We start from the raw sequence: 55293 nt of genomic DNA, 5'->3' as shown, positions 1-55293 counted from the left end.
GGCGGGCGTCGCGGCAGGGCCGGACGTGCCGCGGAGTCCTTGGCCCGCGATGAGGCAGGCCGCGGCGAGGGCCAGCAGCGCCACGGTGACGGCTGCCCGGGGGCGCCGACGGGTGGCGGCCCGGTGGGTGCGTCCCGCATGCGAGCGGCCGGTCACTTCGCGGCCCCCTCGCGCGGCAGCCACCAACGGGTGGACGCGAGGGCGGCCAGGGCGGCGCCGGTCGCGTTGACCAGGACGTCGTCCACCGAGGAGACCCTGTCGAGCCGGAGCACATACTGAAGGGTTTCCAGCAGGACCGACAGGCCCGCCCCGAGCGCCAGCACACGCGGCAGCGACGCCAGCGCGGCGTACCGCATCGGGGCGAAGAAGCCGAGTGCGGCGAACACCAGCAGATTGCCGATCAGCCCGAGCGTTCCCATCGTGACCAGGTCCACCAGCGGGACCAGACTGACGCGGCCGGGGACCTCACCGGCGTTCGCACCCGGCATCAGGATGAGCCACACCCACGGCACCGTTCCGTGCACCATGCCGACCTCGGCCAGCGAGGTGCGCCGCGCCCGGGCCGGATCGACGCCCGCCGCCGTGCGCCTGCGCGTCAGGAACCACACGATCAGCGCGGACAGCGGCAGCGCGGCCACCATGTCCAGCATCACTCCGTTGAACGTCCGGAACCAGGCGTACCAGCCACCGTTCACGACCATGGGCACGGACACCACGAACATGCGCAGCACGAACGGGGCGAAGGCCGCCGCGACGACGCCGAGGGCGGTGAGCACGACCAGGCGGACGGCTCTTCGGACGCGGCGGGGCGAGGCGGGCAGTGCGGAGTTCTGATCCATGCCCTCCACTCCACACGCGGGGCGGTTGCGAGGGCGTATGCGCATTTCGATACGCGGGCGATATGTGCGGCCGAGGTGCGGTCAGGGTCGCGGTGTGGCGGCGGCTGGTAGCTCGACCGTGACGCGGAGTCCGCCGCCGGGGCGCGCGGTGAGGGTGAGCGTGCCGTGGTGGGCGTGGGTGATGGACCGGACGATGGCCAGTCCGAGCCCTGCCCCGGGGTGGTCGGTGTGCACGCGTTCGGTGCCGCGCTGGAACGGTTCGGTGAGGCGGGGGACGAGGTCCGGGGGCACGGGTTCGCCGGTGTTCTCGACGGTGAGCACCACGGTGTCCGGGCGGACCTCGGTGGTGACCCGTACGCTGCCGCCCTCGGGCCGGTTGTGGACGATCCCGTTGTGCACGAGGTTGCTGGTCAGCTGGAGCAGGAGGGCGGGCGAGCCGGTCGTGGGGGCGATGTCGCCGTCGGTTTCCAGGGTGACCCCGTGTTTCTCGGCGAGAGGCAGCAGCGTTTCGGTCGCCTCCTCCGCTACGAGGGAGAGGTCGACGTCCTCGCGCGTGAAGGTCTGCCGGTCCGCCCGGCTGAGCAGGAGCAGCGCCTCGGTGAGGTCGATGGCCCGGGTGTTGACGGTGTGGAGGCGGTCGATGAGCGGGTCGGTGGCGCGGTCCGGGTCGGCGCGGGCCACGTCGAGCAGTGCTTTCGTCACGGCGAGCGGGGTGCGCAGTTCGTGCGAGGCGTTGGCGGCGAATCGCTGTTGTTCGCCCACGTGGGCTTCGAGTTGGGCGAGCATCGTGTCGAAGGCGTCGGCGAGTTCGCGGAACTCGTCCTGGCGTCCGGGCAGTTGGATGCGGTGGGACAACGACCCGGTGGCGGCGGTGCGGGTGGCCTGCGTGATGCTGTTGAGCGGGGCGAGCATGCGGCCGGAGAGGAACCATCCTCCGGCGAGGCCGAACACCAGCAGGAACGACAGTGTTACGGCGGCCAGTGGGGCGAAGTCGCGTGCGACGGCGAGTTGGTAGTCGGGCACGAAGACCAGCCCGATGTGCGGTACGCGCGTCAGGAACAGCCATCCGGTGACGAGCATCAGGATGCCCGCCAGCAGGACGAACCCGGTGTAGCTGAGGGTGAGCTTGAGGCGGATGCTCATGCCGGGCTGTCTAGCCACGGCCGGTCGCCTCGCCGCCCGGGCCCGGCGCGGTGTCGATGCGGTAGCCGACGCCCGGCACGGTGGCGATGATCCACGGCTCGCCGAGCCGCTTGCGCAGGGCGGAGACAGTGATGCGTACGGCGTTGGTGAACGGGTCCGCGTTCTCGTCCCAGGCCCGTTGCAGCAGTTCCTCGGCGCTGACGACACCGCCTTCGGCGGCGACGAGCACTTCGAGGACCGCGAACTGTTTACGGGTCAGCGCGACGTACCGGCCGTCGCGGTAGGTCTCGCGGCGGAAGGGGTCCAGGCGCAGGCCCGCCACCTCCTGCACGGGCGGCCGGCTGTGCGCGCGTCTGCGGTCGAGCGCACGGAGCCTGAGCACCAGCTCCCGCATGGCGAAGGGCTTGGTGAGGTAGTCGTCGGCGCCGAGCCCGAAGCCGGACGCCTTGTCGTCCAGACGGTCGGCGGCGGTGAGCATCAGGATCGGCATGCCGCTTCCGGAGGCGACGATCCGCTGGGCGATCTCGTCGCCGGAGGGCCCGGGGACGTCCCGGTCGAGGACCGCGATGTCGTAGCTGTTGATGCCCAGCAGTTCGAGCGCGGTGTCGCCGTCGCCCGCGAGGTCGGCCGCGATGGCCTCCAGGCGCAGACCATCGCGGATGGCTTCCGCCATATACGGTTCGTCCTCGACGATCAGCACGCGCATGCGGTCATGCTACGAGCCGCCGCATATCGTCGGCGTATCCGAAACGGGGGCGTCCGCCGGACGGGCGGGCCCTACACGGGGTTGGTGGCGAACAGGTCGAGATGTCCGCACTTGGGGCAGCGGAACGCCTCGATCTGGCGGCGCGGGCGGCCCATGCGCTTGGCGCCGCCGAAGACCCCGCGTTCCAGCGCGCCCTCGATCCAGCGGGCGTACCCGCGCGAGTGCTCGCCGGCGTCCTCGATGAAGCCGTCGTCCAGGCCGACGGTTCCGCAGTGGGTGCACGTGAGGTTGTTCATGCCGCGAGTCTAGGGACGCGCCCGGGCCGGAAGGCCGTGAGGCTTCGAACGGTTGCCCAACCGGTACGTACGCGTGGGGTGCCCGCCCTCCGGGGCAGACTGCGGGTGACCGTCGCCCTCGTGCACCACCCGGACCCCGGAGTCGCAGCATGCCCCGTACCGGCCGCCTGTCGGACGTTCTCGTCTTCACCCGCACCACGGCCTACCGCCATGACTCGATCCCCGCCGGGCGGGCGGCCCTGCTCGAGCTCGGCGAGGAGTACGGGTTCGGGGTGGAGTGCTCCGAGGACCCCTCGGTGTTCACCGACGCGTCCCTGGCGGGGCGCAGTGCGGTGGTCTTCCTGTCCACCAGCGGGGACGTGCTCACCCCGGACGGGCGGGACGCGCTCCGGCGCCGGCTCGCCGACAGCTGCGGTTTCGTGGGGGTCCACTCCGCCGCCTGCACCGAGTACGACTGGCCGTACTACGGGGAGCTGCTCGGTGCGCGCTTCGCCGGGCACCCCGCCTTCCAGCCCGGCACCGTGCTGATCGAGGACCCGGACCACCCGGCGACGCGCCATCTGCCGCCGCGCTGGAACCGGAGCGACGAGTGGTACGACTTCCGGAGCAACCCGCGCCACCTGCCCGGGGTGCGGGTCCTGGCGACGATCGCCGAGACCGGTTACGAGGGCGGGGGCATGGGGGCCGACCACCCCTTGGTCTGGTGCCGGGAGTCCGGGGCGGGCCGCTCGTTCTACACGGCCCTCGGACACGCGGAGGCCGCCTACACGGACCCGGCGTTCCGCGCCCACCTGCTGGGCGGGCTGCGCTGGGCGGCGGGTGAGCGGTCCTAGAAGCCGGGTCGTGGAAAAGGAGGAGACGGGGACGGGCCGCGTTGGCAGGATGTCCGGGTTCGGCTCCCTACGCGATTGGACCCCGCACCATGCCCCGCGCCGTCACCCTGATCCGCTCGGCCGCCCTCTCCGACGTCGCCGAGTACGCGTACGCGGCCACGGCGCCCGCCGAGTCCCGGCTGATCTTCCTCGCCGGGGCGTGCCCGCTGAACGACGACGGTTCGACGGCGGCGGTCGGGGACTACGCGGGCCAAGCGCTCAAGGCCGTCGAGAACATGGAGGTCGCCCTCCGCGCCGCCGGCGCGTCGCTCCAGGACGTCATCAGCACCCGGGTGCTCGTGGCGTCGAGCCGCCAGGAGGACCTGGTGGCGGCCTGGCAGGTGGTCCGGGACACCTTCGGTGACCACGACGTGCCCAGCACGCTGATGGGCGTCACCGTGCTCGGTTACGCGGATCAGCTGGTCGAGATCGAGGCGGTCGCCGCCGTGCTCGACGCCTGACAGCGGTGGTGCGACCGGATTACGCGGCCGGGTGCCGTACGCCCATCCACTGCTCGGCGTCCCACGCCTCGAAGCGGTGGATCCCGGTGAAGCCGAGCTTCTCGGCGAGACGCATGGAGGGGGCGTTGGCGGTCTGGGTGAAGAGCACCACGGGTTCGCCGGGGCACGCCTCGGCGAACCGGTCGAGGACCGCCGCGCACGCCTCGGCGGCGTACCCCTGGCCCCATGCCTCCGGCAGCAGCAGGTAGCCCAGTTCGGCCCGTCCGGCGTCCGGGCGGACCGCGCCCGGCTGTTCCAGATCGCGCCGTTTGATCTCGACGGTGCCGATCATCGCCCCGTCGAGCTCGATCACGAAGTGCCCGGGGCGCCTCCCCGGCGTCTCGGGCAGGGCGCGCTCGCACTCGTCGCGCGGGCGGGCGCCGCCGAGGTAGGTGTGCACCTCCGGTGAGGCGAACAGCTCCACGAAGGCCGGGCGGTCCCGGCTCTCGGACTCGCGCAGCACGAGCCGTGCGGTGTGTATCGGCGCGGGCGGCCAGGGCAGGAAGCTCGGTTCAACCATGGTCGGCACCGTACTCCAACGCTCGTCGGGAACCCCGCGGCGCTGCGACTCCCCTCGTGAACGATGCTGTTCCCCTTGCCTTCGCCCGACTGCCGCCAACTCCGGAGCCCCGCCGTGCTGTTCACCGTCACCCGTACCGAACTGGTCGCCCGCTTCGGCGAGGACCGGATCGCCACCCTGCCCGCCGCCGCGTTTCCGCCCGGAACCGCCCGCACCGAGGGCGCCCGCCTCCTGCACACCGTGGGCGCGCCCACCGGGACGCTCTCGCTGCGGGGCCCCGACCCGGAGTCGGGCCTCCTCCCCCGCCTACGGGAGGTGGCCGAGGCCGGCGAGGAGGCGGGCGAGTGGCCGGTGATCGGGTGGCTGCTCAACGCGCACCTCGCGCTCGATCCGGCCTCCGGGGTCGTGCACGCCTTCGACCCGGATGAGGGCACCGCCCAGCCGCTGCACTCGGATGTCTCCTCCCTCGTCCACGTGACCCTGCGCTTGCAGCGGCTGCTGGAGGAGTTCGCCTTCAGCGATGAAGACGCCGACGAGGAGGCCGGCTTCGAGCGGCTGGAGCGCGAGGTGGAGCACATCCGGCGGACGACGAGCGAGGTGGACCCGCTGCCCTTCGGGGACGAGGAGTCGGTGTGGTCGGTGGTGGCCGACGAGATCGCCGCGGGGCAGCGCTTCGTGGCCGGCAGCCCGGGAAACGCATCGCTCTACGGCTGAGGCGCGTCGTGGCGGGTCTGCGACGCGTCGTCAAGTCGCCATCTCGGGGCGGCCGTTGACCGGTGATGCACTGCCAGGATCAGGGCGTTCTCGCTTCTGTGATCCTTGGGGGTTCTCTCCGTGCAGGTCAGATGCATCGCGGCTGCCGCCGGTCTGGTGGCGGCGCTCATACCCGTCAGTGCCGCACACGCGGCGGGGCCGGACGCCCCGTCCACCGCCCCGCGTGCCGCCACCACCGTCACCACGTTCAGCGTGCCGTTGCCCACCGGCGACTCGGTGACCGTCGAGCGCGCCGGGGACGATCTCCGGTCGGCGACGGTCACGCCGGCCGCCGGACGCGAGGGGGTCTCCTTCACCACCGCTTCGGTGGGCGACGGCGACCTCAGCGTCGTACCGGAGGATGCCGAGCCGCTGCTCGCCGCCGGACGCCTCGACCCCCGGCTCTTCGACATCGGCGCCCTGCTGGACGCGGGGTACGGCGTCAAGGGAACCACCGCCCGGGGCGCGCTGGGTGTGATCGTCCAGCACGGCAGGGGCACGACCGCCGCGAGCCGGGCGCGGGACGCCGTCGGCGGTGCCGCGCGGCCCGGGCGGGCCATCGCCCGGCTCGGCCTGACCGCGCTCGGCCCGGACGACGGCGCGGACGCGGCCACCGCCTGGAAGCGCCCGACCAAGGGCGCCGAGCGCTCGCTGGCGGGCGGTGTGACCAAGCTCTGGCTCGACGGGCGGCTGCGCGTCGCGCTCGACAAGAGCGTGCCGCAGATCAACGCCCCGCAGGCCTGGGCCGACGGCTACACCGGCAAGGGCGTCACGGTCGCCGTCCTCGACAGCGGTTACGACTCCGACCATCCGGACCTGGCGGGCCGGGTCACCGTCTCGGCGAACTTCCTCGGCGGTGACAGCGCGGAGGACGACAACGGCCACGGCACGCACGTGGCCTCCACGATCGCCGGGATCGACGGCACGTACCGGGGTGTCGCCCCGGACGCCTCGCTCGCCGTGGGCAAGGTGTGCGACAGCACCGGGCTGTGCCCGACCTCCGCGCTGCTGGCCGGGATCGACTGGGCGGTGAACACCGTGCACGCCAAGGTGGTCAATCTCAGCCTGGGCGGGCCCGCCGACGAGACCGACCCGGCGATCGCGGTCATCAACGACCTGTCGGCGAGCACCGGCACGCTCTTCGTCGTCGCCGCGGGCAACGACGGCGAGTCCGGCACCGGCACCGTCGGCGCACCCGCCGTCGCGAATGCCGCGCTGGCCGTGGGCGCCGTCGACGCGGAGGACGAGCTCGCCCCGTTCTCCAGCCGGGGCCCGCGCCCGAGCGACAACGCGGTGAAGCCGGACCTCACCGCGCCCGGGGTCGCCATCGTGGCGGCGAAGATGGGCGGCGGCCACACCTCCAAGAGCGGCACGTCGATGGCGACCCCGCATGTGGCGGGCGCCGCCGCGCTGGTCGCCCAGGCGCACCCCGGCTGGAGCGGTGAGCAGATCAAGACCGCGCTCATGAACAGCGCGGTGCCGAACGCGAAGCGGTCCGCGTACCAGCAGGGCACCGGCCGGGTGGATGCGGCGCGCGCCGAGCGGCAGACGGTCCTCGCGTCACCGGCGAACCTGACGACCACCGCGGGCTGGGCGGACGGGGCGGGCAAGGACACCGAGCACACCGTCACCTTCACCAACTCCGGTGACAGCGCCACCACGCTCGACCTGGCCTTCGAGAAGCCGCTGTCGCCGACCGCCCAGCCGGGCAACGCGGAGCAGTTCTCGGTGGACCGCGACCAGGTCACCGTCCCGGCGCACGGCAGCGCCACGGCCACCGTCACCGCCCGTGCCGCTCTGCTCCCGCACGGCCCGTGGTCCGCGGTGCTCACCGCTTCGAAGGGCGGGCAGCCCGTCACCCGTACGGTCTCGCGGTCGACAGCGTCGTGCCCAGCCACCGGGTCACGCTCCGCGCTGAGCAGCGGGACGGTACTCCGGCGACCGGTTCGGCGCTGGTGGTCAACCGCTGGACCGGTGACCGCTACCCGGTCCGCATCACCTCCGGCACCGGTACGGTGACGGTGCCCGAGGCCCAGTACTGGGTCGGGATGAGGCGGCGCGGGCGACGGCCGTGCAGGCGGCGCCGGCCGTGCCCGCGGGCACCGGGTCGTACACCCTGAGCGTCGTCACCAACGGTGCGCGCTCGGGGCAGTCGCTGTACGCCACGCCGTTCGCGGACTAGGACGCCACGTACCGTACGTTCGCGGTGTTCGCGGCCGAGGGCGCGTCCTCTCAGGCGCCCAGTCCGTTCTTCTACCACGTGGCACGCACCTGGAACGACGGTGTACCGGCCAAGCCGTCGTTCTCGGTCGGGCGCGGTGACCTGACGGAGGTGCGCGAGCACTTCAACGCGCAGGGCACACCGGCGGCCGGCACCTCGGCGGCGACTCCGGACGACGAGGTGCTGCTGCCGCTGTTCATCGACCAGTCGGTGCGTTTCCCGTCCGTCGTGCGGGACTACCGGACGCCCGGGGAGTGGCTCGACCGGGCGTCGATCGCGGGTCGCCAGTCCATCACCACGTCGACGGAGAAGTTCGATGGGCGCGGCCCGCACCGGCTGGACTTCGCGGCCGCGGTCCTCGGCCCCGGACTTCCGGCGGCGCCCGCCTACCGGCTGAACAACTCCGTGGTCTGGGCCGGGACTCCGTGGTACGGCCGGTCAGGCACCATCTGGTGCTTGCCCAGGCCGCGTCCGAAGGTGTGGCGGAAGGAGCGGTCCGAGCAGGTGTCGGCGTCCGGCCGAAGCCACGGGGGAGACGTCCATGGCCAACACCGCCCGGGGCAGCGGCACGCCCAGGTCCATGAGGGTGCGGACCGGGCCGTCGGTGCACAGGAGCGCGTCACACAAATCGAACAAGGCATCCGCCCGCGACGTTAGGCACGCCTGCAGCTCAGTCCGGAACTCCGGCACCGTCGCGAGGAAACTCCGTACAAGTTCGAGCCCAGTGCGCGGACCACGCATAGCGGAGCGGTTGCTCCGTTCGGGGCGTGAGGGGGTCGTCACGGTGACGGGTGGTCAGCCCACCCTCGCCTTCACGGTGAGCACTGGCACGACGCAGTCAACTCGGCCTGGATGAACCAGCGTCCGGGCCTGAAGGGCTGAATCGTGCAGCACGTGCGTGCATCGGCGCTCTTGCCCGGGTTCACCCCGGCCCGTACCTTACTCTGAAGTAAGTTTACTTCAAAGTAAGGAGATTGAGTTGACCGCCTATCAGACCCTCCTGGTCGGCACGGACGGATCGGAATCGTCGTACGCGGCCGTCGAGGCCGCCGCACGCCTCGCCTCCGTGTGCGGTGCCGAGCTCGTCATCACCTGCGCGTACGCACCCATGCGCGGCCAGGAACTCGCCGCGGCACAGGACCAGTTGGGCGCCGAGGCGTACCAGGTGGTGGGCTCGGCGCCGGCCGAGGAGACCCTGAGAACCGCGAGAGACCGCGCGCGCCTCCAGGGCGCGTCGGAGGTGCGTACGGTCGCCGTGGAGGGTGAGCCGGTCCCCTCGCTCGTGCGGACCGCCCGGAAGTGCTCGGCCGACCTCCTGGTGGTCGGCAACCGGGGGCTGCGGTCGCTGGCGGGGCGGCTCCTCGGCTCCGTGCCGGCGGACGTCGCCAGGAAGGCCGGCCTCGACGTCCTGATCGTGCACACCACGTGAGCGGGGAACCGGCCGGCGCGGGGCCGGGGATCGTCGAGGAGGTGCTGCTCGGCGGGGGCCGGGTCTGGACGCGCCGGGACGTGGCCGCGCGCGCCGGGGTGGAGTTCGAGCGTGCCGTACGGGTGTGGCGCGCGCTCGGGTTCCCGGCGGTGGACGACGACGCCAGGGTGTTCACCGACGCCGACGTGGAGGCCCTGCGCGCGGGGGAACGCCTCATCACGGCCGGGCTGATCACGGAGCACAGCGAGGCGCTGATGGCCCGGGCCCTCGGCCACCACCTCTCCCGGCTCGCCGACTGGCAGGTGGACACCCTCCGGGACTGGATGGGGCAGGCCGGGGACACCGCGCCCGGCCGGGATGCCCTCCTGGCGCACATGGCGGCGCTGCTGCCGGAGATCGAGCGCCTTCAGCGGTACGTCTGGCGCCGCCATCTCGTCGCGCATGCCGGGCCATTGCTGACCGAGGAACGGGAGGACGGCTCCGTGGCCGGGGACGGCGCCCATGTCCGGGAGCGCGCGGTCGGGTTCACCGACATGGTGGGCTACACCCGGATGACCCGTGGCCTGGACGGCGCCGAACTGGTGGGGGTGCTCGACCGGTTCGAGACCATGACCGGCGATGTGGTGGCCGAGGGCCGGGGCCAGGTGGTGAAGACCATCGGCGACGAAGTGCTCTTCGTCTGCGAGTCCGCGGCCGACGCCGCCGGGATCGGCCTCGAACTGTCGGCCCGGGCCCAGGCCGACCCGAAGCTGCCGCAGGTGCGGACCGGGCTCGCCCACGGCCCCGTGATCGGCCGCTTCGGTGACGTCTACGGGGCGGCGGTCAACGTCGCCGCCCGGCTGACGGCGGTGGCCCGCCCCGCGTCCGTCCTGGTCAACACCGCGCTGGCCGGGGAGCTGGCGGGGGTGGCGGCGTACACGCTGAGGCCGCTGCGCCCGGTGTCGGTGCGCGGCTACAGCCGGCTGCGGCCGGTGCTGCTGCGGAGGGGGAGGTCCGGATCCTGACCCGATATGTGGGGGCCGGGGGCGCGTGCCGGTGGCGGACGGAGCGCCCGGCACGGCGTACAAAAACAAGAAGCAGGGAGAACCCTCTCCCTGCCGTACCCAACTTATAGCGCACCGGGGGGCTTGCGGCAAGGGCCGGGGGGTGCCGCAGAATCATCGGCCTGACCACCCCGACCTGCGGAAATGAGGACGCTGCGTGCGCGAGCGGTACGTGTGGGATCTGAACGAGGCCGACGGGGCGCCGGTCGCGGCCGTCGGCGGCAAGGGCACACACCTGGCCACGCTGTCGCGGATCGAGGGCGTCCGGGTGCCGGGCGGGTTCTGCGTCACGACGGACGCCTTCCGGCGCGTCGTGACCTCGGAACCGGCGGTCGCCGAACAGCTCGGCCGGCTGGCGGGCGTGGATGCGGACGACCGGGACGCCGTGCGCACCCTGAGCGCGGAACTCCGGCGGACCATCGAGGGCCTGGCCCTGCCGGACGACCTGGTGGCGGCGGTGACCGGCGCACTCGCACGGCACGGCGAGCACGCCGCGTACGCCGTACGGTCCAGCGCGACGGCGGAGGATCTGCCGACGGCCTCCTTCGCGGGCCAGCAGGACTCGTATCTGAACGTCGTGGGTCCGGCGGCGGTGCTCCGGCACCTCAGCCGGTGCTGGGCGTCGCTGTTCACCGAGCGGGCCGTGACGTACCGGCGGCGGGGCGGCATCGACCACCGCACCGTGCACATGGCCGTCGTCGTGCAGCGGATGGTGTTCCCGCGGGCGTCGGGCATCCTCTTCACGGCCGATCCGGTGACGGGCAACCGCAAGGACGCCACGGTGGACGCCGGCTTCGGGCTGGGCGAGGCCCTGGTCTCCGGCCTGGTGAACCCGGACGTCTTCACCGTGCGCGACGGCGAGATCACTGCCCGGTCGATCGCCGCCAAGGAACGTGCGGTCGAGCCCCTGGAAGGCGGGGGCACCCGGGAAGTGGCGGTCGACGCGCGGCGGCGGGAGGAACCGGCGCTGACGGACGAGCAGGTCCTCGGGCTCGTACGGCTCGGGCGGCGGATCGAGGCCCACTTCGGCCGCCCGCAGGACATCGAGTGGTGTCTGTCCGACGACGGTTTCCGGATCGTCCAGAGCCGGCCGGTCACGACACTGTTCCCCGTCCCGGAGGTGGGCGACGGCGAGAACCACGTGTACGTCTCCGTCGGACACCAGCAGATGATGACCGACGCGATGAAGCCCCTCGGGCTCTCGATGTGGCGGCTGACCGCCATGGCTCCGATGCTGGAGGCCGGCGGGCGGCTGTTCGTGGACGTCACCCGGCGCCTCGGCCCGCCCTCCGCCCGGGCCGGGCTCCTGGACCTGATGGGCAAGGGCGATCCGCTGGTCAGGGACGCCCTGGAGACCGTCCTCGCCCATCCCGGCTTCGTCCCGACGCTCCCGGACCCGTCGCCCGCCGCGCCGCCGACCGGTGGCGCGCCCGAGCCGATCGCGACCGACCGGGCCGTCGTCGCCGGGCTGATCGCGCGCAGCGAGGCGTCCGTCGCCGCCCTGGCGCGCGACATCCGGACGCACTCCGGGCCGGCCCTGTTCGACTTCCTGCCGACGGCCTTCGAGGAGCACAAGCGGGTGCTCGGCGACCCCGTGAGCATGCAGGCCATCATGGCGGGCATGGAGTCCACCTGGTGGCTCAACGAAAAGCTGCTCGAATGGCTCGGCGAGAAGAACGCGGCCGACACGCTCACCCTCTCCGCTCCCGACAACGTGACCTCGGAGATGGGCCTCGCGCTCCTCGACGTCGCCGACGCGATCCGCCCGCATCCGGAGGCGGTGGCCTATCTGCGGGCCGTCGGGGACGACGACGGCTTCCTGGACGGCCTGGGCAAGGTCGCGGGCGGGTCGGAGGCGCGCCGGGCCATCGAGGCGTACCTCGACCGGTACGGCATGCGGTGCGTCGGCGAGATCGACATCACCCGGCCGCGCTGGAGCGAGCGTCCCACCGCGCTCGTGCCGGTGATCCTGGACAACGTACGGCTCTTCGGGCCGGGCACGGCCGCGCGGCGCTTCGAGGAGGGGCGGCAGAGGGCCCTGGCGAAGGAGCGGGACGTGCTCGCACGGCTGCGGGCGCTTCCGGACGGAGACCGGAAGGCCGACGAGACCAAGGCGATGATCGACCGGGTCCGCACCTTCATCGGCTACCGCGAGTACCCGAAGTACGGGATCATCCAGCGCTACTTCGTCTACAAGCAGGCCCTCGTGCGGGAGGCCGACCGCCTGGTCGACGCGGGGGTGCTGGCCGACCGGGAGGACGCCTTCCACCTCACCCTGGAGGAGTTCGGTGACGCCGTGCGCTCCGGCGTGGTGGACCAGGAGCTGATCCGGCGCCGCAAGGAGGAGTTCCGGGCGTACAGCGCGCTCACCCCGCCCCGGGTGCTGACCTCGGACGGCGAGGCGGTGAACGGGGCGTACCGGCGCGACGACGTGCCGGAGGGCGCGCTGAACGGGCTGCCGGTCTCCGCCGGGACCGTCGAGGGAAGGGCGCGGGTGATCCTGGATGTGGCCGAGGCGGACCTGGAGGCGGGCGACATCCTGGTCACCACCTTCACGGACCCCAGCTGGTCGCCGCTGTTCGTCGGGATCGCGGGCCTCGTGACCGAGGTGGGCGGGCTGATGACGCATGGTGCGGTGATCGCCCGGGAGTACGGTCTTCCGGCCGTCGTGGGCGTCGAGCACGCCACACGGCGCATCCGGGACGGGCAGCGCATCCGCGTCCACGGCACCGACGGGTACATCGAGCTGCTGTCCTGACGGCGGGGCGGTGGGTGGCCGGTTCCGTACCCTGGACGCATGCGCATGCGCCCCACTCTGAGCTGGACCCCCACCGCCGGGCTGCCCCCGGCCACCACCGACCTGGAACCCGTGGTCGAAGCGCTCGGCCGGGGCGGTGTGCTGGTGCTGAGCGGGGCGGGTATCTCGACGGAGTCCGGCATCCCCGACTACCGGGGCGAGGGCGGCAGCCTGAGCCGTCACACGCCGATGACGTACCAGGACTTCACGTCGGGCCCCCGGCCCCGGCAGCGGTACTGGGCGCGCAGCCACCTCGGCTGGAAGACGTTCCGGCGGGCCCTTCCGAACGCCGGTCACCGGGCGGTGGCCGCGTTCGGGCGCGGCGGTGCGCTGTCCGGTGTGATCACCCAGAACGTCGACGGGCTGCATCAGGCCGCCGGCAGCGAGGACGTGGTGGAGCTGCACGGGGGCCTGGACCGGGTCGTCTGCCTCAACTGCGGCACGTTCGTCGCACGGCGCGAGGTCGCGCGGCGGCTCGAAGAGGCGAACCCCGGGTTCCAGCCGGTGGCGGCCGGGGTCAATCCGGACGGCGACGCCGATCTCACCGACGAGCAGGTCGGGGACTTCCGGGTGGTGCCGTGCGAGGTCTGCGGCGGCATCCTCAAGCCGGACGTGGTGTTCTTCGGCGAGTCGGTGCCCCCGGCACGGGTCGAGCACTGCCGCGAGCTGGTCCGTACGGCGTCCTCGCTGCTCGTTCTGGGGTCCTCGCTGACGGTGATGTCCGGGCTCCGGTTCGTCCGGCAGGCGGCGCAGGCCGGGAAGCCGGTGCTCATCGTCAACCGGGAGCCGACCCGGGGCGACGGCCAGGCCGTCGCGCGGATCGGGCTTCCGCTGGGAGCGGCCCTGGGGACGGTGGCGGAGCGGCTGGGGCTGGGCGTGGAGGAGTAGGGCCGGTCCGGCGGATCAGGGCCGGGCGATCTGCGCGCGTACCCACGCCGGGTCCGGGTTGGTGTGGGGCTGTCCCGCCACGAAGACGGTGGGGACGGTCTCGTTGCCGTCGTTGACCGCCCGCACTGCGGCGGCGGCCTCGGGGTCCCGCCAGATGTCGACCCAGTGCAGCCGCCGGGCCTGCCGCCGCAGCCGGAACCGCAGCCGCAGACAGTACGTGCAGCCCGGCCGCCAGAAGACGATGGGCCGCCCGTCGGCCGCGCTGCGGCGCCGGGCCTCCGCCGCGCTGACCGACCTCGGGAAGACCAGGGGCGAGTTCAGGCCCGCGAGCAGCGCGAAGCCCACCAGAAGGACGACTCCCTCGCCGGTGCTCCCCCGGGCGATCAGTCCGGCGGCGATGGCCGCCCCGGAGGCGAGGAAGAGGATCGGCAGCAGCCAGGCACGCGTCATGGCGCCCCAGGTTACCGACGCGCCGGAACGGCCCGGACGCCGGGCCGCCGCAGCCGCCACCACCGGCGCGGACGCCCGTCCGGGTCGTCCCGTTCTGCGTCCGGCAGCGGCGGGTCCACGTACGTCCGTGCGGTGAGCTCCGCCGCCACTCCGACGCGGCCGGGGTGGACGCAGACCGGGGTCCGGGTGTCCACGGTGTACCGGAAGCCGTCCGCCGCGTCGAACGGCCAGTCGCGGCTGGGCCGGTCCGCGACGAGGAAGCCGGTGCGCGGCAGCCGCAGCGCGGGGCAGAACCAGCAGCACGGGTAGTCCGACTCCGGGTCGATGAAGGAGGCCCCGGCGGACGGTGCCTCGGTGAAGGAGGCCCCGGTTGGGGGTGCCTCGGCCTCGTCGTCCATAACCCCAGGAAGGTAGCGCACCGCGCCCGCGCCGCTCAGCCGGCGGTGGGCCGCCAGTCGTCCGGCCAGGGCACGGCACGGGCGGCGGCCCCCGGCACGCCGAGGCTGGCCCGGGCGCGGTCGACGTAGCGGTCGCGCGCCTGCCGGAACTGCCGGTACGCCTGGTCCCAGTCCTGCTCGGCCAAGGTCTCGACGCCCCGGGCCAGGGCCTCAAGGCGCCACAGGCAGTGGTCCACGGACTTGGACGCGGTGTTGGCCTCCGTGTCGCCGAGCAGGCCGAGCGTCTCGGAGAGTGCGGAGCGCAGCGATTCCAGCCGTCCGACCTCGGCCAGGACCTCGGGCGTCGCCTCCACGGGGACGGGGCCGGTCGTGAGTCCCCGGCCCGCGGCGAGCATCTGGTAGCGCGCGGCGAGTTCCTTGACCGCGTGCGCGTAATCGGCGTAGGCGGTGAGGCGGCGTTCGTCCCACCGCACGGACTGCTGCCTGCGCCATCTCGTACGCTCGTGGGCGCTGGTCACCAGGAACGAGGTGACGGCCCCCAGGGCGACGCCCGCGAGCGGCAGTATCTGTGCGGTCAGACTCACGAAGGCCCCCCGGTCGGTCGTGTAGCGCGGCGGGGAAACCCTATCGGCACCGCGCCGCCCGCTGAGCGGTGAGTAATGCCGTGCGGCGACCGGCCGCCTGCGGGAACACTGTGCCGATGAACTCCCTGCGTGCTCTCGCCCATGTCGCGGCGCTGTCCTCGGGCCCGGCGGCGGACCCGGCCCTGCGTGTGACCCTCAACTTCCACCCGGACCGTCTGCTGGACGGCAGGCCCCTGCTGGAGGCGATGGCCGAAACCGGTGTCTACTCCTCGCAGTTCGTGACCGGCACGAGCAACGGCGGTCTCACGGCCCATCCGGGCGGCGACCGGTGGCGCTGGGAGAGCAGGATCTTCGGCGGCGCCTACGACAGCGCCCCGGCCAGGGAGCGGCCGGTCTACGGGGCGTTGAACTTCCGGCGGTACGCGGTCGGTGGAGCGCCGAGGTTCGGCTCGGCGCATTTCCGGCTGGACGCCGGGGCGTTGAAGCGTACGACCTTCTGCTATCCGGACAGCTTCTTCGAGCCCACGGACTTCGGGGTCGCCGCGCGCATGGGCCTGATCGCCCTCGCGCGCGCCGACGAGCAGGACGTGCTGGACGACTACATCGAGGCGCAGGTGCACGGGCCGGTCCGCCCCGACGCCCATGTGGAGGCACTGGTCCTGGACCCCTGCTACCGGGGCACGGACGTGGAGGCGGCCGCCGGGCTGCTGGGCTGTGCGGTGGAGTGGCACCCCGGGTTCCGCCTGACGGTGGACGAGTTGCGCCGCCGTCCCGGTTACCGGGGGCAGGAGTACGTGGACCTGGGCGCGGCCATCGCCGTGGACGGTGTGCTCGACCCCCGTGCCGTCGGGGACGCGGCGCGCTCGGGGCGTTTCGAGCCGCAGGCGGTCAAGAAGGTGTGGCACTGTCTGGCACGCTTCGGCTTCGCGCACGTGGACCGGGGCGCGGCGGTCACCGGGGCGCCGTGCGAGCCGGTGCGGGCGGGAACGGACAGATGACCGGGGGGCCTGCCGTGCGGGGGCTGGGTGTCCACATCCGCAGGGCGGCCGCCCCGGCCATGGGGGACGTGTGCCCCGTAGCGGCGCTGTCAACGGTGGCGCGGGAATTCTTCTTCGGCCGAAAACGGTGGGAATGGTCTGCGTATGACGGGGAATCCGATGATCGTCGTGAGTGACACCCCTGCCCCGGCCACCCATCGGCTCGGGAGGGTCAGTTCAGTTGAGGAGAGGTTGGCTGTGCTGCTTCCCACGCCCGCAGACCTGCGTGCCGCACTGTCCCGCTACGCCGACGCGGTGATCGAGGACGAGCGCCGCTCCACCCCGGAGACCATCCGGCAGCGGGAGGACACCGCGTACACCCTGTGCGTCATGACGGGCGTCAGTGACGTGCGTGAGGCCCTGAGCACGGCTGACGCCCTGCTGAGCCGGGGTGCCGTCGCCACGGAGGTCGACCACTCGGGGGCCGTTCCCGTCTGAGGCGCGCCCCGTGCGAGGAGCCGGCCGCCGGCGTCCCGGAGATCCGGGGCGCCGGCGGCCGGTGTGACGGCCTGGAGCGTCAGGCCCCCGGGAGGAACAGGCAGAACGGGTGGCCGTGGGGGTCGCGCAGGACCCGTACGTCGTGCTGGGGCTGGAGCTCCTCCAGCTTCGCGCCCAGGGCGCACGCCCGCTGGGTCTCCGCCTCCAGGTCGTCCACCTCCAGATCCAGGTGCGCCTGCATCTGCTGGGTGCCCGGGAGTTGCGGCCACACCGGAGGGGTGTGGTCCGCTTCGAGCTGGAAGCTGAGGCTGGGGCGCTCCTGTCCGGGAGCCCTCAGCCGGACCCATTCCGGATCCCGTTCGGCCTCCTCCCAGCCCAGCAGGGCGCGGTAGAAATCGGCCAGGGCGGGGGGGTCGGGCGTACCGAGAACAAAGGCACCGAGCTTCGTCGTCATGTCCCTCACGTTGCCCCGACGCCCGCGCCCATGCATCCGGGGTGTGGGAGCCGGGCCGCCGGGTACCCGGGGTTCCTCCCGCCGCATACGAGGCCAAGTGGCCTGCCGCGGCCGACCCGATGGAGGACGCGGTACCGGATGACGTTGGTGCACGGCATATACGCGGCGGCGGGGGTCGGCATCCTGCTGGCCGCCGCCCTTCCCCCGCTGGTCCGCCGGCGGCCGTTCTCCCTTCCCATGGTGTTCCTGGTGGCGGGTGCGGCGATCGCCCTGCTGCCGCTCGGGGTGCCCGTCGTGGATCCCGTGCGGGACCGGGTGTGGGTCGAGCATGTGACGGAACTCTGCGTGATCGTCTCGCTGATGGGGGCCGGGCTCGCGATCGACCGGCCCTTCGCCTGGCGTGCCTGGGCGGGCGCCTGGCGGTTCCTGGGGCTTGTCCTGCCGCTCACCGTCGGCGCCGTGGCGCTGCTCGGCGTGTGGCTCGTGGGCTGGCCACCGGCGGTGGCCCTGCTGCTGGCCGGTGCGCTGGCGCCGACCGATCCGGTGCTGGCGGCCGAGGTGCGGGTCGGAGAGCCGATCAGCGGGGACGACGAGGAGGACGAGGAGGAGGTCCGGTTCACGCTCACCTCCGAGGCCGGTCTCAACGACGGGCTCGCGATGCCGTTCGTGCTGGCCGCCGTGGCACTGGCGGCGGCGGGCGGCGGCTGGTCGGCGGGGTGGATCGGCCACTGGCTGCTGGCCGATGTGCTGGTGCGGGCGGCGGTCGGAGTGGCCGCCGGGGTGGCCGTGGGACGGCTGCTCGGCCAGCTGTTCTTCCGCTCCCGGCACGCCCGTCTCTCGCAGCAGATGGAGGGGTTCACCGCGCTCGGGGCCACGTTCACCGCGTACGGGCTGACCGAGCTGCTCCACGGATACGGATTCCTCGCGGTGTTCGTCGCGGCGTGCACGATACGGGGCGCCGAACGCAGCCACGGCTACCACCAGGTACTGCACGGCTTCAGCGAACAGATCGAGCGTCTGCTGACCGCCGCGCTGCTGTTCCTGCTGGGCGGCTATCTGGTCGCCGACGGGCTGGCGGACCTGCCGTGGCAGGGGGCGCTCCTCGGTCTCGCGCTGATCCTGGTGATCCGCCCGGCCGCCGGCGCCGCCGCCCAGCTGGGCTTCCCGGCCGGGCCGCGCGAGCGGGCGGTCACGGCCCTGTTCGGCATCCGGGGCATCGGCTCGCTGTTCTACCTGGCGTACGCGCTCGGCGAAGGCCCCTTCACGCGGTACGCCGAGGAGCTGTGGGCGGTCACGGCGTTCACGGTCCTGGTCTCCGTACTCCTGCACGGCGCTACGGCGACCCCGGTGATCCGGCACCTGGACCGGCAGCGGGAGCGCGCCTACTGAGGCGCGCGGCCCGGGCGGACGGTCTCCACCATCTCGACCGGGTTGATGGGTTCCACCAGCTCCGCTGTCGCGGCAGCCACGAAGTGCGCGGGCGGCTCGCCGTCCAGCAGGGTGCGCGCGTAATTCGCGGCAGCCGAGGGCGACATGCCCGGCAGCTTCCGGCGCAGCATTCGCACCGCGTGCAGCCGTCCGTGCTCGGCGGCGGCCGCCCGTACGGCATCGTGGAGGTCGTCCACCGCCGTCCGTACGGGCAGTCCCCTGATGCGGCCGCGATAGTCGTCCTGCCATGCGCCGGACACCGCCAAGACGACGCCGATCCGGTGCAGGCCCCCGTCGACGCGGTCGACCAGGTACGGCCCGATGCCCAGAATCATGTCCCTGAAGGATTCGGTCCGCAGGTACTCCACGGACTGCCAGTGCACGATCCACACCAGCTCGTGTTCCTCGACGTCCGCCACGGCCACGGCCGGCTGTTCCACGCCCTTGGCCGGCCACGCGCGATGCTCGCGCTCCAATTGCTCCTCGACGAGGCGCACCGCCTCTTCCCGCTCGATCACACCCGGAGCCTCCCGTACGGCCGGGCGTGCCGTCTACTCCGTCCGCAGAGCCACTGCCGTACGGGCCCTGGCGGCCCAGCCCGCGGGCAGCAGGGCGCCCAGGGTGGCGATCACGAGGCCGCCGAGGACGAGCGGGAGCAGCCCGGCCGAGGGGTAGACCGCGAGGACGGAGTCGGGGAGGCGCAGTCCCACGCTCCCGCCCATCGCGGGGAGGACGCGGCGGTGCAGGGCCATGCCGAGCGGTACGCCGAGAGCGCCGGCCGCAAGGCCCGTGACGGCGACCGAGGTGAGAACCATGGCGACGGTCTGGCGGGGCGTCATACCGAGGGCCTTGTGGATGCCGATCTCCCGGACGCGCTCGCGGGTGTCCAGGAGCACCCCGTTGAGCACGCCGAGCCCGGCGACGGCGACGAGCATCAGGGTGAGGATCGCGGACAGGGCGTTGAGCGTGGCGACCATGTCGCCGCCCGCGCCGAGCCCGCCCGCCCTGGCCGTGGCGCCCAGCGGCTTCAGGGTCTTGTTGAGCGCGTCGACGTACGTGTGGACGTCGGTGCCGGACGCGACCGCGATGTGGTGGCTGGTCTCCGTCAGGTCCGGGTGGGCCGCCGTGAGCGTCGCGGCGTCCGTGAAGACCTGCATGCCGTCGTTGCGCGGGTCCAGGACCTCGCCGACGATCCGTACGGTGACGGGCGCGCCCAGGCCGCCCAGGGTGAGGGTGTCGCCGATGCGGGTGCCGGTGGCGGTGAGGAACGGGGACGGGACGGCGGCCTCGCCGGGCCGGGTGATCCAGCGGCCGGCGACCATGGTGTAGCCGCCCCAGGACGCGTCGCCGGTGAAGGCGACGACGTCGGTGGTGCCTGGGAGCCCGTCCACCGTGGCGCGGACCGTGGAGGCGCTGTAGTGCTTCCCGGTGCCCCGGGCCGCCTTGACGGCCGCCGCGACGGCCGCCGGGTCCGCCTCGGTGCGCTGCGCGGGGCGTTCGGCGCCCGGGGGCCCGAAGTCCGGCAGGGGCGCGGGCACGACGACGTCGGCGGCGTCGTGCGCCTTGGCCTTCATCACCTCGCCGAGCGAGGCGGCCATCCCCACGGTGAACGTGACGGCGACGGTGCCGAACAGGATCGCGGTGCCCATGGCCAGCGCGCGGGCGGGCCGGGCGAACGGCCGGACCAGGCCGAGCGCGACAGGCTGCGGCAGCGGCAGGCGTCCGGCGATGCGGGCCGCCCTCCGCCCGCGCGCGCCCGACGCGGTGCGGCCCACGGCGAGGGCGTCGACGGTGCGCAGCCGTCCCGCCCGCCAGGCGGCGGCCCACGCGGTCGCCGACACGAGGCCGAGCGCCCCGGCGACCACGGCCGCGTCGACCCAGGGCGCGACGGCCAGGGACGAGGTGCCGTACGCCTCTTCGGTCTCGGCCATCACGGGGACGGCGAGCAGGTGTCCCGCGACGATGCCGAGGACGGTCCCGGCGGTGGCGGGGATCAGCGCCTGGCCCACGTAGGCCCGGACGACCTGGGCGGGGGTGAAGCCGACGGCCTTGAGGATGCCGATGCGGCGTGTCCCCGTACCGACGGCCGAGGCGACGACGTTGCCGACGGTGAGGACCGACATGACGAGGCCCAGGGCGCCGAACGCGAAGAGGAAGGGGACGTACAGGGCGGTGTCCTGCTCGGCGTTCCTCCTGACGGTCAGCCAGGACTGTTCGCCGGTGGCGGCCCCGGCGGGCAGGGACGCCTTCACACTCCTGGCGCCCGCGGAGATCCGCGCGGCGGTGTCCGCCTCGGTGAAGCGGTAGAGCATCTGGTAGCCGCCGTCGCCGGGCTGGGTCAGGGCCGGCATCTGGGCGGGGACCACCCAGGCGTCGGAGGTGCCGGTGACCGAGCGGGCGACACCGACGACGGTCAGCGGGGGGTCGCCGGTCAGTCCGGTGAAACGGATGTCCTTGCCCAGGACGGGGAAGAGGGAGGAGCCGGCGGAGAGGACGATCTCGCCGGGGCGCACGGCCCAGCGGCCTTCGGTCAGGGCCACCCGGTCCACGCCGCCGCCCGGGTCCGCCCGGCCCGTCACGGTGAGGGGCCAGCCGGGACCGCTCGCGTCGGCGCGCGGGGTGACCGTCGCCATGCGGAAGGGACCCGCCGCCGCGCGTACGCCTTCGGTGTGCGCGGTCTCCGCCAGCCGCGCGGCGCTCACCTCGTCCGCGTCGAACCGCACGGACAGGTGGGCGCCGTGCTGCCGGGCGAACGCGTCCTCGAAGGGGGCGCCGGAGACCACGAGCAGCGCTCCGGCGAGTACGGACGCGGCCACGGCCATCATCGCGGCGAGTCCGATGACCAGCGTCTGCACGCGGCGGCGGGCCACTCCGGAGCGCACCACTCGGCCGAGGCCGCTCATCGGACGGCCTCCGGTGCGACGGCCTGCGACGGGAGGTTGGGGGTGATCCGGCCGTCGGCGATGCGGATGGTGCGGTGGGTGCAGGCGCGGGCGAGCGCCAGGTCGTGGGTGACGAGGACGACGGTCTGGCCCTCGGCGTTGAGCTCGGCGAGCAGCCCGCTGACGTCCTGTCCGGCGGCGGTGTCCAGGGCTCCGGTCGGCTCATCGGCCAGGAGCAGCGCCGGGCGGTTCATCAGGGCCCGGGCCACGGCGACGCGCTGGCGCTGGCCGCCGGAGAGACGGCCGGGGTACGAGCGGGCGTGGCGCTCGATGCCGAGCCGTCGGAGGAGTCCGTCCGCCCGGTGGGCCGCCTCGCCCCGGGACAGGCCCGCGAGGCGGGCGGGCAGGGTGACGTTGTCGGCGACGGTCAGGTCGTCCAGCAGGTTGAAGAACTGGAAGACCATGCCGATCCGGGCGCGCCGGTACAGCGCCGACGCGGCCTCGCCCAGTTGGTCGACGCGCACACCGTCGACGGTGACCGTGCCGGCGTCGGGGCGGTCGAGACCGGCGAGGAGGTTGAGGAGCGTCGACTTGCCGCTGCCGGAGGGGCCGAGGATCGCGACGGCCTCCCCCGGCAGCACGGTCAGTGACGCCTCGTGCAGGGCGGGCGGTCCGTCGTCGTAGCGACGGCTCACCTCGCGCAGCTCGATCAGCGGGGTGGTGCTCATGGCGGGCTCCTGGGTGATGTGCGGTCAGGTGGCGTGAACGCTAGGAGCGGACCGGCGCCGCGCGCGTCCGCCGCCCGGCCCCCTTCGCCGTCCGGCGCCGGGATGAGCGGCGCGCCCGTCGTCCTTGCGAGGTAGGCGGGCGGTGTACGCGCCGTCGCCGGAATGGGTACGGGGGCGGACTCCCCGGGGTCCGGGCCGCCGGGACAATGAAGCGGTGACGGATGTACGTACGAAGCTGGGCCGGTTGTGGGAGGACGCGGTCCGGGCGGGGGGCCCACCGCCGCGGCCCACCGCGCGTGCCCGGCAGTTCGACGTGCTGGTGGCGCTGGTCCTGGGCGTCGCCACCGTGTACTACGGCGTGGACAACGCGAACAACGTGGTGGTGCGGGTGGTCGGCGGCACGGCCTATGCCCTGGAACGCCCGTCCGGGACCGGTGGGATGGCCTTCATGGTGACGCTCGCGGCCGTGGCCTCGGGCGCCCTGGTGCTGCGCCGCCGCTTCCCGCTGGCCGTGCTGTGCGTGGTGACGGCCGCGACGCTGGCGACCCCGCAGAGCGTGATGCGCCTGACCTTCTACGCGTTCGTGATCGCGGTGTACAGCGCCGCCGTGTACAGCCCGCACCGGGTGGCGGCGCTCGTGGCGCTGCCGGTGTCGGTGGTGCTGGTCGGGACCTCCGGGAACTCGGTGACGCCGATCGTCCCCAACGAGTACATCGCGCTGCTGATCCTGATTCCGATGGCCGTGGCCGCCGTGGGTCTGCGGACCTGGAAGCTGCGGTCCGACGAGGGGCGGGCGCGGCTGTCCGTCCTGGAGCGCGAGCAGGAGGAGACGCTGCGCCGCGCCGTGGAGCAGGAACGGGCCAGGATCGCCCGCGAGTTGCACGACGTCGTCACGCACAACGTCAGCGTGATGATCATCCAGGCCGGTGCCGCCCGCACGATCATGAAGTCCTCGCCCGAGCTCGCCGGTGAGGCGCTGCTGGCCGTGGAGGCGGGCGGCCGGGCGGCGATGACCGAACTCCGCCACGTGGTGGGCCTGCTGACCGCGACCGCCGAGGACGGGGAGGCGGATTGCGGTGCGGTGGTCCCTCCGCCGCAGCCCGGACTCGACCAGCTGGAGGTGCTGGTGGGGCGGGTCCGGGACGCGGGGCTGCCGGTCGGCCTGACGGTGACGGGACGAGCCCGTCCGCTGCCGCCCGGGATCGAACTCGCCGCGTACCGGGTCGTCCAGGAGGCCCTGACGAACACGGTGAAGCACGCGTCCGGCGCGTCGGCGGCCGTGTCCGTCGCGTACGGGCCCCGCAGGCTGCGGGTGGAGGTCACCGACACCGGCGGGCGCCCGGGCGAGGGGGCCGGGAGCGGCCGGGGCCTGATCGGACTGCGTGAACGCCTGGCCGTGCACGACGGCACCCTGAGCACCGGGCCGCTGCCGGGCGGCGGATACCGTGTGGAGGCCCTGATCCCCCTGGAGACGCCGTGACCGAGCCGCCGCGTGTACTCATCGCCGACGACCAGACCCTGGTACGCACCGGCTTCCGGCTGATCCTCGGCGCGGACGGCATCGATGTCGTCGCCGAGGCCGTGAACGGGGCGGAGGCGGTCGACGCGGTGCGCCGCACCCGGCCGGACGTGGTGCTGATGGATGTCCGGATGCCGGAGATGGACGGCCTGGAGGCCACCCGGCGCATCCTCACCGGGGCCGCCGGGCAGCCCCGGGTCATCATCCTGACCACCTTCGACCTGGACCGCTATGTGTACGCGGCCCTGTCGGCCGGGGCCAGCGGCTTCCTGCTCAAGGACGTGACGCCCGAGCAGCTGACGGCGGCGGTGCGCACCGTCCGTACGGGTGACGCCCTCCTGGCCCCCGCCATCACCCGCCGCCTCGTGGAGCGGTTCACCCGGCGCGGCGGCGACACGGCCGCTCCGCACCGCGACCTCGCCGCGCTCACCCCGCGCGAACTGGAGGTCCTGGGCCTGCTCGCCCGGGGCCTGAGCAACGCGGAACTCGCGGCGCGCCTCCATCTGGCCGAGACGACCGTGAAGACGCACGTCGCCCGCATCCTCGCCAAGCTGGGCCTGCGCGACCGGGTGCAGGCGGTGATCGTCGCGTACGAGACGGGGCTGATCAGCGTGGGCGAACAGGACGGAGACGGGGACCGGGACGAGGGCCAGGACGGAGATCCGGCCTGATCCGAACGAGAGGCTTCAGTTCCAGGCGACGGCGACGTATTCCGGGATCAGCCCGGCTTCGGACACGATCACGCGGTCGAGGTAGTGGCGTTGCAGGTCCTCGGGGCCGCGGTCCTCGATCTCCGTGCCGAAGAGCGTGACCAGCTCGTCGTGGGTCAGGAAGGACGCCTCCTCGGGGACCGACCGGCTGCGGAACCAGTCGCGCTGATCGGCCAGCACCTGGCTGCCCGCGGACGCCGCGGGCCAGTAGCTGACCGCGCTGACGGCGCACGTGCCGAACGTCGCACCGAGGGTGGTCACCGCACGCGCGGTGCGCGCGGGCAGATAGAAGACCACCCCCTCGGCCACATAGGCCACGGGCCGCCCGTCGGCCCACTCGCGTACCAGCGAGGAGAGTTCCGCGCGTGCCGCCGCGTCGTTGAGGTCGAGCGGCAGGTGCCGCACGTCGCGCTCGGGCAGCACGCCCGCGGCCGTCAGCTCCGCCGCACGTTCCCGCTTGGCCTCGGCCATGGCGGGGAGGTCGGCCTCCAGCGCCGCCGCAAAGGGGAGGAGCCAGGGATACGAGGAGAATCCGGCGCCACAGCTCACGAGGACCGTGTCGGGGTCCTTGCGCAGCTGGGCGGCCAGGGTGTCGGCGATGTATCTGCCGCGCAGGGAGACGACCAGGTCGTCGTGTTCGTAGGTCACTTCGGCGTACTTGTTCCACAGCCCGCGTACGGCGGGCCGCTCCTGGTCGGGTATCCAGGCACCCGCGAACGGGTCCTGGGAGAGGTCGGGCCGCCGGACCCGGGACTCGTTGACGAGGTAGGCGGTCGCCTCGACTCCACTGTGCATGGCTGTGTACTCCCGGGGTCACGGAGGGCCTTGTCCCCGTGATCAAAGATCACCCCGTCACCCCAGACAACTAAGCACTGGTAAAGGGCATTTGACGATCCCTCATGTCCGGGACCGGCTCACACGCTCCCGCCGTACGGCGGCCCCTCAGGCCGTGTCCAGCATCGCCGGCCCCCAGGGAGCCGCACCCGAGCCCTCCGCCCAGGCCGCGAGCGCCGTGCCGTCCACGCAGCGGATGCCGCACGCCTCCGCGTACTCCAGTGCGGGTGCGGTGAACTCGCTGGTCGTCACTACGGCAGCGAGCTGCGCGCCGTGGACCGTCCAGCAGGTGCCGCCGAAGCGCTGGAGGTCCTGGGAGCCGACCTTGTGCTCGGGGCCGTACTGCTTGCACTGCACGACGACGCGGCGGCCGTCGGGGGCGGTCGCCAGGACATCGGCGCCCAAGTCACCCGCTCCGCCGACCACTTCGACCTCCTGGCAGCCGTCCCGCTCGCACAGCGCGGCCACCGCCTCCTCGAAGCCGTCCGGGTCGAGGGCCGAGAAGTCGGGGGTGGTGTACTCCGGGACGGGCGGCGGGAGCACGACGGTGAGCCCGTCGCGGGCGTCGGTGGGGGCATGCGGGACCTGCGCGGCGGGGACCGGTTCGGGGACGGGCTCCTCCCCGGGCGGCGGGATCATGCCCGCGCGGGCCGCCCGGCGCAGCTCACGGGCGCGGGGCATGGCCCGGAACAGGACGTAGAGCACGGGCAGGGCGAGGAGCGCCAGCAGCACGGCGGTGACCGGATGGGCACCGGCCCAGTGCGCGAAGCGGAGGAACAGCAGGATCGCCGCGCCGATCAGGGCACCGGCGAGGGCGAGGATGAGCAAGGGGCTCCGCACGGCGTCCGTGGCGCCGGGGCGGGGTGTGACGCCTCTCGTTCTGCGTATCGGCACCGGGCGTCTCCTTCGGCGGGTCGCGAATGTCATCGCCCGCCATGTGCCCCGAACAGCGCCGTCCATGATCAGCGAGCGGCGCCCGGCCTCAGGCCGGCCGGAACCGGTCGTGGATATCGGGGCGCCGCTCGAAGCCCGCCGACAGGTACGCGGCCACGCCCCCGGTGTTGGAGCTCGGTGTGCACACGAGGGCGCTCGACGCGCCGAGTTCCCGGAGCGCGGCGGCCGCGGCCAGGGTGATCGCCCTGCCGTGGCCCCGGCGGCGGCGGTCCCGGTGTACGCCCATCGGTTCGAGGAGCCCCGGCCTTCCCGGCCCGGCGGACCAGACCGTCACCGTCGCCACCGCGTCGCCCCGCTCGTCGCGTCCGAGCAGGCAGCGGGCGTCGGTGAACAGCGGCCCCGCGGCCATCGCGCGCCACCCGGCGTCCGTGAACCGCGAGCCCTGGAACGCCGAGCGGTGGACGGCCGCCACCTGGTGGGCCAGTCCGGGACCGGCGACCTCGACGGTCAGGTCCGGTGCGGGCACCGGCCCGGTCAGGTCGCGGCGCAGCGGCGTCCACGGCTCGTCGATGCCCCAGCCCCGCTCCCCCAGCACCTCCCGGACCAGCGCGTCCCGCGGTGCCTCGACGGCCGCCCGGCCCTCCGGCAGCACCCCGTGTGCGGGGAGGGCGATGTCGTCGGCCAGTCTTCGCGCGAGCTCCTCGTCCCGGCGGGCGTTCGGCGCGGTGGTCAGCCGGATCAGGCCGGGTCCGTCGAGCAGCCCGACGGCGAGTATCCGCCCGGCCCGGCTCCACGTCCTGACCGCTTCCGCGGTGGTCCGTGGGCCGGTCCGCCCGTACCAGCCGAGGTCGCCCGGGTGCAGCTGCATCGGGGCACCCTCGGCCTGCCAGCCCCGCAGCGCGTCCGCCGCCGCGCCGAGTCCCTCGGTGTCCGGTGTGCCGAGTGCGATCGTCATGCCCTCGATCCCACACCACCACACGGCCGGACCGCATCCGCTTTCCGGGACGCCGGGGCTGTGTTCCGTACGTCAGTCCCGCAGCACGCCCGCCAGTGCGGCGGGGAGTTCGCCGCAGTCGTACGTGTAGAGCCAGGCCATGGCCTTCTCGTAGAAGAAGCGGATGCCGACCGGCATCATCAGGTCCCGCGCCCAACGGCCGAGCGGGCCCGCCGTCTTGGAGTCTCGGTTGCCCGCCGCCCGGGCCATCCGCGCGAGCCGGTCGGTCCGAACGCGCCGCGTCGTACGCCGCGAGGGCCGCCGGTACGGAGGTCTCCGTGCCGAGCGCGCGAGCACGAGGGCGTCCTCCAGCGCCATCGACGCGCCCTGGCCGGCGCCCACGGGGTGGTCGGCGTCGCCGAGCAGCACCATGCGGTCGCTGTGACGGACCGTCACCGGGCCCAGGCTGTGGGTCGAAGTGGGGCGGTGCAGTGTCACGGTGGCGGCGAGGACGGCGGACGGCACCCGCTCGTGCCGGTGGAGACCGGCGAGATGGGTGAGCCATGCCTCGTCGCCGCGATCGAGATCCGGCTCCCCGGGGCTAGGTGTTCTGTCCTGGGAGGTTGTGGACGGGTGAGCCAGGTCTCGGCTGAGGGATCTTGAAGCAGGTGAGGGCCTTCCGGTTCGGTGTGGATTGCGATGTCAACACCTGACCGAAAGGCCCTCGTGCCCCACCGTAATGCACCCCTGACCGAGACTGGACGCCTGCGCCTGGCCCGCTGTGTGGTCGAGGAGGGCTGGCCGCTGCGCCGAGCCGCCGAACGCTTCCAGGTCTCACCAACCACAGCCCAGCGCTGGGCCGGCCGCTACCGGCACCTCGGTGAAGCGGGCATGACCGACCGCTCCTCGCGTCCTCGTCACAGTCCCGGGCGGACCCCGACCCGCACCGAGCGGCGCATCATCAAAGTTCGTGTCCTACGGCGCTGGGGCCCGGCCCGCATCGCCCACCACCTGCGACTGGTGCCCTCGACCGTGCACCGGGTCCTCACCCGGTTCGGGCTCGCCCGTCTAACCCATCTGGACCGTGCGACCGGCCGGAACATACGCCGCTACGAACGCGAGAAGCCCGGCGAACTGGTGCACGTGGACATCAAGAAGCTCGGCAACATCCCCGACGGCGGCGGCCACAAGGTGCTGGGCCGCCAGGCCGGCCGCAAGACCCGCAAGAGCGCCGGCTACAGCTACATCCACACCGCCGTCGACGACCACTCCCGCCTCGCCTACAGCGAGATCCACACCAACGAGAAGAAGGAGACCGCCACCGCCTTCTGGCAGCGGGCCCACGCCTACTTCACCAGCGCAGGCATCACCGTCGAACGCGTCCTGACCGACAACGGCTCCTGCTACAAGTCCCACACCTGGCGCGACACCCTGGCAGCGGCCGGGATCACCCACAAGCGAACCCGCCCCTACCGGCCGCAGACCAACGGCAAGGTCGAACGCCTCAACCGCACCCTGCTCGACGAGTGGGCCTACGCCCGCCCCTACCAATCAGAGCAGGAACGACGCGACGCGTTCCCCGGCTGGCTGCACACCTACAATCACCACCGCGGACACACCGCGCTCGCAGGCAAGCCACCCGCCAGCCGCGTCCCCAACCTCACAGGGCAATACAGCTAGGGCCTGCCGTCCGGTGCCGCGAGGTGGAGGAAGGCGCCGTTGCGGGCGAACGTCATGTGGAAGACGCCGGGTTCGACAGGCACGCCTTCGGAGACGCCGGAGATGCTGTACAGACCGGCGTACGCGGGAACGGGCGCGTCCGGGTCGAGCGGGGTGCGGGTCACCGAGTGGATGCCGTCCGCGCCGACGAGCAGGGACGCCTCGGCCGTGCGGCCGCTCGCGAACACCGCGCGTACCCCGGTGTCCGTCGCGGCGGCGTCCACCAGGCGTTCACCCGTGACGAGGTGCGCCCCGGCGGTCAGCGCCTCGGTGCGCAGCGTCTCGACCAGGGCGCCGCGCATCAGCGTGACGCTGTGCAGGCCGTCGCCGCCGAGCCGGCCCCTCGGTACGTCCCCGAGCAGCTTGCCCGACCCGGCCCACATGCGCTGGCGCGGCACGTCGAAGCCCGCGCGCCGCACCTGTTCCAGGACGCCGAGGGCGCGCAGCACCCGTAGCCCGTTGGACGCGAGGCTGAGGAAAGAGCCCACCCGGCCCGCCGGTTCGGCGTACGCCTCGTAGACCGTGACCTCCGCGCCGAGCCGCCGTAACGCGATGGCACTCGCCAGTCCGGCCACTCCCCCGCCGACGATGACGTTCACATCAGCCCCCTGAATCCATATTCAGTGAATCTCAATTCATCGAACTCCGGTTCACTATGATGGGCACCCGATGGCACGTCAAGCGCGACAAGGAGCCACCGTCCGATGGGCGTTCGCAAGGAGAAGGCCGCCGAGACCGGGGCGGCGCTGAAGGAGGCGGCGCGCCGGCTGTTCGCCGAGCGGGGCTACCTCGATACGAAGATCACCGACATCACGCGTGAGGCCGGGCGCGCAACCGGCTCCTTCTACGCGCACTTCGCGGACAAGGAAGACCTGCTCAAGGCGTTGGTGGGCGATCTGAACGCGCAGTTGCACGCGGAGATGGGCGCGCAGGAGCACCCGGCCGACCACGACCTGACCGACCCGGAGCAGCTGCGCGCGCACCTGGCGGTCACCTGGCGGGTCATCCGCGACCATCTCCCGGTGATCGTGGCGATGATGCAGACCACCTTCGCGGGGCCGCCGCGCGAGGGGCGCGCCTGGGCGAGCCTGGCCGGGGACACGGGCATCTTCCGCGAGCACCTGGCCTGGCTGCGCGACCGGGGGCACCGTCTTCCGGGCGATCCGGCCGTGGTGGCCGCCGCCACGGGCGCGATGGTCTCGCAGCTCGCGTTCGCGGTGACGACGGCGGGGCCCGGGCGGCCGGAGGTCTCCGACGAGGAGATCATCGACACGCTGACCCGGCTGCTGCTGCACGGACTGGCCGGACCCGCGTCCGCGACGCCGGGTCCGGCCTGAGGGATGCCGCTGGAGGTGTTACGAGGTCTGGGACAGGGGCTTGGCGATGTCCTCCAGGGAGCGCTGCTCCGCGTCGACCGCGAGGAAGGCGGCGACCAGGCCCGCCGCGCACATCAGGCCCGCGCCGATGGAGAACGCGAGGGCGGTGTCGCCGGGGACGCCCGACTCGGTGAGGTCGGCGAAGATCAGGGGGCCGCTGATCCCGCCGGCCGCGGTGCCGATCGCGTAGAAGAAGGCGATGGCCATCGCGCGGGTCTCCATGGGGAAGACCTCGGAGACCGTGAGGTACGCGCTGCTGGCGCCGGCCGACGCGAAGAACAGCACCACGCACCAGCACGCGGTGAGGGTGTTGGCGGTCAGCGAGCCCCGGTCGAACAGCCAGGCCGTGATGAACAGCAGGATGCCCGGCAGGATGTAGGTGCCGGCGATCATGATGCGCCGGCCGATGGTGTCGAACAGCTTGCCCAGGACGAGCGGGCCGATGAAGTTGCCCGCCGCGATCACCGCGAAGTAGTAGCCGGTGTGCCCGCTCTCCACGTCGTAGAACGTGGTGAGGATCGCGCCGAACCCGAAGGTGATCGCGTTGTAGAGGAAGGCCTGCCCGATGAAGAGGGAGAGGCCGAGCACCGCGCGCTTGGGGTAGCTGTGGAAGACGGTCCTGGCGATGAGCCCGAAGCCGATGCTCTTGCGCTGGTGGATCGTGATCTCTCCGGCCGGCGGCGGCAGCTTCTCGTGCTTCTCCGCCTCGACCTCCCGCTCGACGGAGTCGACCAGTTCGTCGGCCTCCTCGCCGTGCCCGTGGATGAACTGCCATCGCGGACTCTCCGGGACGTGCCGGCGTACGAGGAGGATCACCAGGCCCAGGACGACCCCGAGCGCGAAGGTGAGGCGCCAGCCGAGGTCCTTGGGGAAGATGCTCGTGTCCAGCATCACGATGGACAGCAGCGCACCGCCGACCGCGCCCAGCCAGTAGCTGCCGTTGATGATGAGGTCGACCCGGCCCCGGTACTTCGAGGGGATGAGCTCGTCGATGGCCGAGTTGATCGCCGCGTACTCGCCGCCGATGCCGAAGCCGGTGAGGAAGCGGAAGAGGAAGAACCACCAGGCGCTGAAGGACAGGGCGGTCATGGCGGTGGCGGCGAGGTAGACCGCGAGCGTCACCATGAACAGCTTCTTGCGGCCGTAGCGGTCGGTGAGCCAGCCGAAGAACAGCGCCCCCGTACAGGCACCGGCCACATAGAGGGCCGCGGCGAGTCCGGTGACCTGCGCGGACGTGATGTCGAGACCCGACCCGTCCTCCGAGAGCCGGCTCGCGATGTTGCCGACCGTCGTGACTTCGAGGCCGTCGAGAATCCATACGGTGCCGAGGCCGATGACGATCATCCAGTGCCAGCGCGACCACGGCAGCCGGTCGAGTCTGGCCGGTACGGCGGTGGTGACGGTGCCGACTCCGGAGTCGCCGGGCGCCGCCGCCTCATCGCGCTGATCGCGCCCTCGGCCCCCTCCCCTGGGTGGGCGATGTTCCCTGTCTCCAGGTCCCTCCGATGCGGCGGGGGTCGTCACGGCAGCTACCTCCTCGTCCGGGCTGGCGCGTCCTGCGGAGCCGCAGAGCATCCAATATCCGCCAGTTGCCCCGGCGCCGCCGCCGCACACGCGGCGACTGAGCCACATGGGCCCCGCGCACAGCCCGCTGACGGCGTGTCGGGAGACGCGCCACCCATTCGCGGGAGGCGCGGGAATAGTGCGCGCCGGGCGCTGTTGTCCCCGGCATGACTTCTGAGAAGCGTGAGACGTTCGGCCGGATCGGCATCTGGAACGGAGCCCTGCACTCCTCCCGGGTGGACGCCGACGGCAGGAAGGCGATCGCGGAGGCGGCCGCCGAGATCGAGGCGCTGGGTTACGGGACGCTGTGGCTCGGCGGCAGCCCCTCGCCCGACGACGCCGCCGAGATCGTCGCCGCCACCCGGACCATCACCGTCGCGACCGGCATCCTGAGCATCTGGGACCACACCGCCGAGGAGGTGGCCGCCCGCATCGCCGCGATCGACGCGAGTGCCCGCGGCCGCTTCGTCCTCGGCCTGGGGGTCAGCCACGACGCGCTGGCCCCGCAGTACGCGAAGCCGTACAGCGCGATGGTGGCCTACCTCGACGCACTGGACGCCGCCGACCCGTCCGTCGGCCCCCGGCACCGGGTGCTGGCGGCGCTGGGCCCGAAGATGCTCAAGCTGGCGTCCGACCGGGCGCTGGGCGCGCACCCCTACCTCGTCTCCGCCGCGCACACGGCGGAGGCGCGGCAGGCGCTCGGCCCTGACGCGCTGCTGGCGCCCGAGCTGTCCGTGGTGCTCGACACCGATCTCGACCGGGCCCGCGACACGGCGCGCGGGATGCTGGCGATGTACCTCAAGCTGCCCAACTACACCGGCAACCTGCTGCGCCTCGGCTTCACGGAGGGCGACTTCGACGGCGGGGGCAGCGCGCGACTGCTGGACGCCCTCTTCGCGCTGGGCGACGCCGAGCGGGTGAAGGCGCGGACGCGCGAGTACGTGGACGCGGGCGCGGACCACGTGGCCCTCCAGGTGGTCACGGCGGAGGGCGGCAGGACGGGGCTGCCGCTGGCGGAGTACCGCGAGCTGGCCGACGCGTTCGGCGACGAGCTGTAACCGGGAGTGCCCGAGCCCCGGTCCGCGAGCGCGCGGGCCGGGGCTCTTGCATGGGCGGAGCCGTCCTCGTACATTATGAACATGTTCGGTGAACACGTTCACTCAACCCGGGCGGAGCAGAAGCGGCGGACCGCCGCCCGTATCGTCCGGGCCGCCGCCGAGCTCTTCCGCGAGCGGGGTTTCCAGAGCACGACGGTGCGTCAGATCGCCGCGGAGGCCGGTGTTTCGGTGGGCGCGGTGATGGCGGTCGGGGACAAGGAGTCGCTGCTGAGCCTGGTGTACGACCAGGCCATCGCGGACCGGATCCCGGCCCCTCCCGCACCGGCGGAGACGGGGGCCGCGCCGCCCGCCGCCGACTATCTGGCGCACTACTTCGACCCGTTCCTGGCCCTGTTCGCCGAGAACGACGAGCTGGCCCGCGCGTACTTCCGGACGCTGGCCCGGGGCAGGCCGGAGAACGCCGCCCTGGGCGCACTCCGCGCGCTCTCCGAGGACAACCTGAGGGCCGCGATGGTGAACGACGGGATGGACGAGGCGCGCGCCCGGCTCGGGGCGCAGGTGATGTTCGCCGGCTATCTCGGCGAACTGATGCTGCTCGCGGCCGGAACGACCGAACCACAGCAGACGGCGGCGAGGCTCAGGACCATCGCCGCCTTCGTCACCGCGCAGGAAGGGAACTGACCCATGTCGCTCCTCGAACTCCCCTCCCCCGCCTGGCCGGTGGTGGTCCTGCTGGTCATCCAGGCCGGTGACGCGGCGATGATGCTGCGCCCGCCGAAGTTCATCGTGGACTGCCTGGAGGGCGTCCTGCTGCCCCGCGAGTGGTGGTGGGTGCTGACCACCGCCAAGACCGCCTCGGTCGTGGGTCTCGTCGTCGGCTTCTGGGTGCCCGGTGTGGCCATGACGACGACCGCGGCGATCGTGGTCTACTTCCTCGCGGCCGCCGCCGCACACATCCGCGCCCGGGCGCTGAACATGACGTTCTGGGTGAACTGCCTGGGCATGCTGGTGGTTTCACTGGCGGTGCTGGTGGGGTGCTTCGTACGGGTGTGATCCGGCCCGTCGCCGCGGTGCGCGTGTGCGCCGCGGCGACGGGCCCGCCGGTCAGCTGGTGTAGTCGGCGTTGACGCGGATGTAGCCGGCGGACAAGTCGCAGCCGTACACGGTCGCTTCGCCCTCACCGATGCCGAGCGTGACGGCGATGTCCACCTCGTTCCGGCGCATGAGCTCCACGAGCTTGCCCAGGGTGTCCGCCTCGGGCTCGTCGGGATACACCTCGGTGTCACCGAACCTCACGGTGACGCGGTCCGGGACGATGTCGGTGTCGTCGGTGTTCTTGCCGATGGCCATGAGCACGCGCCCCCAGTTGGGGTCCGCGCCGTGGACGGCGGTCTTGACCAGGGGCGAGTTCACCACGCTCTTGGCGACGCGCTTGGCCTGGGCGCGGTCGCGGGCGCCGCCCACGGTGACGCGCAGGAGCTTGGTGGCGCCCTCGCCGTCGCTCGCCAGTTGCAGGGTGAGATCCAGACAGAGATCGGCCAGTGCCTCGGCGAACAGCGCGGGGTCGACCGGTCCGGCGGCCCCGTTGGCGATGACGGCCACGGTGTCGGAGGTGGAGGTGTCGGTGTCGACGCTCAGACAGTTGAACGTACGGTCCACGGCTCCGCGCAGCGCGGCGTCCAGGTCGGCCGGTGACAGCGCGGCGTCGGTGAACACGTAGGCCAGCATTGTGGCCATGTCGGGCTCCAGCATGCCGACGCCCTTGGCCACGGCCACGATGCGCGCCCGTCCGACGGTGCGGGACGCGGTCTTGGGGCGGGTGTCGGTGGTCATCATGGCGCGGGCCACGTCCTGGGGGGCGGCCGTGAACGCGGCGAGGCCCTGCTCGGCGGTCCGGTCGAAGTGCGGAAGGATGGTGGACATCGGCAGGGGGCGTCCGATGACCCCCGTGGAGCCGATGAGCACTTCCCCTTCGGCGACTCCGAGGATTCCGGCCACGCGCCTGACGACCTCGGCGGCGTTCTCCTCGCCCCGGCGCCCGGTCGCGACGTTGGCGTTCTGCGCCAGGGTGGTCACGGCACGGAGGTTGCGCCCCGCCGCGTGCCGTCGGCTGAGCAGCACGGCCGGACCGGCGAAAAGGCTCTGCGTGAACACGGCGGCACTGGTCGCCGGCCGGTCCGAGGCGACGATCGAGATGTCGTCCCCGACGTCGCGCAACCCGCCATGGCCGGTGTACCCGCGAAAGCCGGTGGGCCAGGTCAGTTGGTCATTCACCTGAGATGCATGATCATGCGTCATGTGGCATATCTTTGCAGCGCGGAGGGTCGCGCGTCCACCCCCTTTCACGGCCGGGCAACCCCCACACCCCTCCACGAGTCCTCTCCTGCGAGCCGAAGCATGCACAGGAGGGGGGGCGCCGTGGGCGCGCAAAGGGTCGCGAAGAGCATCGGGAGACACCTGGGGGAGTTCGTCATGGAAGCGGTCGGCGAGCTGCTGCTCGGCTTTCTCGCCTGCATACTGCTCGGCGGCCTCACCTTCGTGGCCTATCTGAGCTGGGCGACCAACCCCCGCCTGACCGTGGCGGGCACGGCACTCGCCGGCATCGCCCTCGCCCATGGCGCCTGGGTGACGCTTCACCGTCGGCCGAAGAGCCCGGAGAGCGCCCCACAACGAGGTGTCGCCGCCATCACGACGGGCTTTTTCGCACTCACCTCCGGGGTGACCCTGTTCCTCGCGTTCTATGCCACCGGGTGCAACTGCTAGGACCGGCATTCCACTCGCGTTCAACAGATGAACGCAGCACGTCCATTGACATGCTCATTGCTCTATCGCTTTTATTGCGCGATGGGAGCGCTCCCACTCCCTCCTCGTACCCCGCACCGCGCCTCCGAGAGAGGAACCAGCACCGTGCTTCACCCTCTCCGCACCTTCCGAAGAGCCACCAGAACCGTCGCCGTCGCCGCGGCGGCCCTGCTCCTGCCCCTCGCCGGTGCCCACACGGCGTCGGCCGACGCGGCCCGCGCGGCCGACGCCGGCTCCGGCTACTGGCACACCAGCGGGCGGCAGATCCTGGACGCGGCCAACCAGCCGGTCCGCATCGCCGGCATCAACTGGTTCGGCTTCGAGACCGCCAACTACGTGCCCCACGGACTCTGGTCCCGCGACTACAAGAGCATGATCGACCAGATGCGGTCGCTGGGTTACAACACCATCCGGCTGCCCTACAGCGACGACATCTTCGCCGGGACCGAGCCGGCGAGCATCAACTATTCCGCCGGGATGAACACCGACCTGGCGGGCCTGAACTCGCTCCAGGTGATGGACCGCATCGTGGACCACGCGGGCAGCGTCGGCATGAAGGTCATCCTGGACCGGCACCGCCCCGACTCGGCGGGCCAGTCGGCGCTCTGGTACACCTCTGCCGTCCCCGAGTCCACCTGGCTCACCCATCTCAAGTCACTGGCCGCCCGGTACGCGGGCAACGACGCGGTGGTCGGCATCGACCTGCACAACGAGCCGCACGACCCCGCCTGCTGGGGCTGCGGCGACACCACGAAGGACTGGCGGCTCGCGGCACAGCGCGGCGGGAACGCCGTGCTGTCCGCCAACCCGGACCTGCTGATCTTCGTGGAGGGCGTGCAGACCGTCGACGGGGTGTCCGGCTGGTGGGGCGGCAACCTCATGAGGGTCGGGCAGTACCCGGTGGAGCTGAGCGTGCCGCACAAGGTGGTGTACTCGGCGCACGACTACGCGACCAGCGTCGCCCAGCAGCCCTGGTTCACCGACTCCTCGTTCCCGGACAACATGCCCGGCGTCTGGGACAAGTACTGGGGCTACATCTTCAAGCAGAACATCGCCCCGGTGTGGGTCGGCGAGTTCGGTACGACGCTCCAGTCCACCACCGACCAGAAGTGGCTGAGGGCCCTGGCGGACTACCTGCGGCCCACCAGCCAGTACGGGGCCGACAGCTTCTCCTGGACCTTCTGGTCCTGGAACCCGAACTCCGGCGACACCGGGGGCATCCTCAAGGACGACTGGACCTCGGTCGACACCGTGAAGGACGGCTACCTCGCGAGTATCAAGGCGCCCGACTTCGGCAGCGGCAGCGGCGGCGATGACGACACCCAGGCGCCCACGCCCCCGACCGGCCTCGCCGTCACCGGGACCACCGGCACCTCCGTCTCCCTGTCGTGGAAGGCCGCGTCCGACGACACCGGGGTCACCGGCTACGACGTCTACCGGGGCTCCACCAAGGCCGGCACCGCCACCGGCACCACGTTCACCGACACCGGTGTGACGTCCGGCACCTCGTACACGTACACCGTCCGGGCCCGCGACGCGGCGGGCAACACCTCCACACCCTCGGCGTCCGTCACCGCCACCACCACGGGCTCCGGCGGCAACACCGGCTGCAAGGCGGTCTACACGGTGAACGGGGACTGGGGCAGCGGCTTCGGGGTGGACGTCACCGTGACCAACACGGGTACGGCACCCGCCACCTCGTGGAAGCTGACCTGGACCTACGGCGGCAGCCAGAAGATCACGAACATGTGGAACGCGTCCTATACGCAGAGCGGCGCTTCCGTCACCGTCACCAGCACCGACTACAACGGCGGCCTCGCGGCGGGAGCACACGCCGGCTTCGGTTTCCAGGGCACACCGGCCGCCGGAACCGTCCCGACCGTGAGCTGCACGCTGTCCTGACCCTCCCCTCCGCACGACCCGCTCCGGAAGGGAGCAGCGTAGCCCGCCCGTCGTGGCGGGCTACGGTGCATTCGGGACACCGATTTCGAACGCGGACACGACCACCGAAATACCCGTCGAAACCCCTCGGCTAGCATGATCCCACCCCGGCGACCACCCTCATCGCCCGCACACCATGCCATGTGGCATGAAAAGCGACCTATTTGACCAAAACCCAGGACATCGGCCAGAGAATTGATATCTAGAGCATCGCGGGTGTTTTCGCGAATAAACCGCCGAATACCCTTCGCCGCATGGCGCCGGCCACGAGTGATCCTATGGACTGCGGCGGCGGTGGTGACACTCGCGTTCCTCGTCGCACTGGAGATCGCCGCACGCCACTACGGCCTGCCGGGGCCGGTCACCACCCAGGTCCAAGAAGTCGTGATCGCCCCGAAATCAGGCTTCCTGCTGTACGCCAGCATGGGGCTGATGATGGTGGTCCTCACCTGGAGGCAGCGGTTCATCGCGCTCGGTGTGGCAGCGGGGATCGACGTCGTCATCGCCTTGATCAGGTGGGTGGCCGACGCCCCGGTCAAGGAGGGCCATCCCTTCGGAAACGGTGCGCTGTGGGTGATCATCGGTGTCACGGTCATCGCCCTCACCCGCCGCACGGGCCAGGAGCGCGTGCTGCTCCTGAAGGGGGTCGGGCTGGGTCTGCTGCTGGTGGCCGGGCGGAAGACCGGTGACACCTGGCTGGTCATCACCTCGAAGACCCGCCCCGAGGTGCTCGACCAGTACATGGCCAACGCCGACCACGCGCTCGGCAACCCGTCCTGGGTGGTGGGGCGGCTCATCGAGGCGACCGGCTCGGCCGGCACCCACTTCCTCAACGCCGTCTACGCGCAGCTGGCGGTCGCCGCGGTCTGTGTCGCGGTGTACCAGCTGCGCAATGTAGCGAGGGACCGCCGCTTCCCCGCCCACCATCTGGTGCGCACCTTCCTGGTGATCGGCCTGCTCGGCCCGGCGATCTACATGATCTTCCCGGTGGTCGGCCCGGTCTTCGCGTTCGGCGCCGACGGCGGCCACTGGGCCGTGGCCGACATGTGGCCCGACACCGCCGTGCCGGTCGGCACCCCGCACCACATGCCGTTCGACGAGATCACCCCGCGCAACTGCATGCCCAGCTTGCACACCGCGTGGGCCACCGCGATCTTCATCCACTCCCGCAAGGGCCCGAAGTTCCTCCGGTACGCCGGTACCTTCTGGCTCGTCGCCACACTCGCCGCGACCCTGGGCTTCGGCTACCACTACGGCGCGGACCTCGTCGCCGGTGTGGTGTTCACGCTGACGATCGAGACGGGCATGCGCGCGCTGAACCGCGGCTGGGACCGCCCGGCCGTCGGCCTGGTCGCCTACGGCACCGCGGTCTTCGCCGCGCTCCTGGTGTCGTACCGCTATCTGTCGCTGGAGATGGCCCACCACCCGTGGGTGTTCGGGCCGCTGGTCGTCCTGGCCATGTGTTCGGTGATCTACGCGTACGTACGGATCGACCGGCGCTGGGAGCCGAAGGCGGCGCCCGTGCCGAAGCTGGAGCCGCAGCCCGAGATGGCCTGAGCCGCCGTCCACGTCCTGGGTAACGTGTGACGCCTCGCACCACCCCGCCGGTTCGCGAACCGGCGGGGTGGTGCCGTCAGAGACCCGAGGCCCCGGCAAGGAGCGACCCGCCGTGCACGCATTCGACCGGTTCACCGACGCGCTGGACTATCCGATGTATGTCGTGACCGCCGAGGCGGACGGTGAGCGGGCCGGCTGTCTGGTCGGCTTCGGGTCGCAGTGCTCGATGCGGCTGCCCCGGTTCATGGTGTGGCTGTCGGAGCTGAACCGGACCTGCCGGATCGCCGCCCGCACCGACCGGCTGGCCGTCCATCTGCTCCGCCGCGACCAGAACGCCCTGGCCAGGCTCTTCGGCGGCGAGACCGGCGACCGTACGGACAAGTTCGCGCGGGTCGCCTGGCACCCCGGGCCGGGCGGGGTGCCGGTGCTGGACGAGGCGCCCGCGTGGTTCGCCGGCCGCGTCGAGCGGCGCATCGGCGGCGGGGACCACATCGGGCATCTGCTCGCCCCGGAAGAGGTGCACCACTCGGCGGACGGGGGCTTCCCGTTCCTGTCGGTCAACGCTGCCATCGACATCCCGCCGGGCCACCCCGTGGACTGAGCTCCGGGCTGTCAGAAGTCGCCCCGCGCCGTCCGCTCGGCCAGCTTCTGGAACTCACCCAGGTCGTAATTGGCCAGCACCGAGTCCAGGTTGGTGAGGGCGCCCAGATACTCCACGAAACCCTGCGGCTCGTACTCGATCTGGAGGGCCACCCGGCTCGACTCGTCGTCCAGCCGGTGGAAGGTGACGACCCCGGCGTGGTGCACGCCTTCGATGGTCCTCCAGGCGATCCGGTTCTCCGGAATCACCTCGGTGAGTTCGGCGACGAACTCCTTCTCGGCACCGGGGAGGGAAAGCTGCCAGGCGAACCGGCGCGCGTCCAGGGGGTCGACGCGCTGGACGTGGCTCAGAAAGGCGGGCCAGCGGGCGACATCGCTCCACAGCGCCCAGCTCACGGCGACCGGGGCCTTGATATCGACGGTCTCGACAATCGAGGAAGACATGGGGACTCCTAGTCGTAGGTGGGTGTGATCCGTACTGGCGGACACGCGCTAGGAGCGCGTGGCCAGGGTGAAGGGGTGTCCGGCGGGGTCGGAGTACACGCGGGTGTCGCGTGCGCCGCCGTTGTCCTTCGTGTCCAGGGGACGTGCGCCGAGGCCGATCGCTTCCCGTTCCGCCTCGTCCATGTCCTCACGGGCGACCAGGATGCGCAGATGGGCCTGTTGCGAATCGTCGGGCCTCGGCCAGCTCGGCGGTGCGTGGCCGTGGTCCATGCGAAGGGCGAGGTGGATTCCGGCCGCGCCCACCACCTCGATGACGTCGAGGTCGTCACCGGGACGGACCTCGGCGCCCAGCAGTGCGGCGTAGAAGTCCGCCAGCTCCTGCGGTTCGGCACAGTCCAGCACCAGCAGACCCGTTTTCGGCACCGCCATGACCGTCCTCCTGTTCGCGGCTGCTCGTTCTCCGGACGCCGCTCCACGTACCCCCACCTCACCCGGTCACACCCGGTCACCGGAGGTTGCGTGGCTCACGCCCGCTCCATGCCTGCCCGGCGGAATACGGGGCAGACGGCGGTGCACCGGAAGGCCGAAGCCTTCCCCACCACCGAACAGGGGGGACCCATGTCTGCCACCCAGCCGGAGAGACCCGTGCCGCCGACGGGGGCCCGTGTCCCCGCCGGTCCGGGCCGCTCCCCCGCCCTGACGACCGGTGTCCGCACGGCAGGGCTGCGCCTCACCGCGCTCACCGTCTGCCAGGCCGCTCTGATGGTGGGACTCGGGCTCCTCATCACGGGGCCCGCGCACTCGATCTGGCCCCTGAGCGTCGAGGACGAGGTCAATGAGGGGTTCGAGCATCTGCGGACCGGCCCGCTGACCGACATGTCGTTCCTCGCTTCGGAGGCCGGCAACACCCTCACGATCATCGCGATCACGGTCCTGGTCTGCCTGGGTCTGGTGGTGCTGCCCCGGCTCCCGAGGTGGCGGCAGGCCATCTTCCTCGCCGTCGGCGTCTCGCTCCAGTCCCTGGTGTTCCTGATCATCACCATCTGCGTGGACCGCGACCGGCCCGATGTGGACCGGCTCGACGCGTCCCCGCCGACGGCGAGCTACACCTCCGGGCACACCGGGGCCGCGACGGCGCTCTACGCGGGTCTCGCCGTGCTGGCCCTCCTCCCCGGCGGCCGGAGCCGGCGCCGCAAGGTGCTCGCCGGGCTGCTGCTGCTCATCCCGCTGCTCGTGGGGCTCGCCCGGCTCTACCGGGGGATGCACCACCCCACCGATGTGCTCGGCGGCATGCTGAACGGCGCCCTGTCCCTGCTGGTGGCGGGCCGCGCCCTGCTGGCCGAGGGCACCAGCCCGGCCCCGGTCCCTTCGAACGCCATGGAGATCGCCCAGGAGGCGGCCGCCGAGCGTGCGGAGCGGATCGCGGGCCGCACGGTGGTCGTGGTCAACCCGACGGTGACCGACGAGGAGCAGCGCGAGACGTTGCGGCTCGTCCTGGAGCAGCACGGGCGGCACGCCGCGGAGTTCGTGGAGACAACGGCCGACGACCCGGGCGGCGGGCAGGCGGCGGCAGCGGTGCGCGAAGGCGCGTCGCTCGTCGTGGTGTGCGGCGGCGACGGGACGATCCGGGCGGCGGCCGACCGGCTGGCCGGGACGGGGGTCCCGCTGGCCGTGGTCCCGTGCGGCACGGGCAACCTGCTCGCCCGGAACCTGGGCCTGCCGGTGGCGCCCCCCGATGCGCTGGCCGCGGCGCTGACGGGCACCGAGCGCCGGATCGACCTCGGCCGGATCGAGGGCGACGGCCTGCCCGCCACCCACTTCACCGCGATGTCCGGGGCGGGCCTGGACGCCGCCATGCTGGAGAACACCGACAGTGCGGCGAAGGCCGCGATCGGCTGGCCCGCGTACGTGGTCGCCGGGCTGCGCGGTCTGCGGGCGCCGCGCATGTCGGTGTCCATCCGGCTGGACGACGGGCCGGTGCTGCGCCGCACGGCGCGGATGGTGCTGCTCGCCAACATCGGGGACGTACAGGGCGGGGCCACGCTCGTCCCGTCCGCCGAGCCCGATGACGGGCTCCTGGATCTGGCGGTGTTCGACCCGCACGGCCCGGGCGGCTGGGTGCGTGCCGTCGGCGCGGTGCTGCGCGGGCGTCCGAAGCCGGGCGGCTCCACGGACACACCCGTGGAGTACTTCACCTTCCGCCGCGCCGAACTCCGTTTCGCGTCACCGCAGTCGAGGGAGCTGGACGGCGACCCGGTGGATCAGGGCCGCCTGCTCGTGGCCGAGGTGCGTCCGGGGGCGCTCACCGTCCTCCTGCCGTCGGGGGGTGAGTGATGGGTACGGCGACCCGGGTCCCGCAGACCCGTGACATGGCGGGCGAGGAGCTGACCGCGGACGAGGCCCTGGCCTCGCTGCGCCGCTACGGACGCTGGCCGCTGGTGCGTGACTCGTTCGTACGTTTCCGTTACGCGGACGGGTTCAGCCACTCGCGGGCGCTGGCGCTGCAGACGGTGCTGGCGGTCATACCGCTGGTCATCGCGTTCGTCGGGCTCTCGGCCACGCTGCACACCGAGGATGTGGGGCGGCTCGCCGAGTTGACGATCCATCGGATCGCGGCGGGGCCGAGCGCCGATGTGGTGGACGACGCGCTCGACCGCAGCCGCCGCCGGGCCGGTGAGGGCGCTCAGCTCACGCTCTGGTTCGGCCTGCTGTTCTCGCTGGTCAACGTGACGACGGCGATGTGCCAGATAGAGCGCGGGGCCAATCGCATCTACGGGGTCGAGCGTGACCGCCCGTTCCACCAGAAGTACTTCCGGGGCCTGGTGATGTCGCTGACGGCGGGCATCCCGCTGGGGATCGGGTTCATCCTGATGGTCGTCGGCGGCGACCTCGTCACGGCCGCCGCGACGGTGTACCACCTCAGTGACACGGCCCGGTTCACCTGGGACCTGCTGCGCTGGCCGATCGGTCTGCTGCTGGCCCTGATGTCGGCAAGCGCGATCTTCCGGCGGTCTCCGCGCCGCAACCAGCCCGGTTACACCTGGCTGGCGTTCGGGGCGGCCCTGTACCTGGTGCTGTGGACGGCGCTCACCTATCTGCTGAGCCAGTACCTCTCCCTCAGCGGCTCCTTCGACACGGTCTACGGCCCGCTGAGCGCCTTCATGTCGCTGCTGCTGTGGGCGTATCTGACCTCCATAGCCCTGTTCCTCGGGCTGTCCTTCGCGGCGCAGCTGGAGGCTGCCCGCGCCCGCCGGCCCGGGCCGATTCAAGATGATCCGGGAGCATGAATGGTTGTACGAGCCACCACACGCCTGCTGCGGGAGCACCGGCGCCGGGCGGCGGACCGCGCGTTCGGGGTGCGCCTGCTCGGGGCGGCCGCCGTCGCGGCGGTGTCCGCGGTGCCGTTCGCGCTGGTGCTGGTCCTCGTGGAGGGGCACTGGCGGCCGTTGCGGGCGCTGGACTCGGGTGCGGCCGGCCGGCTGCACCGCACGGCGCTCGACCACCCGGCCTGGACGAGTGCGCTGCGTTTCCTGTCGGACTGGGTCTGGGACCCGTTGACGCTGCGCTGCGCGGTCGCGCTGCTGACCGGCTGGCTGCTGTACCGGCGGGCCTGGCGGCTGGCGGCCTGGTCCGCCGTCACGGCGGTGGCCGGGGGGCTGACGGGCCTCCTGGTCAAGGTGGTGGTCGAGCGGGCCCGGCCGTCGTTGGAGGATCCGGTGGCGCGGGCTCCGGGCTTCTCGTTCCCGTCGGGGCACGCGATGACCGCGACGACGACCTTCGCGGTGCTGCTGCTCGTCCTGCTGCCGTTGGTGCCCCGGCGCGGCCGGGCGGTGTGCTGGGCGGTGGCGGTGCTGTCGGTGCTCGGTGTCGGCTTCACCAGGGTCGCGCTGGGTGTCCACTGGTTCAGCGATGTGGTCGGCGGCTGGCTGCTGGGGCTCGCCGTGGTGGCGTGGACCGCCTGGGCCTTCGAGGCCTGGCGCGCCGAATCCGGTCTGGGGCGCAGCGAGATGACGGAGGGTCTGGAGCCCGAACTGACGGGCACGGCCCCGGAACGCTGAGGAGCGGCTCTCAGCCCTCCGGGGCGGCGCGCTTGAAGTAGGCGGTGACCAGCGCGGATTCCGCGCGTTCGACACCGTCGAGCGTGCCGACGCGCTCGGTGAGATACGTGTCGAGGGCCGCGGCGTCCCGGCAGACGGCGACGGCCACCAGGTTGTGGGAGCCCGTCATGGTGCCGACGAAGGCCGCTTCGGCGTCCTCCGCCAGGGCGCGGGCCGCCTGGGCGAGCCTGCCGGGCGCGATGGAGAGCCGCAGCATGCACTGCACGGAGAAGCCGAAGAGCCCCGAGTCGATCTCGACGTCGAGCTGGAGCACGCCCATGCGGCGCAGCTCGTGCAGCCGTCGGCGTACGGCGGATTCCGACCAGCCGATCCGCCGGGCCAGGTCCGGGTAGGCGGCACGGCCGTCGGCGGCCAGGGCGGGCAGCAGCCGGCGGTCGAGGTCGGTCAGCTCCACCGGCGTGGGGTCGGCGGCCGGCTCGGGCGTGAGCACGGCGATCTGGTCGTCGGTCAGCGCCAGGTTCCGGCCGGACCATCGCCGTTCCATGACCGGGCGCAGCACGCGGTGTGCCTCGACATGGCTGACGTACGGCAGGCGGCCGAGCGCGGCCAGCGGCGCGGGGCCCTCCCCGGCGACGCGGAAGACGCAGCCGATCTCGGTGCCGCTCGACAGCACGGCCACCCAGGCGGTGTCGGGTCGGTGGGCCAGCGCGCGGGCGAGTGCGGTGCTCCGGGCGGGCGGGACGCGCAGCCGGACGAGCCATTCGGCGTGGCCGAGGCGGTGGCTGTTGGTCACTCCGGCGATGCGGGCGATACCGGCGGCCCGGAGTTTGCCGAAGCGCCTGGCGACGGTGCGGTCGGAGACGTCGAGCACTTCCGCGATCCTGCTGAAGGGGGCGCGGCCGTCGAGTTGGAGGGCGTGCAGGAGTCGCAGGTCGAGTGCGTCCAGCGTGACCGATTCCATCCGGGCAGTGTAGGCCGGTGTCGAATGCGGTCTCCGCGGGCCCAGTTGGGGACCGGGCCGGGGCGGGGCCGGGAAGCATGGCGGTCGTGCCCGTGCCGATCGCCGTTCTCGGAGGACCTGATGTTCGAATCCCTCATGCTTCTCGCCGGACCGACGCTGGTGTTCCGGCTCCTGGGTGTTCTGGGCGTCGGCCGGTTCGCGAACTGGCGGGCCGCCGTCATCCACGGTCTGGCGGTGCTGTTCCTGGCGAGCGGGGCGGCGCACTTCGTGCCGGACGGCGGCGGTGTGATGCCCAGCCACGACGACCTGACGGCGATGGTGCCGCCGTTCGTCCCGCTCCCCCATGCGGTGGTGTACGGGACAGGGGTGCTGGAACTCCTCGGTGCCGCCGGGCTCGTACGAACGGCGACACGGCCCGCGGCCGGGCTGGGTCTCGCGGTGCTCCTGGTGCTGATGCTGCCCGCCAATGTGTACGCCGCCGTGGCGGACGTCCCGCTCGGCGATGATCCGGCGACACCGCTGTGGTTCCGGATCCCCGAGCAGGCGGTGTACATCGCGGTCGCACTGCTCGCGGCGCGGGGCCTTGATGTCCGCCTGCCGGACCGCCGGGCGCACGCCGGGGTTTCAGCGGAGTGAAACTTCTCACCCGGTTGGCGGTGTCGCCCCAGCTCGGCGGATTCTTCACTGGACTGGACCACAGAGACCAATCCGAAACCCTTTACGACGCAGTGGTGTTCATGCGTCACTCGTGGCGTGCCCTCGTCAAGAATGCGGCTCTCCCGCACTCCGTGACAGGCCATCTCCCGGACCCGCCGCTACGCTCGGAACCGCTCCACATGCTACGCGAGTAGACCCCCCTTCGCGCCGCTCACCCCAGGAGGCTCCCGTGTTATCGATCCGCAGCCGCAGACCCGCACTCCGCAAGCTGGTGGCCCTCGGAGCCGTCGGCCTCGGCATGGTGGCGGTGCCCACCGTCACCGCCGTGCCGGCCTCGGCGTCGCCGCAGCCGCCCGCGTCGTCCAGTGGGGCCATCCCGCTCGGCGACGGGTACATGGGCGCCGGCTACCTCGCCGACGGCGACACGTTCGCCCCGGACAACCGGCACGTGGACCTCACTCCGGAGAGCAGCGCCTCCATCCAGGCGACGACGCTCCCCGGCATCGACGTCTCGCACTACCAGGGCTCGATCAACTGGTCGTCGGTGAAGTCGGCGGGCATCAAGTTCGCCTATATCAAGGCCACCGAGTCCACCACGTACAAGGACCCCAACTTCAACGCCAACTACCTCAACGCCTATAACGCGAAGGTGATCCGGGGCGCGTACCACTTCGCGCGTCCCAACCTGTCCAGCGGAGCGGCCCAGGCCACCTACTTCGCAGGCCACGGCGGCGCGTGGTCGCGGGACAACCTGACACTTCCGGGGATGCTCGACCTGGAGGGCGGCTGCTACGGCAAGTCGGCTTCCGCCATGCAGTCGTGGATCCTCGACTTCTACAACACGTACAAGGCCAAGACGGGCCGCGACGTCGTCATCTACACCAGTGCGAGCTGGTGGAACTCGTGCACGGGCGGCTGGAGCGGCATGTCGGCGCGCAGTCCGCTGTTCACCGCGCACTGGACGAGCGCGGCGAGCCCCACCATCCCGAAGGGCTTCCCGTACTGGACGTTCTGGCAGTACACCGACTCCGGTTCGGTGGGCGGCATTTCGGGAGCCGTGGACCGCGACCGGTTCAACGGTGACGCCACCCGGCTGCTGGCTCTGGCCAACAACACCTGAGACACCGGCCGGACAGAGGGCGGCCACACGGTGCGGGCTCCGGCTCGCACCGTGTGGCCGCCCTCCCGTCTCAGCGGGTCCCGGCGAGCCATTCGTCGTACGAGGTCGTGGCGATGCGCGCCCCGGGGCCCGCGATCAGCGGGTCCCCCTCCACGGCCGCGAACATGCCCGCCCGGTCGTCCGTGACGACGGTGCGGCGGTCGCCCCGGGCGGCCAGGGTGAGGCGCCCGAGCTTGTCGAGCGGGTAGACGTCGGGCCCGGCCACGTCGACCGTTCCGTTGAGCGGCGCGCCGGTGGCGGTGTCCGCGAGGGCGGCGACCACGTCGGCCGCGGCGATGGGCTGGAGGCGGGTGGCGGGGAGCCGGACGGTGTCCTCGTCGGAGGTCCACGACATGACGGCGTCCATGAACTCGAAGAACTGCGTGGCGCGCACGATGGAGTACGCGGTGGGCCCGTTGCGCAGCAGCTCCTCCTGAAGCGTCTTGGCCCGGTAGTAGTCCAGTTGGGGTACCCGGTCGACCCCGACGATGGACAGCACGACCTGGTGGCGTACACCGGCCTGTTCACCGGCCGTCAGCAGGTTTCCCATGGTCGTACGGAAGAAGTCGGGGGACGCGGCGTCGAAGGTGGGCGAGTTGGTGACGTTGACGACCGTCTCCGCGCCGCTGAGCGCTTCGCCGAGGCCCTGGCCGGTGAGCAGGTCGACACCGGTCGACAGGGAGGCGGGTTCCGCCGTGTGCCCGGCCTCGCGCAGCTTCGACACGAGCCGGGAGCCGATCAGTCCGGTACCGCCGATGACCGTGATCTTCATGGACGAGCCTTCCGTGAGCCGGGGGTGGCCGGCCGCCACCGTAAGCCCGGGGCTCCCGGCCGTACGTGCCGTAACCCGGCCGTCCCCCGACTCATGACCCGTACGGCTCAGCGCAGGATGCCGGCCTGCCGGGCCGCCCGCAGCCAGGACGGGAACTCCGAGAGCAGCCGGTCGTACAGCTCCTGGTCGGAGAGCTGCTCGATGTCGTCCACGGCGAAGAAGCCGACGTTGTCCACCCGGCGGTCGGGCATGGTGTCGAACCGCTCCAGCACTCCGTACTGCCCCCGGCCGAGGCCGATGAACTGCCAGAAGACGGGTTCCTCCACCGCCGCGCGCAGCTCGCGCTCGATCTCGTCGTTGCGGTACACACCGCCGTCGGAGAAGAAGAGGACGAGCGTCGGCGCGGGCACCGGGTTGGCGCGTGCATACGCACGGACCTCGGCGATGACCTTCTGTTCCTCGTTCTGGATGCCGACCGCGCGCATGTCGACCTGGCCGGGGGCCAGTCCCCTCTGGGGCTTCTTCCGTCCGAACAGGCTGACCTGGCCGACGCGCACGTGCAGCCGCAGCCACTCGGGCAGTTCACCGACGGTCAGGTCGGGGAGCCGGGCCGGGTTCGAGGCGAAGGTCCACGCCTGCATCTCGCCGTCGTCGTCCAGCTGAGCCGCGACGGCCGCCATGCGCTCGGTGACCCCGGCGACGGTGCCGCGCGAGTAGAGGGCGCTCATCGATCCGGAGGCGTCGAGGACGAGGATCACGCGGGCGGTCAGCCGGTCCAGGCCGTGCTTGCTCAGGCTGACGGCCACCTGCTGCTTGCGCAGCGAGAGGCGCTTGCGCATGTCGACCGGCAGGTGCTCCTCGCCCTTGCCGGGGCGCGGTGGAGCGGGGGCCGGTGCCGTACGCGGTTCGTCCACGCTGATGCCGAAGTCCGTCGCCAGGCCGGCGAGCCCGCTCGCGTACCCCTGGCCCACGGCGCGGAACTTCCATCCGCCGGCCCGCCGGTAGAGCTCCCCGCACACATACGCGGTCTCCGGGCCGGCCGCCATGTCGAAGCGGGCCAGCTCCGCCCCGGACCCGGCGCCCAGCAGCCGCAGATGGAGACCGGGCACCTGCCCGAACGTGCCGCCGTCGACCGAGGCGCAGAGGGCGATCCGTTCCACCTCGGGGCCCAGCGCGGCGAGGTCGGCCTCCAGGGTGTCGGAGCCGGGCTGTTTGCCGAGGTGGCGGACGGTCCCGGAGGCGTGCCGGGGCTGGTTGTAGAAGACGAAGTCGCCGTCCGAGCGGACCCGCCCGTCCGCGCCCAGCACCAGCGCGGAGGCGTCGACGTCGGGCACACCGGGCCCGGCCGTCCAGCTCAGCACGGCCCGGACGGCGGACGGGGCCACCGGCATGTTGGCGCCCTTGCTCAGTGTCGTCACGGCCCCCAGTCTGCCTGCCGGTGTTCCGCGTGGTCGACCGGGTCCGGGAGATGTTCAGCCGACGAGAGCCGCGTTGATCTGCCGGGTCGTCTGCGCGGCCACGCGCGGGTCGGTGGCGGCGTGGAAGGTGTAGGCGTTCAGCCCCGTGGCCAGCGCCCAGCCGCGCCCCCGTGTCCAGGTCGCGTCGTCCGGACCGAGCGCCGCGCGGAAGGCGGCCCGGCTGTCCGCCGACAGCAGGGTGTAGGCGATCATCATGTCGCAGGCCGGGTCGCCGAGCCCGAGCCCGCCGAAGTCGATGACGGCGCTGAGGCGGCCGTCGCGGGTGAGCAGGTTGCCGGTGTGGAAGTCGCCGTGCACCCAGACCGGGGGCCGGTCCCGGGCGGGCGCGTCCAGTGCCGCGTCCCACACCTTCGTCATGGGCCCGGCGTCGAACACACCGTCCAGTGCGGCGATCGCCGCGCGCGTGGCCGGGTCCCGCCCGTGCAGCGAGTCCGCGGTGCGGTCGAGGTCGGGGGTGAGCGGTACGGGCTCGAAGCGTCGCAGGGCCGTCAGGAATCCGGCGAGCGCCACGGCGGTCCCGCGCGAGTCGCCCAGGGCCTCGACGGTGGCGGGCTCGCCGTCCAGCCAGCGGGTCACCGCCCACGGCCACGGGTATCCGAGGCCCGGCTCCCCCACCGCGACGGGCTCGGGGACGGCGAGCGGGAGGTGCGGGGCGAGCCGGGGCAGCCAGGTGAGCTCCTTGCGGGCCTGCCCGATCGCACCGGCGTAGCGCGGCAGCCTTACGGAGAGTTCGCCGCCGAGCCGGTGGATCACATGGTCGGCACCGGCCTGGGTGAGCCGTTCCAGCGGCAGTCCGGCCCATTGCGGGAACTGGCTGTCGACCAGCCGCCTGACCAGCGGGGTATCGATCGCGGGGCGGTCGCTCGTGGCTGCCAACGACGGTTCCTTGTCCTCGGCCCACTGCGTGCGGCGGGCGGCCCGGACCATCACACGGTGCCGCGCGCCCGCCTGTCGAGCCGATTTCCGGGCCGGGGCGGGCCGTCCGGCCGTTTCCGGCCAGGCTGTCAGAATGACGCCATGGCTCAGCACGAATCCGATCACGGCTATCTCCTGGACAACCAGCAGTCGGAGGCGGGCATCCGCTTCGGCGCGCTCTCCGAACTCTTCGACCCGGTGACGTTCCGCCATGTCGACCAGCTGGGTATCGGGCCCGGCATGCGGTGCTGGGAGGTCGGTGCGGGCGGGCCGTCCGTGCCACTCGGTCTGGCCGATCGGGTCGGCCCTGACGGGGCGGTGGTCGCCACCGACATCGATGTGTCCTGGACCGGGGGGATCGCCGGCGGGGTGATCGAGGTGCTGGAACACGACGTGGCCGCCGACCCGCCGCCGGAGGGCGGTTTCGATCTGGTGCACGCCCGGCTGGTCCTGGTGCACGTCACCGACCGCGCGGAGGCGCTGCGCCGGATGGTCCGGGCGCTGCGGCCCGGCGGCGTGCTGCTGCTGGAGGACGCCGATCCGGGGTTGCAGCCACTGCTGTGCCCGGACGAGTCGGGGCCGGAGCAGCGGCTCGCCAACCGGCTGCGCTCGGGCTTCCGGTCGCTGATGGCGGGGCGCGGGGCGGATCTGGAGTACGGCAGGACGCTGCCCCGGCTGCTGCGCGAGTCGGGTCTCGAAGACGTCCGGGCCGACGCGTACTTCCCGATCACCTCCCCGGCGTGCACGGTCCTGGAGGCGGCGACGGTGCGGCAGATCCGCGGCCGGCTGGTGGCGGCGGGGCTGGCCACCGACGAGGAGATCGACCGCCATCTGACGAACGTCGAGACCGGCGGCCTCGACCTCGCGACGGCGCCGATGATCTCCGCGTGGGGGCGCCGCCCTCGGCAGCCGTAGCCAGTGGCTCACACGTCAGGCGGCCGCTTCCGCACGCGCCAGGAGAGCCGGGAGACCGGCGAGGAGCGGGGCCTCGCCGCAGGCCGAGGCGACGACCAGCTCCTCCAGTGCCCACAGGTGCGCCCTGATCCTGGGCGGCGGGAGGTAGGCGGTGTCGGCGGTGAGCATGACGGCGAGGACGCCCTCCTCCTCGGTGACGTGGACGCAGTACCGGCAGCCGAGCTTGTCCTCGGTGGCCGGGAAGCCGAACTCCGTACGGGCCCGTGCCGCGCGCAGCTCCGCCGCACCCGGCGGCGGCCCTTCGTCCGGCGGGCGTACGAAGAACCGCTGGTCGTTGTAGCAGCAGTACGGGTGTACGGGGGTGCCGCGCTCCCGGCCGACGCGCTCGCGCAGGGCCTCCCAGGCGACCGGGTCGTAGGACGCGGCCCGGTATCCCGCCAGGGCCGCGCGCCACGCCACCGGCAGGAGGTCCGTGAACCGTTCGGAACCGGCCGTGTCGAGCAGGAACGGCGCGTCCTGGGAGAGCATCGCCACCAGGTCCCGCCGGTCCTCGGCGGCCCGGTTGGCGACGATGGGCATCATGGCCGCCGCGGGGTGGCCGCCCTCGGCGGCGACCAGGGCGGCCAGGGCGGTCATCAGGACCGTCGACCCACTGATCCGGTGGGCGGCCGCGAGCGTGTCCGTCGCCCTCATCAGCGCCTCGGACACCAGACGGCCGCTCCAGAAGCGGGGAGTGCGGGGAGCGGCGGCCTGCCGGGGGAACATGGTCGGCGGCATGGTCCGGTAGAAGCTCTCCCACTGGGCGAGGGCCCGTTCGCTGCGGCGGACACCGGCCGGTCCGTGCTGGTCCCGGGCGAGGTCCAGGGGGTTGGTGCGCGGCGCCCGCCCGGCCGAGCCCCGGCGCACCAGCAGCCGCAGGTCGCGGACCACCTGTTCGGCGGCGTGGCCGTCGGCCGCGAGGTGGCAGAGGACCAGCGCCGCGTGCGTGACCCGGCCCCGGTGGCAGACGGCGCCGACGCGCAACGGCCATTCCCGCGCGTAGTCGAAGCGGGTGGCGGCCAGTTCGTCCAGCAGGGTGCGGGCGGTGGCCTCGGTCCGTTCCGGGTCGGGCTCGTCCACCACGGTGACCGGCAGGGCGCCGCAGTCGGTGAGCGACTGGCGGGGGTCGCCGTCCTCACCGTCGTACAGCCGTGTGCGCAAAGCCTCGTGACGTTCCATCAGGGCGGTGAGAGCCGTGGCGAACCGGGCCAGGTCCGTGACTCGTCCGCGCTCTCCCAGCGGGAGGAGGCGCCCGATGTTGAAGTAGATGTCGTTGGGCGCGGTACGCAGGATCGCGTTCCAGATCGCCCGCTGGCCCCAGGTGAGGGGTGCCGTGCCCGCCCTGTTCCCGGCGAAGGGGATGTGCAGGGTGCGGGCGGTGGCGAGATCGTTCATTCGGTCACCAGCCGGGCCGCCAGGCTGTCGATGCTCTCCTGGTAGAACGCCGGGTCAGCGAGGTCGATCTCTACGCCGTACTCGTCCTCCAGGGTGTCGGCGAGCCGGAGCAACGCGAGGGAGTTGACGCCCAGTTCGGTGAGGGTGCCCCGGGCGGTGAGGATCTCGGCCGCGGCGAGCTGCCCGTCCATGGCGTCGCTGATCAGCCCGGCGAGCCGTGCGCGTGGACCGGTGACCGGGTCCTGGGCGGTGCTCAACTGTCCTCCCCGGCGGCGAGGCGGCGGCGCAGGCTCAGGGGCCTGATGTCGGGCCACACCTGGTCGACGTGGGCCACGCACTCCTCCTCCGTACCGTTGAACCCTTCGGGCCGCCACCCGGCGGGCAAGGGGGTTTCGGCAGGCCAGAGGGCGTGCTGTTCCTCGTCGTTGACCGCCACCAGGTAGCGCAGGGCGGGTGTGTTCACTGGTTCTCCTCGATGAGTGCGGCGACGCACGCGGCGATGCCGTGGACGGTGGGGCTGTCGAAGAAGACGTCGAAGGGCACGGCGACGCCGTACTCCTTGCGGATGCGGCCCGCGATGGCGGTGATGGTGAGGGAGTGGCCGCCGAGGTCGAACAGGTCCTCGTCGGGGCCGAGGTCGTCGAGGTCCAGCACCTCGCGCCAGATGGCGAGGACGGTGCCGGTGACGCCTTCGTCGCCCGCGTCCCCAACAGGGGTTTCGCCGGTGCCCCGTTCACGCGGCGGTTCGGGCAGGGCGGCCCGGTCGAGTTTGCCGTTGGGGGTGAGCGGCATCGCGTCGAGCGCCACGCAGGCGTCGGGCAGGGCCGCCGCGGGCAGGGAGCGGGCGAGGTGGTCGCGCAGTGCCTGGGGCGTGGGTGGTACGTGGCCGGGCGCGGGCACCACGTAGGCCACCAGCCGTCCGGGCTCGCCGTCCGGGGCCTCGCGCAGCACCGTCACCGCCTGGGCGACCTGCGGGTGGCTGCCGAGGGCGGTGTCGATCTCGCCGAGTTCGATGCGGTGGCCGCGCACCTTCACCTGGGTGTCGGACCGGCCCGCGAAGGCGATGCGGCCGTCGGCGCCGAGCCGGACGAGGTCACCCGTGCGGTAGAGGCGGGCGCCGGGCGGGCCGAACGGGTCCGGGACGAAACGGGAGGCGGTGAGCCCGGGGCGGCCCCGGTAGCCGTGGGCGACACCGTCACCGCCGATGTACAGCTCGCCGGTCAGCCCCTGCGGCAGCGGCTGGAGGAGCGCGTCCAGGACGTAGGTGCGGGTGTTGGCGAGCGGGCGGCCGATGGTCACGGGGTCGTCGGGCCCGAGCTCGGCGGCCGTGGACCACACCGTCGTCTCGGTCGGCCCGTACACGTTGACCAACCGGCCGACAGCCGTGCGCAGTTCGCGGGCAAGAGCGTCGGGCAGGGCCTCTCCCCCGGTCAGGGCCACCAGGTCCGGTGCGTGGAGCCCGGCGGCGAGCATGGTGCGCCAGCCGCTGGGAGTGGCCTGTACGTGGGTGAGGCGGTGCCGGTCGACCAGCTCGGCGAGTGCCGTGCCGTCGCGGTGCCGGCCCTCGGGGACGAGGACGACGGTGCCGCCCGTGACGAGAGGGAGGAAGAGTTCGACGGTGGAGATGTCGAAGGAGAGCGAGGTGAGCCCGAGCCAGCGGCTGCCGGGACCCGTGCCGGTGGTGTCCCGCAGCGTCGCGAGGAGGTTGGCGAGGGCCGCGTGCGACACCTCGACGCCCTTGGGCACACCGGTGGAGCCGGAGGTGTACAGCACATAGGCGGGGTCCATGAGGGCGGGCGGCACGGGCGCGGGCGGGGCCTCGGGCAGCCGGTCCAGGTCCCCGGGCCCCGGGTCGGTGGCGGTCTCCACGCCGATCCCGGAGTCGGCGCGGAGGAACGCCAGGCGCTCCGCCGGGTGGTCGGGGTCCAACGGCAGGTAGGCGGCACCGGCGGTGAGCGTGCCGAGCGCGGCGACGAGCTGGGCGGCCGAGCGGGGCAGGGCGATGCCGACGAGGCCGCCGGGACCGGCCCCCTGGGCGCGCAGCCGGTGGGCGCGGCGGCGGACGGCGGCGTCGAGTTCGGCGTACGTGAGGGTGGTGTCGCCCTCGATGACGGCGACGGCGTCCGGGGTCGCGGCGGCCTGGGCGGCGAACAGCGCGGGCAGGGTGGCGGGGGCGTTGCCCGGGGCGCGGGTGGTGTCGGCGAGCAGCGTCGCGCGTTCCCGGGGCGGCGGGACCGGCAACAGGCCGAGGGCGGTGTCCGGGGCGGCGAGGGCCCCGTCGAGCAGGGTGAGGAAGTGGTCCAGGACGCGGGCGGGCGCCTCGCTCTCGAAGGCGGCGGTGCGGTACTGGAGGCTGCCTTCCAGGCTGTCGGGCGCGTCGACCAGGTGGAGGTGGGCGATGTTGCGGGCGGTGCGCGCGAAGCCGGTCCACTCGGTGCGTACGTCGAGGCCGGGGCCGAAATGGGCGGGCCGGGAGGCGTCGCGCCGCCGGTAGCTGAGGGAGACCGGGCACAGCGCGGTGCGCGGGGTGAGTCCGCGCACCGCACGGCTGAGGGGGACGACGCGATGGGCGTAGAGGGCGCGCAGC

At 72.6% G+C, this 55293-nt stretch carries 59 protein-coding genes (2 of these 59 cut by a window edge); 29 read left to right on the top strand and 30 right to left on the bottom strand.

All coding sequences use genetic code 11. The annotated features are described in order from the left end of the window. The 5 genes from OHS17_RS32050 to OHS17_RS32030 all read right to left on the bottom strand — a co-directional run. Positions 1–156, bottom strand: partial view of a DUF3152 domain-containing protein gene (locus OHS17_RS32050; RefSeq protein ID WP_330315019.1) — the 5' portion only. 633 nt of this gene lie to the left of the window's left edge; 156 of the gene's 789 nt are visible here — the first part of the coding sequence; its start codon is at positions 154–156; its stop codon lies off the left edge, out of view. Continuing rightward, entirely contained in the window at positions 153–839 is a 687-nt protein-coding gene (locus OHS17_RS32045) for a VanZ family protein (RefSeq protein ID WP_330315018.1), read from the bottom strand. Before OHS17_RS32045 ends, OHS17_RS32050 begins: the two co-directional genes overlap by 4 nt. An 81-nt stretch (positions 840–920) precedes the next feature. Continuing rightward, positions 921–1982 carry a sensor histidine kinase gene (locus OHS17_RS32040; protein ID WP_330315017.1) on the bottom strand — a complete coding sequence of 354 codons (1062 nt, stop codon included), beginning with the start codon at positions 1980–1982 and terminating at the stop codon, positions 921–923. 10 nt (positions 1983–1992) lie between these two features. Beyond that, the gene (locus OHS17_RS32035) at positions 1993–2688 is read right to left on the bottom strand and encodes a response regulator transcription factor (RefSeq protein WP_330315016.1); all 696 of its coding nucleotides are present in this window, start codon (positions 2686–2688) and stop codon (positions 1993–1995) included. Between the two features lie 71 nt (positions 2689–2759). Then, complete coding sequence (locus OHS17_RS32030) at positions 2760–2984, bottom strand: hypothetical protein (RefSeq protein ID WP_018104927.1); 225 nt, start codon at positions 2982–2984, stop codon at positions 2760–2762. A 149-nt stretch (positions 2985–3133) separates the two neighbouring features. Between OHS17_RS32030 and OHS17_RS32025 the strand changes: the two genes are divergently transcribed. Together OHS17_RS32025 and OHS17_RS32020 are read left to right on the top strand one after the other, a co-directional pair. Then, positions 3134–3817 (top strand): ThuA domain-containing protein, encoded by a 684-nt coding sequence (locus OHS17_RS32025; protein ID WP_330315015.1) that lies wholly within the window; start codon positions 3134–3136, stop codon positions 3815–3817. 89 nt (positions 3818–3906) lie between these two features. After that, complete coding sequence (locus tag OHS17_RS32020) at positions 3907–4317, top strand: RidA family protein (protein ID WP_164631033.1); 411 nt, start codon at positions 3907–3909, stop codon at positions 4315–4317. Between the two features lie 19 nt (positions 4318–4336). Here the strand turns inward: OHS17_RS32020 and OHS17_RS32015 are convergent, their stop codons facing one another. Then, the gene (locus OHS17_RS32015; protein WP_330315014.1) at positions 4337–4876 is read right to left on the bottom strand and encodes a GNAT family N-acetyltransferase; all 540 of its coding nucleotides are present in this window, start codon (positions 4874–4876) and stop codon (positions 4337–4339) included. A 114-nt stretch (positions 4877–4990) separates the two neighbouring features. Between OHS17_RS32015 and OHS17_RS32010 the strand changes: the two genes are divergently transcribed. The 7 genes from OHS17_RS32010 to OHS17_RS31980 all read left to right on the top strand — a co-directional run bounded on the left by OHS17_RS32010 (position 4991) and on the right by OHS17_RS31980 (position 14007). After that, positions 4991–5590: an SUKH-4 family immunity protein gene (locus OHS17_RS32010; RefSeq protein ID WP_330315412.1), complete on the top strand. Its 600-nt coding sequence runs from the start codon at positions 4991–4993 to the stop codon at positions 5588–5590. 120 nt (positions 5591–5710) lie between these two features. Then, a complete protein-coding gene (locus tag OHS17_RS32005) occupies positions 5711–7648 on the top strand; it encodes a S8 family peptidase (protein WP_330315013.1) in 1938 nt (645 codons plus the stop codon). Positions 7649–7889: 241 nt separating this feature from the next. Continuing rightward, positions 7890–8507 (top strand): hypothetical protein, encoded by a 618-nt coding sequence (locus OHS17_RS33935; RefSeq protein ID WP_443066157.1) that lies wholly within the window; start codon positions 7890–7892, stop codon positions 8505–8507. A gap of 322 nt (positions 8508–8829) precedes the next feature. Beyond that, positions 8830–9279, top strand: a complete 450-nt coding sequence (locus tag OHS17_RS31995; RefSeq protein ID WP_330315012.1) for a universal stress protein — start codon at positions 8830–8832, stop codon at positions 9277–9279. Further along, entirely contained in the window at positions 9276–10283 is a 1008-nt protein-coding gene (locus OHS17_RS31990) for an adenylate/guanylate cyclase domain-containing protein (RefSeq protein ID WP_330315011.1), read from the top strand. The genes OHS17_RS31995 and OHS17_RS31990 overlap by 4 nt, the downstream gene beginning before the upstream one ends. A 196-nt stretch (positions 10284–10479) precedes the next feature. After that, positions 10480–13080: a rifamycin-inactivating phosphotransferase gene (gene rph, locus OHS17_RS31985; protein ID WP_330315010.1), complete on the top strand. Its 2601-nt coding sequence runs from the start codon at positions 10480–10482 to the stop codon at positions 13078–13080. 39 nt (positions 13081–13119) lie between these two features. Continuing rightward, positions 13120–14007, top strand: coding sequence for an NAD-dependent protein deacetylase (locus OHS17_RS31980; RefSeq protein ID WP_161212260.1), 888 nt, complete (start codon positions 13120–13122; stop codon positions 14005–14007). Positions 14008–14022: 15 nt separating this feature from the next. Here OHS17_RS31980 and OHS17_RS31975 read toward each other — a convergent pair whose 3' ends face one another. The 3 genes from OHS17_RS31975 to OHS17_RS31965 are packed head-to-tail and all read right to left on the bottom strand — an operon-like array spanning position 14023 to position 15439. Then, positions 14023–14457: a glutaredoxin domain-containing protein gene (locus OHS17_RS31975; protein ID WP_330315009.1), complete on the bottom strand. Its 435-nt coding sequence runs from the start codon at positions 14455–14457 to the stop codon at positions 14023–14025. A gap of 11 nt (positions 14458–14468) precedes the next feature. Beyond that, entirely contained in the window at positions 14469–14855 is a 387-nt protein-coding gene (locus tag OHS17_RS31970) for a hypothetical protein (RefSeq protein WP_330315008.1), read from the bottom strand. A 35-nt stretch (positions 14856–14890) separates the two neighbouring features. After that, positions 14891–15439, bottom strand: a complete 549-nt coding sequence (locus OHS17_RS31965) for a hypothetical protein (protein WP_330315007.1) — start codon at positions 15437–15439, stop codon at positions 14891–14893. 116 nt (positions 15440–15555) lie between these two features. On the opposite strand from OHS17_RS31965, the gene OHS17_RS31960 reads away from it, so the two are divergent. Together OHS17_RS31960 and OHS17_RS31955 are read left to right on the top strand one after the other, a co-directional pair. Next, complete coding sequence (locus tag OHS17_RS31960; RefSeq protein WP_330315006.1) at positions 15556–16437, top strand: DUF3626 domain-containing protein; 882 nt, start codon at positions 15556–15558, stop codon at positions 16435–16437. A 237-nt stretch (positions 16438–16674) separates the two neighbouring features. Then, entirely contained in the window at positions 16675–16914 is a 240-nt protein-coding gene (locus OHS17_RS31955) for a DUF5133 domain-containing protein (protein ID WP_330315005.1), read from the top strand. A 79-nt stretch (positions 16915–16993) separates the two neighbouring features. On the opposite strand, the gene OHS17_RS31950 is transcribed toward OHS17_RS31955, so the two are convergent. Beyond that, entirely contained in the window at positions 16994–17368 is a 375-nt protein-coding gene (locus OHS17_RS31950) for a VOC family protein (RefSeq protein ID WP_330315004.1), read from the bottom strand. A gap of 138 nt (positions 17369–17506) precedes the next feature. Between OHS17_RS31950 and OHS17_RS31945 the strand changes: the two genes are divergently transcribed. Further along, positions 17507–18757, top strand: a complete 1251-nt coding sequence (locus tag OHS17_RS31945) for a cation:proton antiporter domain-containing protein (RefSeq protein WP_330315003.1) — start codon at positions 17507–17509, stop codon at positions 18755–18757. Here the strand turns inward: OHS17_RS31945 and OHS17_RS31940 are convergent. From OHS17_RS31940 to OHS17_RS31930, 3 genes are read right to left on the bottom strand one after another with little or no spacing between them, the layout of a single operon-like run. After that, positions 18751–19314 (bottom strand): YrhB domain-containing protein, encoded by a 564-nt coding sequence (locus tag OHS17_RS31940; RefSeq protein ID WP_330315002.1) that lies wholly within the window; start codon positions 19312–19314, stop codon positions 18751–18753. The genes OHS17_RS31945 and OHS17_RS31940 overlap by 7 nt on opposite strands. A 33-nt stretch (positions 19315–19347) precedes the next feature. Further along, entirely contained in the window at positions 19348–21699 is a 2352-nt protein-coding gene (locus OHS17_RS31935; protein WP_330315001.1) for an ABC transporter permease, read from the bottom strand. Next, positions 21696–22406, bottom strand: a complete 711-nt coding sequence (locus OHS17_RS31930; protein ID WP_330315000.1) for an ABC transporter ATP-binding protein — start codon at positions 22404–22406, stop codon at positions 21696–21698. Before OHS17_RS31930 ends, OHS17_RS31935 begins: the two co-directional genes overlap by 4 nt. A 214-nt stretch (positions 22407–22620) precedes the next feature. Here OHS17_RS31930 and OHS17_RS31925 point away from each other — a divergent pair, with 214 nt between their 5' ends. Continuing rightward, positions 22621–23886, top strand: a complete 1266-nt coding sequence (locus OHS17_RS31925; protein WP_330314999.1) for a sensor histidine kinase — start codon at positions 22621–22623, stop codon at positions 23884–23886. Further along, positions 23883–24596: a response regulator transcription factor gene (locus OHS17_RS31920; RefSeq protein ID WP_330314998.1), complete on the top strand. Its 714-nt coding sequence runs from the start codon at positions 23883–23885 to the stop codon at positions 24594–24596. Before OHS17_RS31925 ends, OHS17_RS31920 begins: the two co-directional genes overlap by 4 nt. Positions 24597–24611: 15 nt before the next feature. Here OHS17_RS31920 and OHS17_RS31915 read toward each other — a convergent pair whose 3' ends face one another. From OHS17_RS31915 to OHS17_RS31900, 4 genes are all read right to left on the bottom strand, one after another. Continuing rightward, positions 24612–25430: a class I SAM-dependent methyltransferase gene (locus OHS17_RS31915; protein ID WP_330314997.1), complete on the bottom strand. Its 819-nt coding sequence runs from the start codon at positions 25428–25430 to the stop codon at positions 24612–24614. Positions 25431–25577: 147 nt separating this feature from the next. Continuing rightward, entirely contained in the window at positions 25578–26363 is a 786-nt protein-coding gene (locus tag OHS17_RS31910) for a restriction endonuclease (RefSeq protein WP_330314996.1), read from the bottom strand. 88 nt (positions 26364–26451) lie between these two features. Next, positions 26452–27318, bottom strand: a complete 867-nt coding sequence (locus OHS17_RS31905; protein WP_330314995.1) for a GNAT family N-acetyltransferase — start codon at positions 27316–27318, stop codon at positions 26452–26454. Between the two features lie 72 nt (positions 27319–27390). Then, positions 27391–27753: a hypothetical protein gene (locus tag OHS17_RS31900; RefSeq protein WP_330314994.1), complete on the bottom strand. Its 363-nt coding sequence runs from the start codon at positions 27751–27753 to the stop codon at positions 27391–27393. Positions 27754–28023: 270 nt separating this feature from the next. Between OHS17_RS31900 and OHS17_RS31895 the strand changes: the two genes are divergently transcribed. After that, positions 28024–28977 carry an IS481 family transposase gene (locus OHS17_RS31895; RefSeq protein WP_330311593.1) on the top strand — a complete coding sequence of 318 codons (954 nt, stop codon included), beginning with the start codon at positions 28024–28026 and terminating at the stop codon, positions 28975–28977. On the opposite strand, the gene OHS17_RS31890 is transcribed toward OHS17_RS31895, so the two are convergent. Further along, positions 28974–29615, bottom strand: coding sequence for an FAD-dependent monooxygenase (locus OHS17_RS31890; protein ID WP_330314993.1), 642 nt, complete (start codon positions 29613–29615; stop codon positions 28974–28976). The genes OHS17_RS31895 and OHS17_RS31890 overlap by 4 nt on opposite strands. Before the next feature lie 105 nt (positions 29616–29720). Here OHS17_RS31890 and OHS17_RS31885 point away from each other — a divergent pair, with 105 nt between their 5' ends. Further along, positions 29721–30353: a TetR/AcrR family transcriptional regulator gene (locus OHS17_RS31885; RefSeq protein ID WP_330314992.1), complete on the top strand. Its 633-nt coding sequence runs from the start codon at positions 29721–29723 to the stop codon at positions 30351–30353. 18 nt (positions 30354–30371) lie between these two features. Here the strand turns inward: OHS17_RS31885 and OHS17_RS31880 are convergent, their stop codons facing one another. After that, complete coding sequence (locus OHS17_RS31880; protein WP_330314991.1) at positions 30372–31916, bottom strand: MFS transporter; 1545 nt, start codon at positions 31914–31916, stop codon at positions 30372–30374. 206 nt (positions 31917–32122) lie between these two features. On the opposite strand from OHS17_RS31880, the gene OHS17_RS31875 reads away from it, so the two are divergent. The 3 genes from OHS17_RS31875 to OHS17_RS31865 all read left to right on the top strand — a co-directional run bounded on the left by OHS17_RS31875 (position 32123) and on the right by OHS17_RS31865 (position 34066). After that, on the top strand, positions 32123–33013 hold the full coding sequence (locus OHS17_RS31875; protein ID WP_330314990.1) for a TIGR03620 family F420-dependent LLM class oxidoreductase: 891 nt from the start codon (positions 32123–32125) through the stop codon (positions 33011–33013). Positions 33014–33094: 81 nt separating this feature from the next. Beyond that, entirely contained in the window at positions 33095–33694 is a 600-nt protein-coding gene (locus OHS17_RS31870) for a TetR/AcrR family transcriptional regulator (protein ID WP_330314989.1), read from the top strand. A 3-nt stretch (positions 33695–33697) separates the two neighbouring features. Next, positions 33698–34066, top strand: a complete 369-nt coding sequence (locus tag OHS17_RS31865) for a DoxX family protein (protein ID WP_330314988.1) — start codon at positions 33698–33700, stop codon at positions 34064–34066. 51 nt (positions 34067–34117) lie between these two features. On the opposite strand, the gene argJ is transcribed toward OHS17_RS31865, so the two are convergent. After that, positions 34118–35311: a bifunctional glutamate N-acetyltransferase/amino-acid acetyltransferase ArgJ gene (argJ, locus tag OHS17_RS31860; RefSeq protein ID WP_330314987.1), complete on the bottom strand. Its 1194-nt coding sequence runs from the start codon at positions 35309–35311 to the stop codon at positions 34118–34120. A 120-nt stretch (positions 35312–35431) separates the two neighbouring features. Between argJ and OHS17_RS31855 the strand changes: the two genes are divergently transcribed. The 4 genes from OHS17_RS31855 (at position 35432) to OHS17_RS31840 (ending at position 39914) form a co-directional block, all read left to right on the top strand. Continuing rightward, positions 35432–35776, top strand: a complete 345-nt coding sequence (locus OHS17_RS31855) for a hypothetical protein (RefSeq protein ID WP_330314986.1) — start codon at positions 35432–35434, stop codon at positions 35774–35776. Positions 35777–35920: 144 nt separating this feature from the next. Beyond that, the gene (locus OHS17_RS31850) at positions 35921–37717 is read left to right on the top strand and encodes a cellulase family glycosylhydrolase (RefSeq protein ID WP_330314985.1); all 1797 of its coding nucleotides are present in this window, start codon (positions 35921–35923) and stop codon (positions 37715–37717) included. Positions 37718–37996: 279 nt separating this feature from the next. Then, on the top strand, positions 37997–39313 hold the full coding sequence (locus OHS17_RS31845; protein ID WP_330315411.1) for a phosphatase PAP2 family protein: 1317 nt from the start codon (positions 37997–37999) through the stop codon (positions 39311–39313). 112 nt (positions 39314–39425) lie between these two features. After that, positions 39426–39914 (top strand): flavin reductase family protein, encoded by a 489-nt coding sequence (locus OHS17_RS31840; protein WP_330314984.1) that lies wholly within the window; start codon positions 39426–39428, stop codon positions 39912–39914. Between the two features lie 11 nt (positions 39915–39925). Here OHS17_RS31840 and OHS17_RS31835 read toward each other — a convergent pair whose 3' ends face one another. Together OHS17_RS31835 and OHS17_RS31830 are read right to left on the bottom strand one after the other, a co-directional pair. Continuing rightward, on the bottom strand, positions 39926–40357 hold the full coding sequence (locus OHS17_RS31835) for an SRPBCC family protein (protein WP_018104964.1): 432 nt from the start codon (positions 40355–40357) through the stop codon (positions 39926–39928). Between the two features lie 48 nt (positions 40358–40405). After that, on the bottom strand, positions 40406–40786 hold the full coding sequence (locus OHS17_RS31830) for a VOC family protein (RefSeq protein WP_330314983.1): 381 nt from the start codon (positions 40784–40786) through the stop codon (positions 40406–40408). 189 nt (positions 40787–40975) lie between these two features. Here OHS17_RS31830 and OHS17_RS31825 point away from each other — a divergent pair, with 189 nt between their 5' ends. From OHS17_RS31825 to OHS17_RS31815, 3 genes are read left to right on the top strand one after another with little or no spacing between them, the layout of a single operon-like run. Continuing rightward, a complete protein-coding gene (locus tag OHS17_RS31825) occupies positions 40976–42691 on the top strand; it encodes a diacylglycerol kinase family protein (protein WP_330314982.1) in 1716 nt (571 codons plus the stop codon). Then, positions 42691–43644: a YihY/virulence factor BrkB family protein gene (locus tag OHS17_RS31820; protein ID WP_330314981.1), complete on the top strand. Its 954-nt coding sequence runs from the start codon at positions 42691–42693 to the stop codon at positions 43642–43644. Before OHS17_RS31825 ends, OHS17_RS31820 begins: the two co-directional genes overlap by 1 nt. Further along, positions 43645–44415, top strand: a complete 771-nt coding sequence (locus tag OHS17_RS31815) for a phosphatase PAP2 family protein (RefSeq protein WP_330314980.1) — start codon at positions 43645–43647, stop codon at positions 44413–44415. 10 nt (positions 44416–44425) lie between these two features. Here OHS17_RS31815 and OHS17_RS31810 read toward each other — a convergent pair whose 3' ends face one another. Then, entirely contained in the window at positions 44426–45376 is a 951-nt protein-coding gene (locus OHS17_RS31810; protein WP_330314979.1) for an Lrp/AsnC family transcriptional regulator, read from the bottom strand. Positions 45377–45496: 120 nt separating this feature from the next. Here OHS17_RS31810 and OHS17_RS31805 point away from each other — a divergent pair, with 120 nt between their 5' ends. Together OHS17_RS31805 and OHS17_RS31800 are read left to right on the top strand one after the other, a co-directional pair. Beyond that, the gene (locus OHS17_RS31805) at positions 45497–46012 is read left to right on the top strand and encodes a DoxX family protein (RefSeq protein ID WP_330314978.1); all 516 of its coding nucleotides are present in this window, start codon (positions 45497–45499) and stop codon (positions 46010–46012) included. A 250-nt stretch (positions 46013–46262) separates the two neighbouring features. After that, positions 46263–47153, top strand: coding sequence for a GH25 family lysozyme (locus OHS17_RS31800; RefSeq protein ID WP_241836471.1), 891 nt, complete (start codon positions 46263–46265; stop codon positions 47151–47153). Between the two features lie 70 nt (positions 47154–47223). On the opposite strand, the gene OHS17_RS31795 is transcribed toward OHS17_RS31800, so the two are convergent. From OHS17_RS31795 to OHS17_RS31785, 3 genes are all read right to left on the bottom strand, one after another. Further along, complete coding sequence (locus OHS17_RS31795; RefSeq protein WP_330314977.1) at positions 47224–47964, bottom strand: SDR family oxidoreductase; 741 nt, start codon at positions 47962–47964, stop codon at positions 47224–47226. A gap of 107 nt (positions 47965–48071) precedes the next feature. Next, a complete protein-coding gene (locus tag OHS17_RS31790) occupies positions 48072–49382 on the bottom strand; it encodes a VWA domain-containing protein (RefSeq protein WP_330314976.1) in 1311 nt (436 codons plus the stop codon). 54 nt (positions 49383–49436) lie between these two features. Next, the gene (locus OHS17_RS31785) at positions 49437–50369 is read right to left on the bottom strand and encodes an aminoglycoside phosphotransferase family protein (RefSeq protein WP_330315410.1); all 933 of its coding nucleotides are present in this window, start codon (positions 50367–50369) and stop codon (positions 49437–49439) included. A gap of 90 nt (positions 50370–50459) precedes the next feature. On the opposite strand from OHS17_RS31785, the gene OHS17_RS31780 reads away from it, so the two are divergent. Then, on the top strand, positions 50460–51272 hold the full coding sequence (locus OHS17_RS31780) for a class I SAM-dependent methyltransferase (RefSeq protein WP_330314975.1): 813 nt from the start codon (positions 50460–50462) through the stop codon (positions 51270–51272). 15 nt (positions 51273–51287) lie between these two features. On the opposite strand, the gene OHS17_RS31775 is transcribed toward OHS17_RS31780, so the two are convergent. The 4 genes in view from OHS17_RS31775 to OHS17_RS31760 are tightly spaced (each overlapping or abutting the next) and all read right to left on the bottom strand, a layout consistent with a single transcriptional unit that may run on beyond the window. After that, positions 51288–52706 carry a condensation domain-containing protein gene (locus OHS17_RS31775; RefSeq protein ID WP_330314974.1) on the bottom strand — a complete coding sequence of 473 codons (1419 nt, stop codon included), beginning with the start codon at positions 52704–52706 and terminating at the stop codon, positions 51288–51290. Further along, positions 52703–52963: an acyl carrier protein gene (locus OHS17_RS31770; RefSeq protein ID WP_330314973.1), complete on the bottom strand. Its 261-nt coding sequence runs from the start codon at positions 52961–52963 to the stop codon at positions 52703–52705. The genes OHS17_RS31775 and OHS17_RS31770 overlap by 4 nt, the downstream gene beginning before the upstream one ends. Beyond that, the gene (locus OHS17_RS31765; protein ID WP_330314972.1) at positions 52960–53169 is read right to left on the bottom strand and encodes an MbtH family protein; all 210 of its coding nucleotides are present in this window, start codon (positions 53167–53169) and stop codon (positions 52960–52962) included. Before OHS17_RS31765 ends, OHS17_RS31770 begins: the two co-directional genes overlap by 4 nt. Then, positions 53166–55293: the 3' portion of a non-ribosomal peptide synthetase gene (locus OHS17_RS31760; RefSeq protein WP_330314971.1), read on the bottom strand. It continues 908 nt past the right edge of the window; the window shows 2128 of its 3036 coding nt (coding positions 909–3036); the start codon falls outside the window, past its right edge; its stop codon occupies positions 53166–53168. The genes OHS17_RS31765 and OHS17_RS31760 overlap by 4 nt, the downstream gene beginning before the upstream one ends.

Source organism: Streptomyces sp. NBC_00523 (assembly GCF_036346615.1).
GTDB lineage: Bacteria > Actinomycetota > Actinomycetes > Streptomycetales > Streptomycetaceae > Streptomyces.
The sequence above is the reverse complement of the archived record's forward strand: the minus strand, read 5'-3'. Positions and strand labels throughout refer to the sequence as shown.

Excerpts from the sequence above, each read along its gene's own strand:
- OHS17_RS31915 (WP_330314997.1), bottom strand. The coding sequence starts at position 25,430 with ATGCACAGTGGAGTCGAGGCGACCGCCTACCTCGTCAACGAGTCCCGG.
- OHS17_RS31930 (WP_330315000.1), bottom strand. The coding sequence starts at position 22,406 with ATGAGCACCACCCCGCTGATCGAGCTGCGCGAGGTGAGCCGTCGCTAC.
- OHS17_RS32025 (WP_330315015.1), top strand. The coding sequence starts at position 3,134 with ATGCCCCGTACCGGCCGCCTGTCGGACGTTCTCGTCTTCACCCGCACC.
- OHS17_RS31970 (WP_330315008.1), bottom strand. The coding sequence starts at position 14,855 with ATGGACGACGAGGCCGAGGCACCCCCAACCGGGGCCTCCTTCACCGAG.
- OHS17_RS31835 (WP_018104964.1), bottom strand. The coding sequence starts at position 40,357 with ATGTCTTCCTCGATTGTCGAGACCGTCGATATCAAGGCCCCGGTCGCC.
- OHS17_RS31785 (WP_330315410.1), bottom strand. The coding sequence starts at position 50,369 with ATGGTCCGGGCCGCCCGCCGCACGCAGTGGGCCGAGGACAAGGAACCG.
- OHS17_RS31875 (WP_330314990.1), top strand. The coding sequence starts at position 32,123 with ATGACTTCTGAGAAGCGTGAGACGTTCGGCCGGATCGGCATCTGGAAC.
- OHS17_RS32015 (WP_330315014.1), bottom strand. The coding sequence starts at position 4,876 with ATGGTTGAACCGAGCTTCCTGCCCTGGCCGCCCGCGCCGATACACACC.
- OHS17_RS31815 (WP_330314980.1), top strand. The coding sequence starts at position 43,645 with ATGGTTGTACGAGCCACCACACGCCTGCTGCGGGAGCACCGGCGCCGG.
- argJ (WP_330314987.1), bottom strand. The coding sequence starts at position 35,311 with ATGACGCATGATCATGCATCTCAGGTGAATGACCAACTGACCTGGCCC.
- OHS17_RS32040 (WP_330315017.1), bottom strand. The coding sequence starts at position 1,982 with ATGAGCATCCGCCTCAAGCTCACCCTCAGCTACACCGGGTTCGTCCTG.
- OHS17_RS31905 (WP_330314995.1), bottom strand. The coding sequence starts at position 27,318 with ATGACGATCGCACTCGGCACACCGGACACCGAGGGACTCGGCGCGGCG.
- OHS17_RS32020 (WP_164631033.1), top strand. The coding sequence starts at position 3,907 with ATGCCCCGCGCCGTCACCCTGATCCGCTCGGCCGCCCTCTCCGACGTC.
- OHS17_RS31825 (WP_330314982.1), top strand. The coding sequence starts at position 40,976 with ATGTCTGCCACCCAGCCGGAGAGACCCGTGCCGCCGACGGGGGCCCGT.
- OHS17_RS31945 (WP_330315003.1), top strand. The coding sequence starts at position 17,507 with ATGACGTTGGTGCACGGCATATACGCGGCGGCGGGGGTCGGCATCCTG.
- OHS17_RS32035 (WP_330315016.1), bottom strand. The coding sequence starts at position 2,688 with ATGCGCGTGCTGATCGTCGAGGACGAACCGTATATGGCGGAAGCCATC.
- OHS17_RS31980 (WP_161212260.1), top strand. The coding sequence starts at position 13,120 with ATGCGCATGCGCCCCACTCTGAGCTGGACCCCCACCGCCGGGCTGCCC.
- OHS17_RS31960 (WP_330315006.1), top strand. The coding sequence starts at position 15,556 with ATGAACTCCCTGCGTGCTCTCGCCCATGTCGCGGCGCTGTCCTCGGGC.
- OHS17_RS32045 (WP_330315018.1), bottom strand. The coding sequence starts at position 839 with ATGGATCAGAACTCCGCACTGCCCGCCTCGCCCCGCCGCGTCCGAAGA.
- OHS17_RS31795 (WP_330314977.1), bottom strand. The coding sequence starts at position 47,964 with ATGAAGATCACGGTCATCGGCGGTACCGGACTGATCGGCTCCCGGCTC.
- OHS17_RS31830 (WP_330314983.1), bottom strand. The coding sequence starts at position 40,786 with ATGGCGGTGCCGAAAACGGGTCTGCTGGTGCTGGACTGTGCCGAACCG.
- OHS17_RS31805 (WP_330314978.1), top strand. The coding sequence starts at position 45,497 with ATGTTCGAATCCCTCATGCTTCTCGCCGGACCGACGCTGGTGTTCCGG.
- OHS17_RS31775 (WP_330314974.1), bottom strand. The coding sequence starts at position 52,706 with ATGAACGATCTCGCCACCGCCCGCACCCTGCACATCCCCTTCGCCGGG.
- OHS17_RS31935 (WP_330315001.1), bottom strand. The coding sequence starts at position 21,699 with ATGAGCGGCCTCGGCCGAGTGGTGCGCTCCGGAGTGGCCCGCCGCCGC.
- OHS17_RS31865 (WP_330314988.1), top strand. The coding sequence starts at position 33,698 with ATGTCGCTCCTCGAACTCCCCTCCCCCGCCTGGCCGGTGGTGGTCCTG.
- OHS17_RS31870 (WP_330314989.1), top strand. The coding sequence starts at position 33,095 with ATGTTCGGTGAACACGTTCACTCAACCCGGGCGGAGCAGAAGCGGCGG.
- OHS17_RS31810 (WP_330314979.1), bottom strand. The coding sequence starts at position 45,376 with ATGGAATCGGTCACGCTGGACGCACTCGACCTGCGACTCCTGCACGCC.
- OHS17_RS31975 (WP_330315009.1), bottom strand. The coding sequence starts at position 14,457 with ATGACGCGTGCCTGGCTGCTGCCGATCCTCTTCCTCGCCTCCGGGGCG.
- OHS17_RS31885 (WP_330314992.1), top strand. The coding sequence starts at position 29,721 with ATGGGCGTTCGCAAGGAGAAGGCCGCCGAGACCGGGGCGGCGCTGAAG.
- OHS17_RS31780 (WP_330314975.1), top strand. The coding sequence starts at position 50,460 with ATGGCTCAGCACGAATCCGATCACGGCTATCTCCTGGACAACCAGCAG.
- OHS17_RS31950 (WP_330315004.1), bottom strand. The coding sequence starts at position 17,368 with ATGACGACGAAGCTCGGTGCCTTTGTTCTCGGTACGCCCGACCCCCCC.
- OHS17_RS32030 (WP_018104927.1), bottom strand. The coding sequence starts at position 2,984 with ATGAACAACCTCACGTGCACCCACTGCGGAACCGTCGGCCTGGACGAC.
- OHS17_RS31820 (WP_330314981.1), top strand. The coding sequence starts at position 42,691 with ATGGGTACGGCGACCCGGGTCCCGCAGACCCGTGACATGGCGGGCGAG.